The sequence below is a fragment of the Amycolatopsis sp. cmx-11-51 genome (genome assembly GCF_047608665.1).
In the GTDB taxonomy this organism is placed as follows: domain Bacteria; phylum Actinomycetota; class Actinomycetes; order Mycobacteriales; family Pseudonocardiaceae; genus Amycolatopsis.
Window position 1 is genome coordinate 1 of the sequence record NZ_JADNQO010000004.1, and the last position, 56,940, is coordinate 56,940.

Annotated in this window: 50 protein-coding genes and 2 pseudogenes (1 of these 52 only partly in view); 30 read left to right on the forward strand and 22 right to left on the reverse strand. The window is 69.3% G+C overall.

Annotated features, from left to right (window positions below; genetic code table 11):
- Window positions 1-200: pseudogene (locus ACM6LU_RS16550) on the forward strand (IS630 family transposase); the annotation flags it as partial.
- An 87-nt stretch (window positions 201-287) separates the two neighbouring features.
- Here the strand turns inward: ACM6LU_RS16550 and ACM6LU_RS16555 are convergent.
- From ACM6LU_RS16555 to ACM6LU_RS16575, 5 genes are all read right to left on the reverse strand, one after another.
- The gene (locus ACM6LU_RS16555) at window positions 288-1,274 is read right to left on the reverse strand and encodes a helix-turn-helix transcriptional regulator (RefSeq protein ID WP_414938593.1); all 987 of its coding nucleotides are present in this window, start codon (window positions 1,272-1,274) and stop codon (window positions 288-290) included.
- Window positions 1,275-1,277: 3 nt separating this feature from the next.
- A complete protein-coding gene (locus ACM6LU_RS16560; protein WP_414938594.1) occupies window positions 1,278-1,931 on the reverse strand; it encodes a S1 family peptidase in 654 nt (217 codons plus the stop codon).
- A gap of 637 nt (window positions 1,932-2,568) precedes the next feature.
- On the reverse strand, window positions 2,569-2,925 hold the full coding sequence (locus ACM6LU_RS16565; RefSeq protein ID WP_414938595.1) for a hypothetical protein: 357 nt from the start codon (window positions 2,923-2,925) through the stop codon (window positions 2,569-2,571).
- A gap of 488 nt (window positions 2,926-3,413) precedes the next feature.
- Complete coding sequence (locus ACM6LU_RS16570; RefSeq protein ID WP_414938596.1) at window positions 3,414-4,115, reverse strand: S66 peptidase family protein; 702 nt, start codon at window positions 4,113-4,115, stop codon at window positions 3,414-3,416.
- Between the two features lie 131 nt (window positions 4,116-4,246).
- Entirely contained in the window at window positions 4,247-4,642 is a 396-nt protein-coding gene (locus ACM6LU_RS16575) for an ATP-binding protein (RefSeq protein WP_414938597.1), read from the reverse strand.
- Window positions 4,643-4,763: 121 nt separating this feature from the next.
- Here ACM6LU_RS16575 and ACM6LU_RS16580 point away from each other — a divergent pair, with 121 nt between their 5' ends.
- From ACM6LU_RS16580 to ACM6LU_RS16590, 3 genes are read left to right on the forward strand one after another with little or no spacing between them, the layout of a single operon-like run.
- The gene (locus ACM6LU_RS16580) at window positions 4,764-5,564 is read left to right on the forward strand and encodes an alpha/beta fold hydrolase (protein WP_414938598.1); all 801 of its coding nucleotides are present in this window, start codon (window positions 4,764-4,766) and stop codon (window positions 5,562-5,564) included.
- On the forward strand, window positions 5,561-6,787 hold the full coding sequence (locus tag ACM6LU_RS16585) for a PP2C family protein-serine/threonine phosphatase (RefSeq protein ID WP_414938599.1): 1,227 nt from the start codon (window positions 5,561-5,563) through the stop codon (window positions 6,785-6,787). The genes ACM6LU_RS16580 and ACM6LU_RS16585 overlap by 4 nt, the downstream gene beginning before the upstream one ends.
- The gene (locus ACM6LU_RS16590; RefSeq protein WP_414938600.1) at window positions 6,784-7,125 is read left to right on the forward strand and encodes an STAS domain-containing protein; all 342 of its coding nucleotides are present in this window, start codon (window positions 6,784-6,786) and stop codon (window positions 7,123-7,125) included. Before ACM6LU_RS16585 ends, ACM6LU_RS16590 begins: the two co-directional genes overlap by 4 nt.
- An 8-nt stretch (window positions 7,126-7,133) precedes the next feature.
- On the opposite strand, the gene ACM6LU_RS16595 is transcribed toward ACM6LU_RS16590, so the two are convergent.
- Window positions 7,134-7,325 (reverse strand): hypothetical protein, encoded by a 192-nt coding sequence (locus ACM6LU_RS16595; protein WP_414938601.1) that lies wholly within the window; start codon window positions 7,323-7,325, stop codon window positions 7,134-7,136.
- A 313-nt stretch (window positions 7,326-7,638) separates the two neighbouring features.
- On the opposite strand from ACM6LU_RS16595, the gene ACM6LU_RS16600 reads away from it, so the two are divergent.
- Together ACM6LU_RS16600 and ACM6LU_RS16605 are read left to right on the forward strand one after the other, a co-directional pair.
- On the forward strand, window positions 7,639-8,076 hold the full coding sequence (locus tag ACM6LU_RS16600) for a hypothetical protein (protein ID WP_414938602.1): 438 nt from the start codon (window positions 7,639-7,641) through the stop codon (window positions 8,074-8,076).
- A 133-nt stretch (window positions 8,077-8,209) separates the two neighbouring features.
- Complete coding sequence (locus ACM6LU_RS16605) at window positions 8,210-10,084, forward strand: Calx-beta domain-containing protein (protein WP_414938603.1); 1,875 nt, start codon at window positions 8,210-8,212, stop codon at window positions 10,082-10,084.
- Window positions 10,085-10,142: 58 nt separating this feature from the next.
- Here the strand turns inward: ACM6LU_RS16605 and bla are convergent, their stop codons facing one another.
- Window positions 10,143-11,042: a class A beta-lactamase gene (bla, locus tag ACM6LU_RS16610; RefSeq protein WP_414938604.1), complete on the reverse strand. Its 900-nt coding sequence runs from the start codon at window positions 11,040-11,042 to the stop codon at window positions 10,143-10,145.
- Between the two features lie 103 nt (window positions 11,043-11,145).
- On the opposite strand from bla, the gene ACM6LU_RS16615 reads away from it, so the two are divergent.
- The 4 genes from ACM6LU_RS16615 to ppk2 all read left to right on the forward strand — a co-directional run bounded on the left by ACM6LU_RS16615 (window position 11,146) and on the right by ppk2 (window position 14,661).
- A complete protein-coding gene (locus ACM6LU_RS16615; RefSeq protein WP_414938605.1) occupies window positions 11,146-12,036 on the forward strand; it encodes a LysR family transcriptional regulator in 891 nt (296 codons plus the stop codon).
- Entirely contained in the window at window positions 12,033-12,935 is a 903-nt protein-coding gene (locus ACM6LU_RS16620) for a serine hydrolase (protein ID WP_414938606.1), read from the forward strand. Before ACM6LU_RS16615 ends, ACM6LU_RS16620 begins: the two co-directional genes overlap by 4 nt.
- A gap of 92 nt (window positions 12,936-13,027) precedes the next feature.
- Window positions 13,028-13,645, forward strand: a complete 618-nt coding sequence (locus ACM6LU_RS16625) for a LysE family translocator (protein ID WP_414938607.1) — start codon at window positions 13,028-13,030, stop codon at window positions 13,643-13,645.
- 8 nt (window positions 13,646-13,653) lie between these two features.
- Window positions 13,654-14,661, forward strand: coding sequence for a polyphosphate kinase 2 (gene ppk2 / locus ACM6LU_RS16630; protein ID WP_414939140.1), 1,008 nt, complete (start codon window positions 13,654-13,656; stop codon window positions 14,659-14,661).
- 24 nt (window positions 14,662-14,685) lie between these two features.
- On the opposite strand, the pseudogene ACM6LU_RS16635 reads toward ppk2, so the two are convergent.
- Window positions 14,686-14,943: pseudogene (locus ACM6LU_RS16635) on the reverse strand (hypothetical protein); the annotation flags it as partial.
- Window positions 14,944-15,140: 197 nt separating this feature from the next.
- Here ACM6LU_RS16635 and ACM6LU_RS16640 point away from each other — a divergent pair.
- The 7 genes from ACM6LU_RS16640 (at window position 15,141) to ACM6LU_RS16670 (ending at window position 30,836) form a co-directional block, all read left to right on the forward strand.
- On the forward strand, window positions 15,141-16,910 hold the full coding sequence (locus tag ACM6LU_RS16640) for an alpha/beta hydrolase (RefSeq protein ID WP_414938608.1): 1,770 nt from the start codon (window positions 15,141-15,143) through the stop codon (window positions 16,908-16,910).
- Window positions 16,911-17,113: 203 nt separating this feature from the next.
- A complete protein-coding gene (locus ACM6LU_RS16645) occupies window positions 17,114-18,031 on the forward strand; it encodes a LuxR family transcriptional regulator (RefSeq protein ID WP_414938609.1) in 918 nt (305 codons plus the stop codon).
- Between the two features lie 444 nt (window positions 18,032-18,475).
- Window positions 18,476-19,885, forward strand: coding sequence for an MFS transporter (locus ACM6LU_RS16650; RefSeq protein WP_414938610.1), 1,410 nt, complete (start codon window positions 18,476-18,478; stop codon window positions 19,883-19,885).
- A gap of 170 nt (window positions 19,886-20,055) precedes the next feature.
- A complete protein-coding gene (locus tag ACM6LU_RS16655; RefSeq protein WP_414938611.1) occupies window positions 20,056-21,816 on the forward strand; it encodes a fatty acyl-AMP ligase in 1,761 nt (586 codons plus the stop codon).
- Entirely contained in the window at window positions 21,813-28,265 is a 6,453-nt protein-coding gene (locus ACM6LU_RS16660; protein WP_414938612.1) for an SDR family NAD(P)-dependent oxidoreductase, read from the forward strand. Before ACM6LU_RS16655 ends, ACM6LU_RS16660 begins: the two co-directional genes overlap by 4 nt.
- Window positions 28,262-29,845 (forward strand): acyl-CoA carboxylase subunit beta, encoded by a 1,584-nt coding sequence (locus ACM6LU_RS16665; RefSeq protein ID WP_414938613.1) that lies wholly within the window; start codon window positions 28,262-28,264, stop codon window positions 29,843-29,845. The genes ACM6LU_RS16660 and ACM6LU_RS16665 overlap by 4 nt, the downstream gene beginning before the upstream one ends.
- Before the next feature lie 13 nt (window positions 29,846-29,858).
- Window positions 29,859-30,836, forward strand: a complete 978-nt coding sequence (locus tag ACM6LU_RS16670; RefSeq protein ID WP_414938614.1) for an alpha/beta hydrolase — start codon at window positions 29,859-29,861, stop codon at window positions 30,834-30,836.
- 60 nt (window positions 30,837-30,896) lie between these two features.
- Here ACM6LU_RS16670 and ACM6LU_RS16675 read toward each other — a convergent pair whose 3' ends face one another.
- The 3 genes from ACM6LU_RS16675 to ACM6LU_RS16685 are packed head-to-tail and all read right to left on the reverse strand — an operon-like array spanning window position 30,897 to window position 32,864.
- Entirely contained in the window at window positions 30,897-31,874 is a 978-nt protein-coding gene (locus tag ACM6LU_RS16675) for a pyridoxal-phosphate dependent enzyme (protein WP_414938615.1), read from the reverse strand.
- Window positions 31,871-32,518, reverse strand: coding sequence for a helix-turn-helix transcriptional regulator (locus tag ACM6LU_RS16680; RefSeq protein WP_414938616.1), 648 nt, complete (start codon window positions 32,516-32,518; stop codon window positions 31,871-31,873). The genes ACM6LU_RS16675 and ACM6LU_RS16680 overlap by 4 nt, the downstream gene beginning before the upstream one ends.
- The gene (locus ACM6LU_RS16685; RefSeq protein ID WP_414938617.1) at window positions 32,511-32,864 is read right to left on the reverse strand and encodes a RidA family protein; all 354 of its coding nucleotides are present in this window, start codon (window positions 32,862-32,864) and stop codon (window positions 32,511-32,513) included. Before ACM6LU_RS16685 ends, ACM6LU_RS16680 begins: the two co-directional genes overlap by 8 nt.
- A 240-nt stretch (window positions 32,865-33,104) precedes the next feature.
- Between ACM6LU_RS16685 and ACM6LU_RS16690 the strand changes: the two genes are divergently transcribed.
- Window positions 33,105-33,341 carry a LysR substrate-binding domain-containing protein gene (locus tag ACM6LU_RS16690; RefSeq protein ID WP_414938618.1) on the forward strand — a complete coding sequence of 79 codons (237 nt, stop codon included), beginning with the start codon at window positions 33,105-33,107 and terminating at the stop codon, window positions 33,339-33,341.
- 23 nt (window positions 33,342-33,364) lie between these two features.
- Here ACM6LU_RS16690 and ACM6LU_RS16695 read toward each other — a convergent pair whose 3' ends face one another.
- From ACM6LU_RS16695 to ACM6LU_RS16705, 3 genes are all read right to left on the reverse strand, one after another.
- On the reverse strand, window positions 33,365-34,459 hold the full coding sequence (locus ACM6LU_RS16695; protein WP_414938619.1) for a S1 family peptidase: 1,095 nt from the start codon (window positions 34,457-34,459) through the stop codon (window positions 33,365-33,367).
- Window positions 34,460-34,975: 516 nt separating this feature from the next.
- Window positions 34,976-36,121, reverse strand: coding sequence for an SGNH/GDSL hydrolase family protein (locus ACM6LU_RS16700; protein ID WP_414939141.1), 1,146 nt, complete (start codon window positions 36,119-36,121; stop codon window positions 34,976-34,978).
- Between the two features lie 8 nt (window positions 36,122-36,129).
- Window positions 36,130-36,702 carry a TetR/AcrR family transcriptional regulator gene (locus ACM6LU_RS16705; protein WP_414938620.1) on the reverse strand — a complete coding sequence of 191 codons (573 nt, stop codon included), beginning with the start codon at window positions 36,700-36,702 and terminating at the stop codon, window positions 36,130-36,132.
- 118 nt (window positions 36,703-36,820) lie between these two features.
- Between ACM6LU_RS16705 and ACM6LU_RS16710 the strand changes: the two genes are divergently transcribed.
- The 3 genes from ACM6LU_RS16710 (at window position 36,821) to ACM6LU_RS16720 (ending at window position 39,911) form a co-directional block, all read left to right on the forward strand.
- Window positions 36,821-37,669 carry a hypothetical protein gene (locus ACM6LU_RS16710; RefSeq protein WP_414938621.1) on the forward strand — a complete coding sequence of 283 codons (849 nt, stop codon included), beginning with the start codon at window positions 36,821-36,823 and terminating at the stop codon, window positions 37,667-37,669.
- Between the two features lie 18 nt (window positions 37,670-37,687).
- Window positions 37,688-38,704, forward strand: coding sequence for a hypothetical protein (locus ACM6LU_RS16715; protein ID WP_414938622.1), 1,017 nt, complete (start codon window positions 37,688-37,690; stop codon window positions 38,702-38,704).
- A 346-nt stretch (window positions 38,705-39,050) separates the two neighbouring features.
- A complete protein-coding gene (locus ACM6LU_RS16720) occupies window positions 39,051-39,911 on the forward strand; it encodes an endonuclease/exonuclease/phosphatase family protein (protein WP_414938623.1) in 861 nt (286 codons plus the stop codon).
- Between the two features lie 20 nt (window positions 39,912-39,931).
- Here the strand turns inward: ACM6LU_RS16720 and ACM6LU_RS16725 are convergent, their stop codons facing one another.
- Window positions 39,932-40,348, reverse strand: coding sequence for a Dabb family protein (locus tag ACM6LU_RS16725; protein ID WP_414938624.1), 417 nt, complete (start codon window positions 40,346-40,348; stop codon window positions 39,932-39,934).
- Complete coding sequence (locus ACM6LU_RS16730) at window positions 40,345-41,526, reverse strand: MFS transporter (RefSeq protein ID WP_414938625.1); 1,182 nt, start codon at window positions 41,524-41,526, stop codon at window positions 40,345-40,347. The genes ACM6LU_RS16725 and ACM6LU_RS16730 overlap by 4 nt, the downstream gene beginning before the upstream one ends.
- Before the next feature lie 62 nt (window positions 41,527-41,588).
- On the opposite strand from ACM6LU_RS16730, the gene ACM6LU_RS16735 reads away from it, so the two are divergent.
- The 7 genes from ACM6LU_RS16735 to ACM6LU_RS16765 all read left to right on the forward strand — a co-directional run bounded on the left by ACM6LU_RS16735 (window position 41,589) and on the right by ACM6LU_RS16765 (window position 48,369).
- Window positions 41,589-44,249 carry an AAA family ATPase gene (locus tag ACM6LU_RS16735; RefSeq protein ID WP_414938626.1) on the forward strand — a complete coding sequence of 887 codons (2,661 nt, stop codon included), beginning with the start codon at window positions 41,589-41,591 and terminating at the stop codon, window positions 44,247-44,249.
- A 25-nt stretch (window positions 44,250-44,274) separates the two neighbouring features.
- Window positions 44,275-45,042: an EI24 domain-containing protein gene (locus ACM6LU_RS16740; protein ID WP_414938627.1), complete on the forward strand. Its 768-nt coding sequence runs from the start codon at window positions 44,275-44,277 to the stop codon at window positions 45,040-45,042.
- A 119-nt stretch (window positions 45,043-45,161) separates the two neighbouring features.
- A complete protein-coding gene (locus ACM6LU_RS16745) occupies window positions 45,162-45,641 on the forward strand; it encodes a hypothetical protein (protein ID WP_414938628.1) in 480 nt (159 codons plus the stop codon).
- Window positions 45,631-46,803, forward strand: a complete 1,173-nt coding sequence (locus tag ACM6LU_RS16750; protein ID WP_414938629.1) for a PPE domain-containing protein — start codon at window positions 45,631-45,633, stop codon at window positions 46,801-46,803. Before ACM6LU_RS16745 ends, ACM6LU_RS16750 begins: the two co-directional genes overlap by 11 nt.
- Window positions 46,800-47,099, forward strand: coding sequence for a hypothetical protein (locus tag ACM6LU_RS16755; protein WP_414938630.1), 300 nt, complete (start codon window positions 46,800-46,802; stop codon window positions 47,097-47,099). The genes ACM6LU_RS16750 and ACM6LU_RS16755 overlap by 4 nt, the downstream gene beginning before the upstream one ends.
- Window positions 47,099-47,827: a hypothetical protein gene (locus ACM6LU_RS16760; protein ID WP_414938631.1), complete on the forward strand. Its 729-nt coding sequence runs from the start codon at window positions 47,099-47,101 to the stop codon at window positions 47,825-47,827. The genes ACM6LU_RS16755 and ACM6LU_RS16760 overlap by 1 nt, the downstream gene beginning before the upstream one ends.
- Window positions 47,824-48,369, forward strand: a complete 546-nt coding sequence (locus ACM6LU_RS16765) for a hypothetical protein (RefSeq protein WP_414938632.1) — start codon at window positions 47,824-47,826, stop codon at window positions 48,367-48,369. The genes ACM6LU_RS16760 and ACM6LU_RS16765 overlap by 4 nt, the downstream gene beginning before the upstream one ends.
- Here the strand turns inward: ACM6LU_RS16765 and ACM6LU_RS16770 are convergent.
- The gene (locus tag ACM6LU_RS16770) at window positions 48,344-49,153 is read right to left on the reverse strand and encodes a helix-turn-helix transcriptional regulator (RefSeq protein WP_414938633.1); all 810 of its coding nucleotides are present in this window, start codon (window positions 49,151-49,153) and stop codon (window positions 48,344-48,346) included. The two genes, ACM6LU_RS16765 and ACM6LU_RS16770, sit on opposite strands and share 26 nt — an antisense overlap.
- A gap of 97 nt (window positions 49,154-49,250) precedes the next feature.
- Here ACM6LU_RS16770 and ACM6LU_RS16775 point away from each other — a divergent pair, with 97 nt between their 5' ends.
- The gene (locus tag ACM6LU_RS16775) at window positions 49,251-50,021 is read left to right on the forward strand and encodes an ESX secretion-associated protein EspG (RefSeq protein WP_414938634.1); all 771 of its coding nucleotides are present in this window, start codon (window positions 49,251-49,253) and stop codon (window positions 50,019-50,021) included.
- Here the strand turns inward: ACM6LU_RS16775 and ACM6LU_RS16780 are convergent.
- The 5 genes from ACM6LU_RS16780 to ACM6LU_RS16800 all read right to left on the reverse strand — a co-directional run bounded on the left by ACM6LU_RS16780 (window position 50,016) and on the right by ACM6LU_RS16800 (window position 55,812).
- On the reverse strand, window positions 50,016-50,321 hold the full coding sequence (locus ACM6LU_RS16780; protein WP_414938636.1) for a hypothetical protein: 306 nt from the start codon (window positions 50,319-50,321) through the stop codon (window positions 50,016-50,018). The genes ACM6LU_RS16775 and ACM6LU_RS16780 overlap by 6 nt on opposite strands.
- The gene (locus ACM6LU_RS16785; protein ID WP_414938637.1) at window positions 50,318-50,584 is read right to left on the reverse strand and encodes a YbaB/EbfC family DNA-binding protein; all 267 of its coding nucleotides are present in this window, start codon (window positions 50,582-50,584) and stop codon (window positions 50,318-50,320) included. Before ACM6LU_RS16785 ends, ACM6LU_RS16780 begins: the two co-directional genes overlap by 4 nt.
- Window positions 50,581-51,618, reverse strand: a complete 1,038-nt coding sequence (locus ACM6LU_RS16790; RefSeq protein WP_414938638.1) for a CHAP domain-containing protein — start codon at window positions 51,616-51,618, stop codon at window positions 50,581-50,583. Before ACM6LU_RS16790 ends, ACM6LU_RS16785 begins: the two co-directional genes overlap by 4 nt.
- Before the next feature lie 17 nt (window positions 51,619-51,635).
- Entirely contained in the window at window positions 51,636-52,352 is a 717-nt protein-coding gene (locus tag ACM6LU_RS16795) for a transglycosylase SLT domain-containing protein (RefSeq protein WP_414938639.1), read from the reverse strand.
- Between the two features lie 475 nt (window positions 52,353-52,827).
- Window positions 52,828-55,812, reverse strand: a complete 2,985-nt coding sequence (locus ACM6LU_RS16800; protein ID WP_414938640.1) for a family 16 glycoside hydrolase — start codon at window positions 55,810-55,812, stop codon at window positions 52,828-52,830.
- 554 nt (window positions 55,813-56,366) lie between these two features.
- On the opposite strand from ACM6LU_RS16800, the gene ACM6LU_RS16805 reads away from it, so the two are divergent.
- Window positions 56,367-56,940: the 5' end (the start) of an ATP-binding protein gene (locus ACM6LU_RS16805; RefSeq protein ID WP_414938641.1), read on the forward strand. The gene runs 1,424 nt beyond the window's last position; 574 of the gene's 1,998 nt are visible here — the first part of the coding sequence; it begins with the start codon at window positions 56,367-56,369; its stop codon lies beyond the right edge, outside the window.

Below are 56,940 nucleotides of genomic sequence, written 5' to 3' on the forward strand. Positions count from 1 at the left end.
GGCCGCTGAAAACCTTCGTCGTCGCCGGATCGAACCACCCGAACCACACTGTCGCGACCCGCGCCCTGCACGACTACCTACGTTGGCGCAACGCCAACGCCCGGCACCCCGACGTCCTCGCAGCCCAACGCCGCGAACGAGCACGCGTCCGCAGCGAACGCCAGCACATCTGGGGCCAACGCGCCACCCACGCCGCCTAAACCAACCCGGCCAACCTATGTGGTCACAGCACTAGTTGCGGTAGGTCGGTTCACCAACTACCGCAACTAGAGGACTAATTGCGTGCGTCAGAGCCAGCCGTTGTGCGCGGCGAAGACGCCCAACTGGAACCGGCTGGAGACACCGGCGCGGTCCATCAGGGCTTCGAGATAGCGGAACAGGGTGCGTCTGCTGACGCAAAGTCCGGCGGCGATTTCGTCGTCCTTGCGCCCGGCCGCGAGCAAGATCAGCAATTCTCGTTCGATCGGCCGGATCGGCTGTGCGGACGCCTGTGCTCCCCGGTCGAGCGGGAGCGCCGCGGCCCAGGACGTTTCGAACAGCCCTTCCAACGCGGAGAAGAGGCTGCAGGGGCGGACGATGACGATGGACTGGTTGCGATCGGCCTCGCGGATGGTCAGTGCGATGGTGGCCGCCCGGTTGTCGAAAAGTGTCAGCTTCACGGGGAGTTCGGGCAGCAACCGTGCCTGCTCGCCCGCGCGCAGGCACGGCAGGATGTTCCCGGTGAGATAGCCGGGATCGCCCAGTGACGCTCCACTGTAGACACAGCGGTAGGTGATCCCGCGCCGCAGCTGCTCCTCCTCGAGGAGGTTCCGTTGGCCGCCGGTGAAGTAGGGCGGGGAGTCGAGACGGCGCACCTGGTGCCGCACCGTGGTCGCGAGATGGTGCAACCGCGCGACGATGGCGTCGCCGGTGACCACTTCGAGCAGGTCCTGCGCGTTCGGCATTCCCGAATGCGCTCGCCGGAAGGCGCGGTACGCGGTTTGCACCGCGAGCCGCGCGTCGTGCAGTTCGGCTTGCCGTCGGGTGGTCAGCGCGGCCAGCGCCTCACCCGGATTCGCGGGGAGGAACTCGGTGCCGTCCACTCCGGACGACACCGCCAGCCCCGCGTCGGCGAGTTCTTTCAGTGCCAGATGGACGGTCTCCGCGTCGTCCTCCTGCCACGCCAGGTCCCCGGCGGACACCGGCGCGCTCTCGATCATCCGGCGGTAGATCCGGGCGGCGGTCTCGCCGAGACCCAGCCTGATCAGCTGCGCGCCGAGTCCGTCCGAGGACATGGCCTAGACGCCCGAGGTCTCGCGGATCCAGGTGCGGTTCGCCGCGATGCCGGTGTGCGTCGAGCTGTCCACCTTGTTACCCGCGATGTGCACGCCGACCTGCTTGCCGCCGACGAACACCGGCCCGCCCGAGTCGCCGCCGTTGGTCAGCCCGTCGCCCTTGCGTGCCTTGATCAGTCCACTTCCGACACTGGTCACCGTCATCCGGGCGACCTTGAGGTAGCGCTGAAGGTCGCCGTCTTCGTTGTAGCCCCAGCCATAGACGTATTCGGTGTTCCCGGTGGCGACGGAAGTGCCGAGTGACGCGTACGTCGTGCTGACCGAGCGGTCGAGCTTGAGCAGCGCGATGTCGGCTCCGCTGGACGGTGTGTAGATGTCCGCCACCACGGCGTAAGTTCCAGCGCGGTGGTCGACGTCGCCCACGCGGACCGAGTAGTCGGCACCGGGTTCGTCGATGCAGTGCCGGGCGGTGAGCACCCAGCGGGCGCTGATGATCGAGCCGGAGCACCACTGCTCGCCGTTCTGCTCGATCATGGCCGCCCACGGGCCGGACTGGGCGTATTCGCCGTCGATGATGGGGGCCGCGCCGGCGGCGGGCGCGACCGTCGCGAGCCCGGCCGCGCACAGCAGTGCGGTGAGTAGACCTCGGATACGCATGGATGCCTTCCACTACAGGAAACTACGAAAAGAATGGGAATTCGACGGGTCGCCCGTTCATGGCGCGGCGGGATCGCCAGGGGTCGCCCGGCCGGATCCGATGCCGGTTTTGCCATGCTAGGCAAGCGGATACGGCCGTCGATAGCGACTAAAGACGGGAGAAGGGCGCGCTGAGCGGCACGGCACCCGGCCTCTCGGCACGGAAGTGCCGATGGCACCGATGTGTCACGGCTCCCGGAGAAGTGTGGTCTGGCCGAGGGGAGTCCGTGAAGGCCTACTTCACTACTCTCTAGGTCAGGGTCCCGGCAAAGTCGAGGTCTTGCGGGGCAGGCGGCTATTTGTCGCTGTGCGGGGCTGACAATGTAGGAATCGGGACGTTGAGTGTCCCCATTCCTCCATCGTCGCGGGGTCGCACCGGTTGCAGAGCTTGATCACCACAGGTGTTCAGGGACATGCCTCCCCCAAGGAATCCCGGCACCCGTCCGAGCGGTGAGGATTTCGGACGTTGAACGTCTCGAATCCTCCCCACTCGTCCCTTGCAGCACTAGCGATGCCTAGTCCGGATAACCGCCTGACCTGCAAAATTTCGACTTCGCCAAGGCCTGACCCTCAAAGTAGGAAGGAGGCCTTCACGGCCTCATCGCCGACGGCGTTTCCTAGGCGGCGCGGGCTCGAGCAGTTCTTCGGCGATGAGGATGGCCCGGTCCGACAGCGTCGCGGACAATCGCTCCAGCGAGTGACCGATCCGGCCCGCCTCCCGGCGCACACCCTCGCCGACGGGCTTGCTGTGTCGATCGGCGAGACCCGCGATCCTGCTCCCGGAGACCAGGACCAGATCGGCGAGGCGCTCGCCCAGTTCGGTCACCCGGTTCGCCGTCTTGCCCGCCCGGCGGGCCACCAGGTCCTCGGTCTCCCGACGCAGCTCACGGACCGCGGACCGCGACTCCGTTGTCGTCCCGGTGAGTGCGGACCTCAAGGTTTTTGTCACGTCCATCAGGGATCGACCTCCACGCGGCTAGCCTGTGCTTGAGTGTACGCCCGTACTCTTGATTTCCGGAAGACGTGCGCGAGGTTCTCCTTGTATGACAAGGAATTCGCCCGCCGTCTTGGTCCTTAGTGCACGCCCAGGAACTGAATTGAGCGCGGCTGGGTCCGGTGCTCGGAAACCAGTGAGGTCGTTTACGAGGTTATCGCGGCACCGCCCCTGACGACTGGACCGGCCTGATCGGTGAGGGGCGTTCGACAAAACGGAACAGTGCTCCGTATGTTCATGGAACATTGCTCCGTTTTAGTTCGTCGATCCAAGAGTAAAGTCACGTTATGAGCTTTTCGACCGCCGAATTCGTCCTGTCGGTCAGCCCGGTGGTGCTCGATCCTCCCTTGATCAAGGTCCGGGTCGGTGCGGCTTGGTGACGATGTAGGAATTGGGACCATGGACGTCCCAATTCCTACATCGTCGGCCTAGGCGAATACGGATCCGCTTTAACCGTCCTTACCACTCACGCCCGGTGCCACGGTGAGCGTGCCCGCGACCGTGTTCAGGACGGCGGGCGGCCCCAGCGGCACGGAAAGCGGGTCCGTGCCGCGTCCGACGTCGAGGCCGCCGAGCACCGGGACACCCAGCGAGCCCAGGCGATCGGTGAGGACGTCGACGAGGGTCCAGCCACGATCGGTGTAGTCGTCGAAACCGGGGAACCGGCCGAGTGCGACACCGCGTACGCCTCGAAGCGAGCCGGACCGGATCAGCTGGGTCACTTGCCGGTCGATCTGGCCGAGGCCGATGGAGCGCTCAACCTCGAGGAACAACGGGTCGCGACGCAGGGTGATGGGCGCGCCGTTCATCAGCAGCCGCCGGGTCGACGCGGCGGACCGGGAGCCCGCCAGGAAACCGTGGATTCCCGCCAGGCCGCAGTGCCGCCAGAGGGCGAGGTGCGGGGAGGTGATGTCGCTGAAACCGACCAGGGGCCTGGGGTCGGCCCGGACCGCGTTGAAGTCGATTTCATCAGCGCTGCGGTACGCGCCCGCGCCGCCGGTGGTGGCGATCACCGCGCGGACCTCGGGGGAGCGGAAGGCGTCGTTGAGATCGGACAGGCGGTCCTCGTCGCGACCGGCCAGGTATCCCCACTGGCCGAGCGCGTGCACGCCGACCTCGGCGATCAGGCCCCAGCTTTCCAGCACCGCCACGGAGTTCGCGAGGAGCTCACGGCTGGGAAGCTGGCAGGTGAGACCAAACGAACATGGTCACCCGGACGCGGTCTCGGCGCCACCAGGCCACGGCGTCCGCTGCTCTGCGACTCGTCCACACGGCGATCGTGTCAGAGCACCGGGATCTCCGCCCACACCGTTTTGATCCCGGCGCCGGTGTCCACGCCCCAATCGGCACTGATCGCCTCGACCAGCGCCAGTCCCCGTCCGTGCGGGCTCGTCGGATCCCGGTTGACCACGCGAAGGGGCCTCAGCTGTGGGCGGCGGTCGTCGACTTCGACGCGGACGACGGCACGCCCGCAGGGGACGGACACCCTCAGTTCGGTGACGCCGTTGGCGTGTTCGTGCGCGTTGGTGACCAGTTCGGTGGTCAGCAGCTCGGTGTCGGCCACGGTGCCCCGTCCGACGCCCCCGAGCCGGTCGCGGAGCCACGCCCGGACTTCTCGCAGCGAAGGGGCGCTACCGCTGGGGAATTCGTAGGCGTGGCGTGTTCCGGTAAAACCCATGCGTATCTCCTTAGCGGTTTCCCAGCTGGGCCAAGAGCATGGGCGCATCGGAGGAATACCCAGGCAGGAGGGCGCTCACACTCGTGCCGCGAGGATGATTCCGGCGTGGAAGGATACGTCGGTGGACGTGCGAAGCAGGAGCAACGTGGTGGTGACCGGCCGGCCCGACGGGCCGACCGTGCTGCTCGCCCACGGCTTCGGGTGTGACCAAAACCTCTGGCGGCTCGTCGTCCCGGCGCTCGCCGAACGATTCCGCGTGGTGCTGTTCGACCATATCGGCGCCGGTAGATCCGACTTCACGGCCTGGTCGCCCGAGCGCTACGTGAGTCTGGACGCCTACGCCGAGGACGTTCTGGACATCTGCGAAGAGCTGGACCTGCGCGACGTCGTGCTCGTCGGGCATTCGGTGTCGGCGACGATCGCCGTGCTGGCCGTGAACCGGGAGCCCGAGCGGTTCGCGAAGCTCGTGCTGCTCACCCCGTCGCCCCGCTACGTCGACGACGGGGACTACCGGGGCGGGTTCAGCCGGGCCGACATCGACGAACTGCTCGAATCGCTCGAGTCCAACTACCTCGGGTGGTCGGCGGCCATGGCGCCGGTGATCATGGGCAACCCCGAACGCCCCGAACTCGGGGAAGAGCTGACCGACAGCTTCTGCCGGACGGATCCCGCGATCGCGCGCGTGTTCGCCCGCCTCACCTTTCTGTCCGACAACCGCGCGGACCTGGCGAAGGTCGCCGTCCCGACGCTCGTGATCCAGACCGCTCGCGACGCGATCGCCCCGCAGGAGGTCGGCCGCTTCGTGCAGCGGCAGATCTCCGGCAGCGAGCTGGTGACCCTCGACGCGACGGGACACTGCCCGCAGCTGAGCGCGCCGGAGGCGACCGCGAAGGCGATCATGGAGTTCATGAGCACCCCATGATGTGTGAAACGAGCGGCGACGGGAACAAGACGGGGATGACGTTCCCGTCGTTGCTCGAAGACAGCGCCGAAGATCTGTACGAGAACGCCCCGTGCGGATATCTGTCGACGTTGATGGACGGGACCATCGCGAAGATCAACACCACCCTGCTGAGCTGGCTCGGCCATGACCGCGACGAACTGGTCGGCAGGCGGAGCTTCGCCGACCTGCTGACCGTCGGCGGCCGGATCTATCACGAGACCCATGTCGCGCCGATGCTGGCGATGCACGGCGAGGCGGGCGGGCTCGCGCTGGAACTGCGGTGCGCCGACGGGACCCGGATCCCGGTGCTGGTGACCGCGACGGTCAAGACCGGCGCGGACGGTACGGCCCAGCTGATCCGCGTCGTCGTCTTCGACGCACGGGAGCGCCGCGCCTACGAACAGGAACTGCTGCGCGCGCGCCGGCAGGCCGATCACGAACGCGACCGGGCGCGGAAACTCGCGTCCACCCTGCAGCGCACGCTGCTGCCGCCGGTGCTGATGACCGTGCCGGGGTTGGAGACGGCCGCCTACTACCACCCGGCCTCGGCCGACGAGGTCGGTGGAGACTTCTACGACCTGTTCCCGCTCACCGGCGACAACTGGGGCTTCTTTCTCGGCGACGTTTCCGGCAAGGGCGCCGTGGCGGCCGCGGTGACATCCCTTGCCCGCTACACGATGCGCTCGGCCGCCGTCTACGACCCGGATCCCGTCGCGGTGCTCGAGAACCTCAACACCGTGCTGCACCAGGAGTTCCAGGGCGGCGATCCGCGGTTCTGCACCGCCGTGTACGGCTCGCTCAGCCCAGGCCCCGACGGCTGTGCCGTCACCTTGGCCAGTGGCGGACACCCTCCGGCGGTGCTGCTTCGCGCGGACGGTTCCGTCGAGTTCGTCGACACCTACGGCGGAATGCTCGTCGGCGCCATCCCCGGTGCGCGTTTCGTGGAGACCACGGTGCGGCTGACGCCCGGTGACGTCCTGCTTCTCTACAGCGACGGCCTCCTCGAAGCGCGCCCCACGAACGGCCGGGAACGCTACAGCGAGGAGCGTCTTCTGGAGTTCCTCGCGGCCCTCGGCCCGGTCGGCGCGAAGGAGACTGTCGACGCGCTGGCTGTTCTGCTCGCCGGTTTCGGCGACGGGGTGGAGGACGACACCGCACTCTTCGCGCTCGGAGTCCCCGACGTCACCAGGATCCGGCGGTGACCGGCGCGCTCGGCATCGCCATCCGCGTCACTCGGGCCGCGACGGTGCTGGAACTCACCGGCGAACTCGACGTCGTCACCGCTTCCGAAGCATGCCGGGTGATCGGGACGTTGATCGTCCCAAGTGGACAGTCGTTGATCATCGACTTGTCCGCGGTGACCTTCTGCGATTCCAGCGGGATTTCCGCTTTGCTGGCCGCCCGGAACCTCGCCGTCGCCGCGAGCGCCGCGATCGCGCTGGTGAACCCGCCGGAGAACCTGCTGCGGAGCTTGAGCAGCACCGGCCTCACGGACGTCCTCCCTGTCTACCGCTCCGTCGAGAGCGCCGAAAAAGCTTGAGGTCGGCGTCAGTCCTCCCACCCGGCGATCGCGGTCACCCGGATCTCCACCCGCATCCCGGGCGCGCCAAGGGCCGGGACGCCAATCTCGGTCCAGAGGGGCGCGCGATCGCCCATCCGTTCGCGGAACTGCTCGACCATCACGCGGTTGTGGGCCTCGCCGATGGTCTCGGGGGAGTCCGGGACGTGGTAGGAGTTCACGGCGAATGACGTCGCGCCAGGTGGCGCCCGCGGTGGCGAGGGTCCGTTCGACGTTCTCGAAGGCCTTGACGATCTCGTCGGCGGCGGATGAGTGAACTGGCCCACCTCGCCAACGGTTCGCTCTCTCGTCTGTCCAATGTGGTCAAACGCTTCGAGCAGTGCGGGTGGGTGAAACGCTCACCTGAGGCATTTCTGGGCGTCGCCGAGCACGGCTGGTCGGCGATGAGGATCGCCGAATCGCTCAGCGTTCCCGTCGAATCGATCGAATTGCTCCGTCACCATCCACGCGGATCCGGTCAACGGCGAGGCGAACGTGGGTATCGAGGTCCGGAAACCGGCGAACTGGGAGAAAATCTCCCACCCCGTGAAGTGGATCGACGGCGGGGCTGATTATCAACCCAGCACTGTGTTCCCTGCCAAACTGGCCAGGTTGGCCGATATCCATACGCAACCGATCTACGGCAACAACGGTGGCCCGGCGAAGTACGTCCGGCTCGATGACGGGGAGGTCCGCTGTATTCACTGGCCGAGCCGGATGTCTCATCACGGTATCGGCGGACCGGGCGAGGTTACGACATTCGGTGAACATTCGCCGGTGAAAGTCGGTCGAAGCCGATTTTCGCCCGGCGAGATGTTCACGGAAAACATAAGACCTTCGACGCCTCTCACACTGAAGAGTGAGAGGCGTCGAAGGTCGTTCGGCTGGATGGCGCAATGCGGACATGGTCCGCGTAGCCCGGATTCGCGGTGACCGCCCGTTGAGCGTCTTGACAGGGGGCGCTCTGGGTGACATCCGGCCCAGGCGCTAACGAAATGGCGGGTATTCCGTCTTTCCCAGAACCCACCGCAATTCCGGCCGTCGCCGGTTCTCGAAAGGGAAGTCCATGTCACGAAGACCACTGCTCGTCGTTCTGACCGCCGTCACGGCGGTGTTCGCGTCCACCGCGGTCGCCGCCGCGGCCCCACCGGGGGTCGACCCGGCCACGCTCGACCTGACCCTCAACGCGGGGCAGAGCACCACCGTGACCAAGAACGTGACGACCTCGGCCGTGCCGCCGAACCCCGATCTCGTCCTGCTCGCGGACACCACGGGCAGCATGGGCGGCCCGATCGGCAACGTGAAGGCGAACGCCGGCACCATCACCGGTGATGTGCTCGCCGCGCAGCCGACCGCACAGTTCGGCGTCGCCGAGTACAAGGATTTCACCGACTCGGTGCCGTTCAAGGTCAACCAGGGCATCACCGGTGACACCACCGCGGTCCAGACCGGAATCAACCAGTGGGCGGCTTCGGGCGGCGGGGACACGCCGGAGGCGAACCTGAACGCTCTGTACCAGCTGGCCACCGGCGCGGTCACCTTCCGGCCGGACGGCACCCGCATCATCGCGTGGTTCGGCGACGCGCCGTCGCACGATCCGAGCGGCGGGCACAACTTGGCACAGACCATCGCGGCGCTGCAGGCGGCGAAGATCAGTGTGGTCGCCGTCAACGTCGGGGGTCTCGACGCCACCGGACAGGCCAGCGCCATCACCTCGGCCACCGGTGGGGTGCTGCTGAACAACGTGCCCGCCGGCCAGGTCTCCCAGGCCATCCTGGACGGCATCAAGGCCATCGAGGTCACGGTGACCCCGACGGTGACCAGCTGCGATCCGCAGCTCACGGTCACCAACGCCCCCGGCAGCGTCAAGGTGGCCAGCGGCGACGTCGCCACGTTCACCGAGAAGATCACGGCGTCGGCGAGTGCCGCTCCCGGCACGTACCAGTGCGTGGTCGACTATCAGGTCGACGGCGTTTCGCGTGGTTACATCGAGACCACGACCGTGCGCGTGCTCGGCTTGAGCATCAACGACGTGACGGTCGACGAAGGCTCGGGTGGCGCGCCGGTACCGGCGACCTTCACGGTGTCGCTGCTCGGCGGCCCGAGCCCGAACCCGGTGACGGTCCAGTACTCGACGGCCAACGGCACAGCGACGGCGCCCGCCGACTACTTGACGGCGGGTGGCACGGTCACCTTCGCTCCCGGTGAGACGGTCAAACCGGTGACCGTCCAGGTCGTCCCGGACACCGTCGACGAGCCGAACGAGACGTTCACGGTGAACCTCTCGGCCCCGTCGGGCGCGGGCCTCGTCGATCCGACCGGTGTCGGCACGATCCTCGACGACGACCGTGACGGCGTCTTCTCCTGCACGGGCACCGCGGCGAACGTTGTCGGCGTGGTCGCGGCGCAGGCCAACCCGGCGAACCTGCCCTGTGCCGACGACTTCAGCACCGTCGCCGCCGCGACGCTCAACGCCGGCCTGATCGAGGTCGAAACCCAGGTGCTGACCGCGTCGACCGATCTCACGCCGGACAACCAGTCGGTCGCGCCCGCCGCGGGCGATCGCGCGCTGGCGTCGGCGAAGATCGACAAGACGGTGATCAGCACCCTCGGGCTGAACATCGAGCTCGGCGTGATCCAGTCGCAGGCCACGGCGACCTGTCAGCCCGCGCCGGGCGGACTCGCCCCGGTGCTGGCGGGTAATTCGAACGTCGCCTCGCTGAAGATCAACGGTCAGGCGATCACGGTGGGCTCGGCGCCGCTGACCATCCCACTGGTCATCGGCTCGTTGAAGCTCAACGGCCAGACCGTGGCGAACGGCGTCGTCAAGCAGCAGGCCGTCGCACTGGACACCGCGCTCGCGAAGATCGTGCTCGCGGAATCCCAGGCCGACGTGCACGGCACCGCCGCGCACCCGGCGGGCAACCCCTGCCGGCGCTGATCCGGTGAACCCGGCCGGGGTGGACAGAATCTCTCCACCCCGGCCGGTACCCAGTTGTCTAGGAAAGAGCTTTCACCGCTGCCGCCGTCGCCTGTGCGAGCAGCTTGTTGTCGATCTGGGCGTCCTTGGTGGCCCGGTCGGTCAGCACCGAGATGACGATCGGAGCCCGGTCCGGCGGCCAGACGACGCCGATGTCGTTGCGTGTCCCGTAGCTCGCGGTTCCCGTCTTGTCGGCGACCGGCCAGCCAGGGACTCCGGCGCGGATGTTCGGGTCGCCGGTGGTGTTGGCGCGCATGATGTCGACGAGGATCTTGCGCTTGTCCTCGGGAAGGGCATTGCCGAGGGCGAAGGCGCGGAGGCTCACGGCGAGGGCGCGAGGCGTGCTGGTGTCCCGGATGTCGCCCGGAGTGGTGTCGTTCAGTTCGGGCTCGATCCGGTCGACGTGAGTGGTGGTGTCGCCGATCCCGTGCAGCACCGCGGCGAGGCCCGCGGGACCGCCGAGTTCACGGAAGAGCAGGTTGCCGCCGGTGTTGTCGCTGTAGCGAAGGGTGGCGTCGATGACGTCGCGCAGTGGCATGCCGGTGTCGACGTGCTTCTCCGTGACCGGTGAGTCGGAGACCAGGTCCTGCCTGCTGTAGGTCACCGTCCGGTCCAGGTCCGCGACCGGGGTCCGCTGCAGGACACCGCCGGCGCTGAACGCCTTGTGCGTCGAGGCGTAGGCGAACCTCTCGTCGGCGCGGAAGGCGACCTCGCGGCCGGTCGCGGTGTCCACCGCGTACAGCCCGAGCCGGGCGCCGAAGGCACGCTCGAGCTGCTCGAAGTCAGCTCGTCCTGCCGTCGCGACGGGGGTGGTGACGGGCGGCTGCGCCGGGGCGGGGGTGGAACACGCGGCGAGGGATACGACCGAGAGCGCCAGGAGAGCGGCTCGGCCTGTCCAGCGGCGGGAGATGACGGGCATGGGTGACTTCCTTTCAAGATCGTTCGATGCCCGCAGTCTGTCCATGACCGTCCATGCTGTCCAAGACACGAATGACCGGTTCCATGCGATTCACGCATAGTATGTGGTCGTGGACCTGATCGGCAGCTGCCGGGCCTTCGTGAGCGTCAGTGAGGCCGGCTCCTTCACCGCGGGAGCCGCCATCGCGCGTATTCCCCAACCTGTGGCGAGCCGTCGCATCGCCGCCCTCGAACGGCATTTCGGCGAGCGGCTGTTCGACCGCACCACCCGTCGCGCCCTGCTGACGCCGTTCGGCCAGGACATGCTGCCGTCGGCGAAACGCCTGGTGACCCTGGCCGACGCGATGGAGCACGACGCGCAACGCGCCAAACTCCGGCCGATGCGGCTCGCGGTGCCGGAAACCTGCACGACCCGCGAACTCGCCGAACTCGACGCGGCGGCACGGACACTCGACGTCTTCCTGGAATTCCGGCGGGCCGCGCCGCGGGAACGAGCGGAACTCGTGCGCACTCAAGAGGTCCGGGCCGCGCTCACGGCCGTCCCCGCCGAAGAGGGCACGTGGAAGGTCCCCCTGGGAGTCGCCGGTGGGACCAGGCAGCCGTCGGGCTCCTTCCACCTGGAAACGCTGCGGGTCGGCCGATCCGGCCGCCCGCCGCGCCGGGTCTGGATCCAGCCCGAGGACGACGTCCCGCATATCCGCGACCGCCTGTTCCGCGTGCGCGACTCGGTGGGACTGCGGCCGGCACAGGTCGCCGTCGCCGATGCGCTCACCGCCGCCGCGGCGGCCGTGTTCGGTTCGGCCGATCTGCTGGTGTGTTCGACGGCCCAGGCCACCGAACTCGGGCTGAACTGGCTGCCCATCGGCGAGATCCGGCTCGCTCGCGGCTTCGAGATCACGGCGGGGCTCGGCGAGGACGCACAGCGGCTGCGTGCACGATTGTGGCCTGACATCGCCCGGTGTCTCGGCGCGGAAGAGACCGAGGAGACGACTTGACCACGGAAACGCTGCTCCTGCGGTTGCGCGCGGAACTCGACGACGGCGGCCTGCGGGGCTCGTTCCTGGTGCGTGACCTGCGGACCGGCCACGAGATCGGCATCGATCCCGATCTGGTGTTCCCGAGCGCCTCGTTGGTGAAGGTCCCGCTCGCCGCGGTGACCCTGGAGCGGATGCGGCTGGGCGAACTGGACGGTTCGGCGGCGATCGACGTCCAGCCGGGCCGGGCCACCGCGCCAGGGCCGACCGGGCTGACCCGGTTCCGGCATCCGGCCAGGGTCGCGATCGACGACCTGCTCTACCTCACCATGGCCATCAGCGACGAAACCGCGGCCGACACGCTCTTCTCGCTGACACCGCCCACCGAAGTCACCAGGATGACGCGCGAATGGGGCGTCGCCGGGATCTCCGCGCGGCATCCGGCGGCGGACCTCAGCGACACGCCCGCGGAACGCTTCGATCCCGCGGACGTCCACCTCGCGCACGCCCTCGCGATCAGCGCGGGCACCGTGGGACAAGGACATCCCGTTCCCCAGCTCGACATCACCCGTGCGAGTTCCGGCTCGGCCCGCGCGTTCGTCGGCCTGCTCGAAGCGCTGTGGAAGCCGTCCAAAGTGGACGAAGGGGTGGCGGCGAGGGTGCGGGAGCTGATGGGGCTCAACCTGTTGCGCCAGCGGCTGAGCCCCGACTTCGTCTCCGATGCCACGACCTGGTCGTCCAAGACGGGCACCCTGCTGAACATGCGGCACGAGGTCGGGGTGGTCGAACACGCCGACGGAGGACTCTTCGCGATCGCCGCGCTGACCGAATCCCGGGTGCCCGCGGCGATCCAGCCGGAGGCCGAGGTCCTGATGGCCCGCGTGGCACGAGCGCTGCGTGATCACCTGCGCGCCGGCTGACTTCGTTGGCACCTTCTCGTGAAGGGTTCCGTGATTGATCGAGTCCGGCTCTGGGCACCTCGAAGGCCGAGGCCTGCGGAAGGGGAGTGTCGATGAGCGCGGGAACCCTGGCGGTGTTCGCCGGTGTCGTCATGGTCGCCTACGTGATCCCCGGCCCGGACTGGGTGGTGATCCTTCGCCAGTCGGTCCGGAGCCGCTCGGCTGGACTCGTGGCGGCCGCCGGTGTGCAGTGCGGTCTCGCCGTGCACATGGCCGCCGCGGTGTTCGGCGTCTCGGCTGTGCTGCTGCACAGTGCCGTCGCCTTCACCGTCCTCAAGATCGTCGGCGCGGCCTACCTCGTCTACCTGGGAGCGCAGGCGCTGTGGAGGTCTTGGCACGACTGCGGTTCCCCAGCACCTGAAGCGGAAGAGTCCTTGCCGCGGCGGGTGTTCCGCCAGGCCTTCCTCGCCAACGTGCTCAATCCGAAGGCCGCTTTGTTCTTCGTGAGTGTGTTGCCGCAGTTCATCGACCGCGAGGCCGCGGCGACCCCGCAGGTGCTGACCCTCGGCCTGCTGGACATCGGCCTTGGTGTCCTGTGGTGGGGGCTGTTCGTGCTGCTCACCGCGCGGTTGTCGGGTCTCATGCGCAGGAGTGGCCCGCGCAAGGTGCTCGACCGGGTCACCGGCACCGCGCTCGTCGGACTCGGTGGCGCGCTGGCGGCCACGAGTTGACACCGCGTTTGCGGGACGGCCGCCACGGGTATCAGCGGCTTGTGCTCGACCCATCGCCTGATCTCGCCGCGCACTTCCCGGAACTGCGGGACCAGCGTCTCGTCGTCGACTACGAGGACGCCGACGATCCGATCCTGCGCCGCCCGGACGGTTCCCCGATCGACACCTGGCGGGAGAACTATCCGTACCCGTCGCGGATGACCCGCGACGAGTACGAGGTGGTGAAGAGGTCGCTGCAGATCGAACTGCTGAAACTGCAGTACTGGATCAAGGAGACCGGCGGCCGCATGGTCATCCTGTTCGAAGGCCGGGACGCGGCGGGCAAGGGCGGCACCATCAAACGGTTCACCGAACATCTCAACCCGCGCGGCGCGAGGGCGGTGGCGCTGAGCAAACCCACCGAACGCGAGCAGGGCGAATGGTACTTCCAGCGCTACGTGAACCATCTGCCCACGGAAGGCGAGATCGTGCTGTTCGACCGGTCCTGGTACAACCGTGCCGGCGTCGAACGGGTGATGGAGTACTGCACCGACGAGCAGTACGAGCGGTTCATGCGGCAGGCCCCGACGTTCGAGCGGATGCTCGTCGACGACGGGATCATCTTAGTGAAGCTGTGGTTCTCCGTGTCGAAATCCGAGCAGCGGACCCGGTTCCTCATCCGGCAGGTCGACCCGGTGCGCCAGTGGAAGCTCAGTTCCAACGACATCAAGTCGCTCGGCCGCTGGGACTCCTATACCAAGGCGAAGGTCGCGATGTTCCGATCCACCGACACGGAGATCGCGCCGTGGACGGTGGTCAAGAGCAACGACAAGAAACGTGCCCGCGTCGAGGCGATGCGCAGCGTGCTCGCGCGGGTGGACTACGCAGACAAGGCAGAGGACACCGTCGGCGAGCCGGATCTGAAGGTGGTCGGCGCCGCGGCGACCCTCCTGGAGGAGGGCGAGGACGAAGCGTCGCTCAGTCCGACTCCGATCGCGCAACCGGTGGACTCCGGTCCTGGGCTGCATCCCGACTGACCCTGGGCCTGGGAGGGACTCCCACCCGAATTCGCGCAGGGCGGAGGCGACCACCCGGTCGAGGACCAGGCAGGGATGCTCCGGTGCTCCGCCGCCGGCGGAATACGGGAACTTCGTGAAGAAGGACGGTCCGAGCCCTGGGATCAGGTTGTGCCGGTCCGGCCGCAAGACCGCGGCCGGATCCCCAAGCCAGCGTCCGCCCCGCGACGGCTTCCCCGCGCGGGGAGGTGGGCACGGCCCACCCGGGGAAGGACACGGTGCTGAGATCGGTCGCGGACACACCCACAGGTCGCGAATGATCCGGAGTCGTTACGCTGGTCGCGCCGTCGGTGTCGGGATCCCGCCATGTCGGGTATCCGCCAGCTTGCGGCCGTGTAGGAGTGCTGATCACCTGTCTTTACTTCTCGTACGGACGTCGGGGGCTCCTGTCGAAAGGGATCATGGTGATCAGTAGTACGAGAAAGACGCGGAGAGGCACGGTGGCGGTGATCGCCGGTGCCTTCCTGGCTTCGGGCCTGGGGCTGGCCCCTGCCGCGGGTGCGGCACCCGCCGCCAAGGCCGACCCGGACACCGCGGCGCTCGCCGGCGCGCTGACCAAGCAGGCGGTGGCCTGGGGTGAGTGTTCGTTCCCCTCGGTCGCCCCGGCGACGGAAGCCGAACTGAAGAAGGTCAAGGGTCTCGCCTGCGCCACCATCCAAGTGCCGCGTGACTGGCACAACCCGCAGGACGGCAACACCATCGGCGTCCGCGTCTCCAAGACCGCGACCGCCTATCCCGGCACGGGCAGGCAGGGCATCGCGCTGGTCAACCCCGGCGGACCCGGCGGGGAAGGCCTGCCGTGGGGTGCCGCGATGGCGATGCGCAGCCCCGTGCTGGCCTCGCAGTACGACTTCGTCGGCTTCGATCCCCGCGGCGTCGGCTTGAGCACGCCGCTGACCTGCAGCTACACCGTTCCGGACAGCACGGATCAGAACGTGATCAGCCGGGCGAAGGTCGCGGGCTGCCTCGAGAACCCGCTGACGAAGTTCATCAACACTGAGCAGACCGCGTACGACATGGACTTCATCCGGGTGCTGCTCGGCGAGAAGAAGACCAGCTACATCGGTTACTCGTACGGCACGTGGCTCGGCACCTGGTACGCCACGACGTTCCCTGGCAAGGCGCACCGGTTCCTGCTGGACTCGTCGACCGACGCGAGCCGCTCGACGCTGGAGAAGACCTGGGACCTGCAGCCGCGCAGCCGTGACCGCCAGTTCCAGGAAGCGCTGCTGCCCTACATGGCGCGCAACGACGCCAAATACAAGACGGGCACCGACCCGCTGGAGATCCGCCGCAACTGGGAGAAGGCGGGCGGCACCCGGGAGTTCACGGGCATGCTCTACGCCGCCTGGTTCATCATCCCCGCGATGTACAACACCAACCAGTACCCGTCGGCCGCCTCCATGGTGGCCGCGCTGGCCAAGAAGCCCGCTCCCGCCGGGACCGACGCGGAGAAGCTCGAGCAGGTCGTCGCCGAGGCGCTGACCACGCCCGGGCTGACGGACGCGAACAAGGCGTTCCTGGCCAAGGGCAAGAAGAACGCGCTGGAGGCCATCGCGAAGAAGGACTCGGTCGAACGCAAGGCCTCCTACCAGGGCGGTGCCGAAGTCGAGACCTGGGACGCCGCGTTCGAGGCGATCCGCTGCCAGGACGGCCAGTGGAACCAGAATCTGCACTACTGGAACTACTGGCAGGCCGACCTGACCGTGAACGCGCCGTTCATCGCGCCGATCATGGCCCTTTCGGGCGCGCCGCTGTGCGCGTTCTGGCCGACCACCAACGCCAAACCGGCGCCGGACCGGAAGACGTTCCCGAAGTTGCTGATCGCGCAGACCGAACTCGACGCGGCCACGCCGTACGAGGGCGCGCTCGCCACCGCGAACGGCCTGCCGGGCGCCAAGATGATCAGCGTCGACAACGAAGGCAGCCACGGGATCTTCCCGTACAACACCGACTGCGTCGACGACCCGATCGTCGCCTACTTCCAGACCGGTCTGACGCCGAAGAAGAAGTTCACCGGCTGCCAGGGGCTGCCCTTGCCGGGGGAGGACCAGACGGTCGAGGTCGGCGGCAACCTCGGGCACGACGGGAAGATCAAGCTCAAGATGATCACGCCCCAGGTGCGCAAGGCGAACGAGATCGTGCGTGAGCTGCTCGAAGGCACCGCCACGCCGGAGGCCGACGAGAACGGGATGCCCGCCAACAGCTAGTCCCCGAAGCGCTGAACGGAGGCTCCCGCGACCCGATCCGGTTCGCGGGAGCCTCTTCGGCGTGCATCTGTGATCCTTTCGTTACTGGTTCAGGCGCACGAGCTCGCCGCTTTCTCCCTCAGGACCGGTGAGTGGAAGCAGACACCGCGACGCCTGACATCGATGTCAGGGCGTCAATCCCGGGTGGGGGAGGAGAAAGCGTCATGCCGGCCGAGTCGCGGGGCCTGTCGATGGAGGCGGAGCAGCTGTACCGGGCCCTGCTGGACGGGCACCCGATCACGCCCGGTGCCGAGCTGACCGAACTGGAACGGTTCGGCCTGGTCCGAGCCGGTGCGGCCGGGGTCGAGGTGCGCCCGCCACGGGCGGCGCTCTCGGCGTTCGCCGCGCAGCACGAGGCCGCCGCCGTCCGCGCGCGGGAAGCGGCCGAGGTCCTCGGCGCCGCCTACTCCCTGCGGACCGGCCGGGACGCGGACTTCGTCGAGGTGCTGCACAGCCGCGACGAGGTGATCGCCACGTTCGAGGCCATGCAGACCCAGGCGGGCGTGGACATCGTCGCGCTGGATCCAGGGTCCTACATGAGCCCGAAATCCGAGGTGAGCACGGTGCAACCGGGTTCGATGGCGCGCGGCATCGGCTACCGCGTCGTCTACGACTCGGCCGTGCTCCAGGACGACGACGGCTTCGCCCACGTGCAGTCGAGTATCGCCCTCGGGGAGCAGGCAAGGGTGTTCCTCAGGCTGCCCTTGAAACTGGTGATCGCCGACAGCAACCGGGCGCTGATCGCCGTCCCGAACTCCGACGCCGGCGACGTGCTGGCGTTGCTGATCCATCCGTCGATGCTGCTGTGCGCGCTGATCGAGCTGTTCGAATCGTTCTGGCGGTTGGCCGTGCCGGTCCGGGCAGGCGGGCCGGACGGCGCGGAAGCGGCGCGGGAACCGACGCTCGCCACTCGTCGGCTACTCGCGTTGTTGAGCGGCGGCCTGACCGACGAGGCGATCGCGCGCGAACTCGGCGTCAGCGAGCGCACGGTGCTCCGGCGGATCAGCCGTCTGCAGCAGTTGCTGGGCGCGCAGACCAGGTTCCAGCTGGGAGCACAGGCGTCACGTCTTGGCTGGCTCTGAGTCGCTGGTGGCGTTGCCCTGCCTGTGCGGGGTGAAGGGGACTTTCCCCGCATGCCATGCGGGAAGTCCCCTTCGCGCGGCGAGGTTGTGGGTGATCCGCTCCCCACGCCCGGTAGGCGAGGTAGGGAAGGCGACCTTCACGGGCCTGCCGTCGACCAACGCTGACCGCCTCTCACGGATCGTCCCGTCCGGTGGTTTGGCGTACTCGGGGACGGCCTGCTGAATCTCCTCCAGGGTCATGGTCACTCCTTGCCGCACGACGACGTACGCGAACGAGATGTACTCACTCGCGTGAGGAAGTTGGCAACAACCGGGCTCACATTCGTGAGGTTCTGTCGCGGGGACATCAAAGGGGAAAGCAGGAGTTATCACTCGAGTAAGGGTGATGGTGTCGTGAGTGGTAAAGACGGTTTTGACCGTCAATTACCACTCGCGAGGTGAGAAATGATTCCGACGCTGGTCATGATCGCGCTCGGGGCGTTCGTCACCACCCTCGACAACACGATCGTCGCGGCGGGCGCGCCCTCGCTCGCCCGCGACCTCGACCTCGATCTGCCCGCTCTGCAATGGGTGAGCATCGGGTACATGCTCCCGTTCGCCGGCCTGCTGCCGGTGGCGGGCACGCTGGTCGACCGCTGGGGGCAGGCCGCGACCCTGCGGGCCGGGCTGCTCGCGTTCGGCGCCGGAGCGGCCGCCGGCGGGCTGGCCACGACGGCGTGGCTCGTCATCTCCGCGCGGGTGCTGCAGGGCGCCGCCGCGGCGTTCCTGGTCCCGGCCCTGCTCAGTCTGCTGCGGACGAATCTCGACGCGCGAGGACGGGCCCTCGGCGCGACGGTGTGGACGGCCTGCCTCGCGGTCGCGCTGGCACTCGGCCCGACACTCGGCGGCGTGCTGAGCGAGTACCTGGGCTGGGGCTGGATCTTCTTCGTCAATCTCCCGTTCGTGGCGGCGATGCTGGTCCTGCTGCGCACGGTCGACACCACCGGTCGTGATCGGGGATCGAGAGCACGGCCCGCCGCGCTGTCGATGCTGGTGGTGACCGCCGGGATGGTCCTGGTCACCGCGGCGGTGGTGGAACTGGGCGAGGGCGGCGCGGTGCTGCCCGCGGCGTTCGGCGCAGCCGGGACGGGCTTGGCGATCTGGTTCGTGCGCAAGGAAAGACACGCGCGCGAGCGGCTGGTGCCCGCGGAACTGACCGGTCATCGGGTCTTCACCGGCTCGCTCATCGTGCAGTTGCTGTGGGGACTGGGCGTTTCGGGGGTCTTCTTCTTCACCCCGTTGCTGCACCAGGAATCCCTCGGGCTCGGGCCGATGCTCGCCGGATTGCCGCTGGTCGCGGTGGCGGTCGCGGTCGTCGCCGCGACCCCGCTGGTGCCCTGGGCGGTGCCGCGATTCGGTCCACATCGGACTGTTGCGGTGGGGTTGGCCACGGTCGCCGCGGGACTGCTGGCGGTCGCCGCGGTCAACCACGTCCCGGAGGTGCTCCCGAGGATTCCCGGACTGGTGCTCATCGGCGCCGGATCCGCGCTGACCACGCCGCTGACCTCGCATGCGCTGGAAGTCGTGGCGGGGAAGCACGCCGGTACCGCTTCGGGCCTGCTCACCGCGTCTCGTGAACTGTCGAGCGCGCTGGGGGTCGCGCTGATCGGGGCCGTGCTGACGGTGGTGCGCACGGCGAAGCTCGACGAAGGTCCCGCACCCGCCTTGGCCAGTGGGTATACAGCGGGCCTGCTGACCGCGGCGGCGCTGCAACTCGTCGGCGCGATCCTCGCGTTTCGACTGCTGAGCGGCCGGACGGGGCAAAGTCCGTCCCGAAGTGACAAGCGGGGTGACCCGTTTCTCTCTTCCCGGTGAGCATGACCGCACCGGCATCAGCGTTTCGTACTCCTTTCATTGACACTCTTCCCGGCCGATCCATACAGTTCCCGGCAGATAGAGAACGGTCTCCGGAATGGGATCCGATTTTCGGCAACGGTGCCGTTCTGAATTCACCTGCTCCTGCTCACGTCGTCAAACGAGGGGCTATGGAAACCATTTCGGAAACGGTCGTCACCACCCGCGGGCAGGACGACGCATCCGGCGGGGAGTCGTTCGCGACCCTGCTGGAGTACTGGGCCCGGCGGCTCGGCGACGAGGTCGCCGTGACCTACCTCGACCATCGGACCGGCTCGGACGGCCGGGCGATCACCCTGTCCTGGCGCGAACTTGACGACCGGGTCGGTGCTCTCGCCACACGGCTGGCGGCTTTCGCCACCCCTGGGGAGCGGGCGGCGATCCTGGCCCGGCAGTCCGCCGACTACGTCGTCGCCTTCCTCGGCGCGATCCGGGCCGGGCTGGTCGCGGTCCCCCTGTTCGCCCCGGATCTCCACGGGCACGCGGGCAGGCTGGCCGCCGTGCTCGCCGACTGCGCGCCGCGCGTCGTGCTCACGACCGACGACGGAATCGACGGCGTTTCCGGTTTCCTCTCCTCGACGGACATCGAGCGCCCCGCGGTGCTCGCCGTCGACACCCCAGCCCCGGTCGCGGCCGGTGAACGTTCCTGGCCGCGACCGGAACCGGACGGACTGGCGTACCTGCAGTACACGTCCGGTTCCACGCGGACCCCGGCGGGAGTGATGCTGACCCACCGCAACGCGCTCACCAACGCCCGCCAGGCCTGCGACGCCTACGCGATCGAGACCTCGGCGACGTCCACCGTCAGCTGGCTGCCGCTCTTCCACGACATGGGCCTGATCCTCGGCATCGGCGCGCCCATGGCGGCGGGAGTGGCCTCGGTCCTGATGGACCCGCTCGCGTTCCTCGAACGTCCGTCCCGCTGGCTGCGGGCACTCTCGGCCAGCCCCGGCGCGATCAGCGCGGCCCCCAATTTCGCCTACGGCTACAGTGCTTCGCGGGTGACCGAGGACGAGAAGAGCTATCTCGAGCTGAGCCGCGTCGTCTCGCTGATCAACGGAAGCGAACCCGTCCTGCCCGCGACCATCGCGAAGTTCCACGACGCCTTCGCGGAGTGCGGACTGCGCCCCGAGGTGCACCGTTCCTCCTACGGGCTGGCCGAGGCCACCGTGCTCGTCTCCGTCACCGACGCGGGCGAGGCACCGCGGCAGGTCACCTTCGACCGCGACCGGCTCGCCGCCGGGTTCGCGATCCCCGCCGGACCGGGCGCGGTGTCCACCACGCTCGTCTCCTGCGGACTTCCGGCAGGCCAGCGGATCCGCATCGCCGACCCGGTCACCGGCGCGCTCGTCGAACCGGGCCGGGTGGGGGAGATCCAGGTCAGCGGTCCGAACGTCGGCGTGGGCTACTGGGGGCGGCCCGCCGCGTCCACCGCCGTCTTCGGCCTGCCGCCGGTCGATCCCGAGTCCGGTGTGGGCTGGTTGGCGACCGGAGACCTCGGCACGCGCTACGACGGTGAGCTGTTCATGACCGGCAGGCTGAAGGATCTCGTCATCGTCGACGGCCGTAACCACTACCCGCAGGACATCGAACAGACCGTGGAGACGCATCCCGCGGTCCGGCCGCATTCCGCCGCGGCCTTCGCGATCGAGCACGAAGACGGTGAAGCGGCGGTCGTGGTGCTGGAGCGGGCCAAGGGGTTCCAGGACGACGTCACCGTGGCGACGGCGGAGATCCGGAGAGCGGTTTCGGCCGCGCACGGCCTACGCCCGTACGACGTCGTCTTCCTCGAACCGGGTGCGGTTCCGCGTACCTCCAGCGGCAAGATCAGCCGCGCCCTCTGCCGGAAGTCCTATGTGGATGGCCTGCGGGCCGCACGGCGGCTCGGGTGAACGCGGAGATCCGTGACTGGCTGATCACACGGGTGGCGGAGCGGACCGGAGTGCCAGAGGATCAGGTGGATCCGGACCGCCCGCTGCACGAAAGCGGCTTGTCGTCGCGGGAGTCGATGGAGCTCGCCGCCGATCTTGGCCGGTACCTCGGCCGTCCGCTGCCGCCGACCCTGGTGTGGCAGTACCCGACGATCACCGCTCTCGCCGGACGACTGTCCACAGTGGACCGTGAAGCCGTCGCGAGCGTGGAAAGCCGTGCGGAGGAGCCGATCGCGATCGTCGGCGTCGGCTGCCGCCTGCCGGGCGGTGCCGAGTCCCCGGAGGGGTACTGGCGCTTCTTGGACGCCGGACGCGACGGCATTCGCGAAATCCCGGCAGACCGCTGGGACACCGGCCTCGACTGGCTTCCGGGCCGAGGTGGATTCCTCGGCGACATCGCCGGCTTCGACGCCGAGTTCTTCGGCATCGTGCCGGGTGAGGCCGAAACGATGGATCCACAGCAGCGGATGCTGCTCGAAGTCGCTTGGGCGGCGCTGGAACACGCCGGGATCCCGCCGTCCACCCTGCGGGGAAGCCGGACCGGGGTGTTCGTCGGGCTCTCGGCGGGCGAGTACAGCCACCTGACGATGACCGACCCCACCGCAGTCGACGTCTGGTCCGCCACCGGAGCCGCGACGAGCATCGCCGCCAACCGGCTTTCGTACCTGTTCGACCTGCGGGGGCCCAGCCTCACCCTCGACACCGCTTGTTCGTCCTCGCTGGTGGCGGTGCATCAGGCGGTGCAGAGCCTGCGTCGCGGCGAATGCGGGACGGCGCTCGCCGCCGGGGTGAACCTGCTGCTCACGCCCGCCGTGACCGCGACCTTCCAGCGTGCCGGGGTGCTGGCTCCCGACGGTCACTGCAAGCCTTTCGACGCCGCCGCCGACGGCATCGCCCGCGGCGAGGGCTGCGGTGTGGTCGTGCTCAAACCGCTGAAGGCCGCCCGCCGCGCGGGGGACCGCGTGCTCGCGGTCATCCGCGGCAGCGCGGTGAACTCCGACGGCCGGTCCAACGGCCTCGTCGCGCCCAGTCCCGACGCGCAGGCCGCGCTGCTGCGGGACGCGTATGCGGCCGCGGGCGTCGACCCGTCCTCGGTGGACTACGTGGAGGCGCACGGAACCGGCACCGCGCTGGGGGATCCGATCGAGGCGGGCGCGCTCGGCGAGGTGCTCGGAACCGGACGCGAACCCGGCCGCCCGCTCCTGATCGGCTCGGTGAAGGGCAATCTGGGTCATCTCGAAGGCGCGGCGGGGATCGCCGGGCTGATCAAGGTCGTCCTCGCGATGCTCCACCGGCGGCTGCCGCCGACCCCGCACCATCGCGAACCCAGCCCGTACATCGATTTCGCCGGTCTCGGCCTGCGGGTGGTCGGCGCCGGGACGGACTGGCCGCGGTACTCCGGCGTCGCGCGCGCCGGGATCTCCGCGTTCGGCTTCGGCGGCACCAACGCCCATGTCGTACTCGAAGAGTGGCCTGCCGCGTCGTTCCCCGCTCGCGGTAAGGAAGCCGAAGGTCCGCAGGTGCTCGCGCTGTCGGCACGGTCGCCCGAAGTACTTCGGGCGCGGGCGGCCGACCTGGCGGACTGGCTTGAAGACCCCGCCAACGCCGCGGTGCCGTTGGACGTCGTCGCCGCGACACTGGCTCGGAGCCGGGACCATCTTCCGGTGCGCGGCACGGTGGTCGCCGACGGGCGTGCTCGGGCGGCCGCCGCGTTGCGCGAACTGACCGCCGCCGAGGCCGGGCCCGTGCCCGGTGTCGTGTTCGTCTTCTCCGGCTACGGCTCCCAATGGCCCGGGATGGGCCGCCTCCTGCTGCGTACCGAACCCGCGTTCCGCGCCGAGGTCGAGGCACTCGATCCGGTGTTCCGGGCCGAAGCCGGGTTTTCCTTGCGTGAGGTGTTCTCCGGTGAGCGCGACCTGCCGGACCTCGGCGCGACGCAACTCGCGTTGTTCGGCATGCACCTCGCCCTCGCCGGGCTTTGGCGGGCGCACGGCGTCGTCCCGGCCGCGGTGCTCGGGCATTCGATGGGCGAGGTCGCGGCCGCCGTCGTCGCGGGGGCGCTGGACGTCGCGGACGGCCTGCGCGTGATGGCCACCCGGGCCCGGTTGCTCGCGGAGGTCGACGCGACCGGCGACGGCGCGATGGCCGTGGTCGAACTGTCCCCGGCCGAACTGGCCGACCTGGAAGCGGAATTCCCCGGGGTCACCATCGCCGTCTACGCGTCGCCGGTCCAGTGCACCGTCAGCGGCGCAGCGGATCAGGTCGAGGCGCTGGTCTCGCACGTCGAGAGCCTCGGCAGGCTCGCGAGGCGGCTGCCGGTCCGGGGTGCCGGGCATTCGGAAGCCGTCGACGCCGTGCTCGACCGGTTCCGGGCCGGCCTCGGCGTGCTCTCTCCCCGACCGGCCGAGATCCCTTGCTACAGCAGCGTTCTCGACGATCCACGGCGGACGCCGATATTCGACGTCGACTATTGGGCGGCGAACCTGCGCCGTCCGGTCCGGTTCAGTCAGGCGCTGGCGGCGGCGACCGCCGACGGGTACGGCGTGTTCGTGGAGATCTCGCCGCATCCGGTGGCGCTGGCCGCGATCGAGCAGAGCACCGGGGCGCTCGCGCTGCCGTCCGCGAGCCGCAAGAGCGACGAGCGGACGGCGTTCCTGACCACGCTCGCCCGGCTCCACACTCTCGGCGTGCCCGGCGTGCTCGACGCCCGTGGCCCCCGCCCGGTCCCGGTCGCGTTGCCCGCCCCGCGCTGGCGGCACGAACGGTTCTGGCCGCGGCGCGCGGCCTCCCGGCCCGGTTCCGGTGGCGCGCATCCGCTGCTGGGTGTCCACATCGAACTGCCGACCGGCGGTGGACACCTGTGGCGCGCGGACGTCGGGACCGCGGTGCTGCCATGGCTTGCCGACCACGCGGCGATGGGGGTCCCGCTGTTCCCCGCCGCCGGATTCCTGGAACTCGCGCTCGCGGCCGCCAAGGCCGTCCAGCGGCCCGGAGGGCAACTGCGCGTCGGTGGCCTCGAACTGCACCGGGTGCTCCCGCTCGCCGCCCACACCGAGGTGACGACCAGTCTCAGCACCGGTTCAGGACCGTCCGAAGTGGACGTCTACGCGCGGTCCGCGCACGGCGGCTGGATCCGGCACGCCACGGCCCGCGTCCGTACCGGGGATACCACGGTGGTGCCCTTCGGTGCCGTCGCCGAGGACGCCCGGCCGGTCGACCTCTATCAGGTGCTGGCCGGGATGGGACAGAGCTACGGTCCCGCTTTCCGCGGGCTGCGCGGCGTTTCGGCCGCGCCCGGCCGGGCATCGGCGTCGATCACCATGCCCGCCGATCACCCCGCCTATGTCCTGCATCCGGTGATCGCCGACGCCTGCCTGCACGCGCTGGCCGCGGCCGGTGGAGACGCGCTGCACGAGGCCGAAGGTGTCTTCCTGCCGCTGACCCTCGGCGAGGTCGTCCTGGCAGGCGACCCGAGCCGCGGTGTCCGGGTCGACGCCGTGCTCGACTCGCTCGATCCGGCCGGTGACGGCCTGGTCGGCAGCGTCCAGCTGGTCGACGCGCACGACAACGTCCTGGTCGAGTTCCGTGAGGTCTACTGCCGGCGGTTCCGGCGTTCGTCCCTGCCGGTGCCGATGACGGACCTGCTGTTCGAGACCGTCTGGCGGCAGGCCGAACTTCCCGCGGCGGAACCGGGCACGCACAGCTGGGTCGTGCTGCACGACGGCGAACACGAGGGCAGGCCTTGGCTGACGGCGTTGCGCGAGCAGCTCACCGAGTCCGGGGACGAGCTGGCGATCGTCCCGCTCGGAGACCGGGCCGCGTTGGCGAAACTCCTGCGATCCCGTGAGGTGACGGGTGTGCTCGCGTGTGTCGCCACCACGGGCGTGCCCGACCCGATGCGGGCCGGAAAAGTGGTCGTCACGCTCTCCGGTGTTCTCGCTGAACTGGCCGAAGCGGTGCGCCCTCCGCGATTGTGGCTGGTCAGCGCGGGGGCGTCGGCCGTCGAACCCGGTGAGCGCGGTGACCCCGGTCAGGCCTCGCTGCGCGGCCTGATCCGGGTCCTCGCCTTCGAACATCCAGAGCTGCGGGCGAGCCAGGTCGACTTCGACGCCGAGCCGGATCCCGCCCGGGTGTGGGTCGCCACGCTAATGGCGGAGATTCGCGCGGACGCGCCGGACGACGAGATCGCGTGGCGCGAGGGCATCCGGTACACGAGGGTGCTCGCCCGTCCGGACCTCGGCGAACCCGTCCATGAAACCGTCGTGCGCGACGGCGCTTACGTGATCACCGGCGGGCTCGGCGGCCTCGGTCTGGTGGCGGCGGACTGGCTCGCCGGACGCGGTGCCGGCAGGCTGGTCCTCTCCGGACGGCGCGGCGCGACCGAGGACGTCGAACCGATGCTGGCGGATCTGCGTGGACTTGGCGCCGACGTCCGGGTGGTGGCAGGCGACATCGCCGAGCCGGGGACGGCCGAGGCGTTGGTCGAGGCGGCCACGGAAGGCGGTCTGCCGTTGCGCGGCGTGCTGCACGCGGCCGGTGTGCTGTCCGATGGTGCCGCCGTCACGGTCGATGACGGCGCGGTCGAGACCGTCTGGCGGGCGAAAGCGCTGGGAGCCTGGAGGTTGCACGAGGCGACCGCCGGATACGAACTCGACTGGTGGCTGACGTACTCGTCGGCGGCCGCGTTGTTCGGCTCACCGGGCCAGGCCGCCTACGCCACCGCGAACGCCTGGGTGGACGCGCTCGTCACGTGGCGGCGGGCGGCGGGACTTCCGGCCGCGACCATCGGCTGGGGAGCTTGGGGCGAGGCCGGAGCGGCCGTCGGCAGCCGCAACCCGGTGCTCGAACCACTCGGCACGGAGGAGGCGCTGGCGGCGATGGACGCCGTGCTGACGCGAGGCCGCGTGGCGACCGGCATCGCCCGCGTCGACGCCGGAACCGTGCTGGCTCTCTTCCCGCGTCTCGCTGAACGACCGTTCTTCGAAACTTTGGTACCGGGGGAGGAACCGGATTCCGGACCGTCCACTTGGGACGGACTGGACGCACTCCGGGCGGTCCTGCCGGAAGCCGCCCGCGAGATGCTGGCCGACTACCTCGCCGGGCTCGTCGCCGGGATGCTCGGCCTCGCCGCGGACGAGATCGACCGGCACGTCTCGCTCACCCAGCTCGGCCTGGACTCTCTGACCGCCATGCGCGCCAGGGGCGTGGTGGAACGCGACTTCGGCCTGCCGTTGCCGATTCCGCTGCTGTTGCGCGGCGCCAGCCTGGCCGAACTCGCCGACCATCTCGCCGAAGAGGCCGGGTTCGGCGGGGGGAGCGCCCGGCCCGCCGGGTCGAGCGTGGTGCTCGGACCCCGCGATCCGGCCGAACGTTGGGTCGCCCGGCACTGGCAGGCGGAACTGGGCGGCACGGAACCCGGCGTCCACGAAGACTTCTTCGCCGTGGGAGGCGATTCCGAGGGCGCGGAGCGGCTGCGCTCGGCGTTCGCCGGCCTGCTCGGCACGGTCCCCGACGTCGACCGGCTCTTCGTCACACCGACGATCGCGGCGATGGCCGATCTGCTGCGTGACCGGATCGAGGGACGCGGGGGTTGTCCGGTCCGGCCACTGCGCGAAGGCGGCACCGATCCGATGTTCCTGTTCCATCCGGCGGGCGGCCCGACGAGCGTCTACGACGGACTCGTCCGCCTGCTGCCGGCGGGCAGGCCCGTCTACGGCCTCGAACGAATCGACGAAGAGGACACCGTCGAGGGCAAGGCCGACTGCTATCTCGAGTTGATCCGGCAGATCCAGCCGCGGGGGCCGTACCGGCTGGGCGGCTGGTCGTTCGGCGGTTGCCTGGCCTACGAGACGGCCCGGCGGCTGACCGCGGCGGGGGAGCGGGTCGACCTCGTGTTCATGATCGACAGCATCCTGCCGTTGCCCGCACCCGGGATACCGGCGCACGAGATCCTGCTGGACCGGTTCGACCGGTTCGCCGAGCACGTCGAGCAGACCTACGGCGTGCCGTTGGACATCCCGCGTGCGGACCTCGTCCGGCTCGACGACGACGAACAGATCCGGCTGGTGATCGCCAAGCTGGCCGCGCAGGTGCCCGGAATGGGCCAGGGAGTGCTGCGGCACCAATACGAGTCCTATGTGGACGCACGGGTGGCCGAACGCTACGACCCGGAGCCGTATGCCGGACCGGTGCTGCTGATGCGGGCGCGAGAACCGCATCCGCTGACCACCACCCTCGACCCGCGCTACCTGCGTACCGACGACGCCCTCGGCTGGGACGCCTTCTGCGCCGATCTCGAGGTCGTGCGCGTCCCGGGCGACCACCTGTCGATGATCGATCCGCCGCACGTCGAGGTGGTCGCCGCGGCGCTCGCGGCGCGGCTCGCGGCACCGAGGGCGGTGCGGCCATGACCGACGTCCCGTTCGCTCCGACGACGGCGTTCCGGATCGCCGATCTCGCCGCCCGGCAGGACGAAGCCGTCCGGATCGCCGAGAAACGCGCGGTCGACCGCCAGCACGCCAAGGGCAAGCTGACCGCGCGCGAACGCATCGACCTGTTGCTGGACCCGGGTTCCTTCGTCGAACTCGACCAGTTCGCCCGGCATCGGTGCGCCGAGTTCGGGATGGACGCCAACCGGCCCTACGGCGACGGCGTGGTGACCGGGCACGGCACCATCGACGGCAGGCAGATCTGCGTGTTCTCGCAGGACTTCACCGTGTTCGGCGGTAGCATGGGCGAGGTCTTCGGCGAAAAGGTCCTCAAGGTGATGGACCTGGCGATGACACTGGGCTGCCCGGTCGTCGGGATCAACGATTCCGGCGGCGCCCGGATCCAGGAAGGCGTCGTCTCGCTGGCTTACTACGCCGAACTCGGCAGACGCAACGCGCTCGCCTCCGGCGTCATCCCGCAGATCTCGCTGATCATGGGTCCCTGTGCCGGTGGAGCGGTCTACTCGCCGGCGATCACCGACTTCACCGTGATGGTCGACGAGACGGCGCACATGTTCGTCACCGGGCCGGACGTCGTGCACGCGGTCAGCGGCGAGCGGGTCACCGCACAGCAACTCGGCGGCGCCGCGGTGAACAGCGAGGTCTCCGGGAACGCCCACCACCGGGCCGCCGACGAACAGGACGCGATCGACTGGGTGCAGACCCTGCTCGGCTACCTGCCGTCGAACAACCTCGACGCCGCCCCGGACTACGCCGACGACACCTCCCCCGAACTCACCGCCGCCGATCTCGAACTCGACCGGCTGGTGCCCGATTCGCTGAACCAGGCCTACGACATGGCAGAGGTGATCCTCCGCCTCGTCGACGACGGCGAGTTCACCGAGGTGCACAGTGCCTTCGCGCCCAACATGATCTGCGCTTTCGGCCGGGTGCAGGGCCGCACGGTCGGGGTCGTGGCCAACCAGCCGCGGCATCAGGCGGGCGTGATCGACATCGATGCCTCGGAGAAGGCCGCGCGGTTCGTGCGGTTCTGCGACGCCTTCAACATCCCGATCCTCACCCTCGCCGACGTCCCCGGCTACCTGCCCGGCGCGGACCAGGAACGGCACGGCATCATCCGCCGCGGCGCCAAACTGATCTACGCCTACGCCGAGGCGACCGTGCCGAAGGTGACCGTGGTGATCCGCAAGGCCTACGGCGGCGGTTACGCGGTGATGGGGTCGAAACATCTCGGCGCCGACGTCAACATGGCCTGGCCCACCGCGGAGATCGCGGTGATGGGCGCCGAGGGCGCGGTGCGGGTGCTGCACCGGCGCGAACTGGCCGCGATGCCCCCGGAACAGCGGTCCGTCGAACAGCGGCGGCTCACCGAGGCGTACCGCAAACGGCATTCGAACCCTTACCTTGCCGCGGAACGCGGTTACGTCGACCAGGTCATCGCGCCGTCGCAGACCCGCCTGCAAGTGGCGCGGGCCCTGCGCGCGTTGCGGACCAAACGGCAGACCCTCCCGGCCAAGAAGCACGGAAACATCCCTTTGTGAGCGAGGAGAAGTGATGAACCGAAGGCGGCGATGGGGCCTGCTGATGTTGTCCGTGGTCGCCCTGCTCGGAAGCTCGGTCCCCGCGATCGCGGCTCCCGCGAGGGTCACCGCCGACAACGGTGCGAAGGTCGTCGAGGAGACGTGGCTGGACGCGCGCACGGTCGACCTGAAGATCAGTTCGCCCGCGCTCGGCACCACCGGCATGGTCCGCCTGCTGGTCCCGACCGGCTGGGCCGCGCAACCCACGCGGACCTGGCCGGCGCTGTACCTGCTGCACGGCTGTTGCGAACCGGTCGATTACCGCTCGTGGGACCAGTTCACTGACGTCAAGGCGTTCACCGCGGACAAGGACGCTCTCGTCGTCATGCCGACCGGCGGACCCGCCGGGATGTACACGAAGTGGTGGAACTTCGGACTGAAGAGCACTCCCGACTGGGACACCTTCCACACCTTGGAAGTACGGCAGCTCGTCGAACGCGGTTATCGCGCGGGTGTGCGCCGGGCGATCGCGGGGCTGTCGATCGGCGGGTACGGCGCGCTCGCGTATTCGTTCAAGCACAAGGGGATGTTCGCCGCCGCGGCGTCCTACAGCGGTGTGCCGAACACGCTGAACCAGGGGGCGCCCCTGTTCATCCAAGGAATCCTGGCCCGCGCGGGAATCTTCAACTACCTCGAACTCTGGGGCGACAGCTGGGGAATGCGGCCGCTGTGGTCGGCGAACAACCCCTTCGATCACGTCGACGACCTGCGCGGCACGGCCCTCTATGTCTCTTGTGGAAACGGGAAGACCGGCCCGCTCGACCCGCCAGGGAAGTCCGACTTCTTCGAACCGGCGGCGCTGTCGTCTTCCGTGAGCTTCACGGATCGGCTGAAGCTCAGAGGGATCCCGGTGACCGTTGACTACTACGGCAACGGCACGCACAGCTGGCCCTATTGGCAACGGGCCTTGCGTGATTCCTGGCCGGTGCTGGCGGGCGGGCTCGGACTCTGATCTGTTTCCCTACGGCAAGTAGTCCTCTAGTTGCGGTAGTTCAAAGCGCAAGTACCGCAACTAGAGGACTACTTGCGGCGGGGTGGCGACGAGTTCGGCGAAGCGCTCAGGGCTGACGTTCCCGCCGCTGATGATCACCCCCACCTTGCCCGAAACTGCCACCTGCCCGCTGAGCAGCGCGGCGAGACCGGTCGCCCCGCTCGGCTCGATGACGAGCTTCAGGCGTTCGAACGCGAACCGCATCGCGTCCCGGACCTGGTCGTCGGTGACCAGCGCGATGTCGTCGACGAGCTTCCGGTTGATCGAGAAGGTCAGCTCGCCGGGGATCTCGGCGGCCTGCCCGTCGGCGATCGTCCTCGGCACCGGGATCGAGACGCGTTCGCCCGCTTCCAGCGAGCGTTTGGTGTCGTCACCCGCGGCGGGTTCGACGCCGACGACGCGGATGCCCGGCTGCACGGCCTTCGCGGCGGTCGAACTGCCCGCGATGAGACCGCCGCCGCCGACCGGGACGACCAGGGTCTCCAGCGAACCGGCTTCCTCCAGCAGTTCCAGCGCCGCGGTGCCCTGCCCGGCGATCACGTGCGGGTGCTCGTACGGCGGGATGAGCGCCAGGCCGCGTTCCGCCGCCAGCGCCTCGCCGATCGCGACGCGGTCGCCGGTGTACCTGTCGTAGGTGACGATCTCGGCGCCGTAGCCGACGGTGGCGTCCTTCTTGGACTGCGGGGTGTCCTCCGGGATCAGGATGACCGCGCTGCTCCCGAGTTCCCGCGCGGCGAGCGCGACGGCCTGGGCGTGATTGCCCGAGGAATACGCGGCGATGCCCTTGGCCAGCTGCTCCGGCGAGAGCCGGGAGGCGGCGTTGTAGGCGCCACGGAACTTGAACGCCCCGATGCGCTGGAGGTTCTCGCATTTGATGTGGACCTCGGCGCCGACGAGGTCGTCGAGGGTGCGGGAACGCACGATCGGGGTCCGGTGCGCGACACCGGCCAGGCGGGTGGCGGCGTCGCGGATGTCGTCGATGGTCACGGGGGCGGTCATGATGCTCCTTGATCACGGATTTCGGCGAGATAGTTGTAAGCGGAGGCGCGGGAGATCCCGATCCGGGCCGCGACCAGCGGCACGGCCCGCCGCACGGCGAAGACGCCCCGTGCGTGCAGGCTGCGGAACAGGTCGAGACGTTCTTCGCGGCTGAGTGCGGCCCAGGGCTTGTTCAGCCGGAGCTGGTGGTCGTCGACGATCGCGTCCACCACGGCGTCGACATTGTCACCGAAGGTGGTGGTCGGCGTTTCGGCGGCGGCGGTGCCGACGTCGGCGAGTTCGCCGACCAGTGTCCGCAGCTGGCCCAAGGCGGTGACGTCGAGGTTCACGCACAGCGCACCGAACACCGAGCCGCCGCTGTCACGCAGCAGCATGGTCGAAGACTTCACCAGCTTCCCGGAGGCCGTCCGGGTGACGTAGTTCAGCTCGTCCTCGGCGTCGTCGCCACGGGCGAGCAGACCCATGCCGATCTCGCTCATCGACCCGCCGACACTGCGATCGGTGACTGATCCGGCGATCGCCACCACCGACTTCTCGGGACGGCGGAAGTCATGCACCACGACCTCGCAGAACGAGCCGAGCGTCGCCGCGATGCCGTCGGCGACCGGGGCGAGCGCGTCGAGGATCGCGTCCTGCTCAGACATCGCGTGTTCGGGCGAGGGCCTCGACTTCGACAGTGCCGCCGTAGGGAAGGGAAGCCACTCCGACGCAGGTGCGGGCTGGCCGGGGCTCGGCGAAGAACTCTTCGTAGACGCGGTTGAGGCCGTCGCGGTCGGCGATGTCGGTCAGATAGACGACGACCTTCACCACGTCGGCCCGGCTCGCGCCGACCGAACGCAGCGCGGCGTCGAGGTTGGCGAAGGCCTGCGGGCATTCGGCGTCGAAGCCGCCGGGGACCAGGTCGCCGGTCTCGGTCACGCCGAGCCGTCCGGATACGGAAACCAGGTCGCCGCTGCGGAAGGCCGGGGGATACGGATGCTCGTTGCTCACGAGACTGACTGTATACGTCTTGGACGAAAAGTCCAAGCCGGGTGCTGCTCAACGAACCCGTGATGCTGTGCGTGCCATCCGGCCACCGGCTCGCCGGACGTGGTCGCGTCGGCCTCGCGACCTCGACGGAGAGCCGTTCCTCACCGCGCGGCCCGGTTACTGGCAGCGCGCGCTCGCCGATCACCTGTTCGCGAAGGCCGACCTCGAACTTCGCATCGCCTGCGAGGCCAGGAAGCCGCTGTGCTCTTCCAGCTCGTCGACGCGGGTCTCGGGATCGCGTTCGTGCCTTCCCTCGGGCTGCGGGCCGACACCAGTCCGACGGTGGTCTGGCTCGAGGTCGACGACCCCGAATGCCGTCGCGTGCTCAGCGTCGCGTGGCGCGAGGACACCTATCTTTCCGCCGCGGCCCGACGCTTTCGCGACCACACCGTCGACCATTTCCACGCACAGGCGGAAGCCGGGCCCCGGTCGGACTGACCAGGACCCGGCTTCGGGAGATGTTACGGGTTGAGCGTGACGCTGTAAGCGCTCAGCGCCTCGCCGATCGGCTGGAAGTACGAGCTCCCGCCACCCTTGCCCGAGGTGATGCCGAGGCCGATGCTGCCGGAGAACAGGCAGCCGCCCGAGTCACCGGGGTTGACCAGCGCGTTGGTCTGGATCAGCTGGTACACCGAGCCCTCGGCGTAGTTCACCGTGACGTTCAGCCGCTGCACCGAGCCCGAGGTGAGTCGGGTGGTGCTGCCGCTCTTGCTGATCCTCTGCCCGACGGTCGCGGAACCGGCGGAGGCGATCCGCTGGGTCGAGCCGTTCCACAGGGTGACCGCGCCGGGGCCGCTGCCGGAGGTGTTGCGGATCAGGCCGTAGTCGTTGGTCGGGAAGCTGGCGCCCTGCGACGGTCCGACGTTCCACTGCGACACCGCGCGGGTGCAGTGGCCGGCGTCGAGGATGTAGTTCTGGCCGCCCTTGTTGGTGTTGAACCCGACCGAGCAGCGGGTACCGCCGCCGGTGATGGCCTCACCGTTGTAAATCGCGGTGTGCATTTCGCCGGTGGTCCGCTCCACCCGGACCCGGTCGCCCAGCGCTTCAGCCGCCTTCACGAGGGCTTCGGAGCCCTTCGCCGCGTCGGACACGGTCAGCACGACCTGGTTGGACTTCGGGTCGAGGCCGATCGACGTGTGCGCGACCGTTGGCAGCGCCTGCAAGGCGTTCTGTGCCCCCGCCAGCGCCGCGCTGGAGTGCTTGACCACGCGGGCCCGCGCCCCGGTCGCGGTCACCTGGTCCGCGGCGGCCTGGTCCAGCACGTTCACCACGGGCTTGGCGGAGTCGTCGAGGTAGCCGTCGGCGGCACGGGACCCGAGGGAGGCGGTGACCTTCTGCACCGTTTCGGCGGCTGCCGTCTGCGCCCGAAGGAAGTCGACGGCGGCGGCTTGGCTGATCCCGGCGTCCGAAGCGAGGGACGTCACCGCTTCACTCTGCACGGTGGGGGAGTAGCCCTCGATGGTGGTGGCGGTGGCCGTGGACGGGGCTAGGAAGCCGATGACCGCGGCCGCGGCCACCAATGTGGTGGCGGTACGGGCTAAGGGGTTTGTGCGCATACCGGGAACTCACTTTCGCGAGGGAGGATCCAGCGCGAAGGGTGGCCGCACTGGACACAGTGGGGTAGCCGGGCATGGCCAAGGTGGCCCGGCACCGGTGATCCGGTGTCGATCAGGGTGATCCGTGTCCACCGGGGCGGGGTACCGACTTTCGTTGGACAGGAAGAAAGATAGGTACCGCGCCGCTACGGCTACCGACGTATCCGCGCATAGCAAGCGGCGCCGTAACACGGGTATGTTCACACGCCCGGCCTAGAGATCGTTCTCTGTGCCGCCTGCCGTGGACGGCAGTACGGGGTTCGCTACTTGGTCGTGAGTGGCGACTGGTGTCAACGCGAAGGTCCGAGAGCAGCGCGGCCTACATCGTCAGCCTCTCGCCGCGACGAAGAGCCGCCTGACCTGCAAAACCCTGACTCTGCCGAGACCCTGGCGTCTAGCGCGGTGAAGGGGGCCTTCCTGTAATGGAAGGTGTGGCCGAGGAAGACTTCCTTCATAGACCTGAACCCGAACCGCCACTCAGGGCCAGCCGTCGAAGGCGAGCCGGGCGAACCGTTCCCCGATGAGCCGGTGCGTCGCCGCGTCCGGGTGGAGGTTGTCGGGGAGCGGCATGGCGGCCTGGTCCGCTTCGCCGTACAGGGCGAGACCGTCGAGGTAGCGCAGGTTCGGGTCGGTCGCGCTCCGCTCCTTGACGATGCGGGCGAGTTCGCCGCGGATCGTGGTGAGGGTCAGCTTTCCCGCGGCGGTCTCGGCGGGATCACCGGTGGCCGTGAACCGCACTTTTCCTTCGCTCAGCCCGCCGGGCTCGAAGGCGCAGGGACCGGGGGTGTGCTCGTGAATCGCGCAGTGGATCGCCGAGACGACCAGCAACGGGGTGGTGGGGTGCCCGTCCCGGATGGTGTCGAGGAAACCGTGCACCGCCGGGACGAACGCGCGCAGCCGCATCGCGTCGGAGTTGACGAGGTTGATGCCGATCTTGACGCTGATCAGGTCGGCGGGTGTGTCCCGCATGGCGCGGGCGGTGAACGGGTCGAGAAGCGCGCTGCCGCTGAAACCCAGGTTGACCAGATCAACGCCGGCGAGCCTCGCGGCCAGGGCGGGCCAGGTCCCGGTCGGGGTCGCCGCGGTGGAGCCATGGCTGATGGAGCTGCCGTGGTGCAACCAGGTCTTACGATCGCGGGGCCGTGCACTGTGGACTGTCGCGTCGGTCCGCAACGCGACCAGCTGAGTGCTTTCGTCATGCGGCAGCCAAATCTCGACGTCCTTCTCGTCCCCTGGCAGGTCGGTGAAACGCAGCGTCCGCACGGGGCCGGGCCGGGTTCGCGTGGTGCCGTTGGCCATGTCGATGGTGAGCGTGTCGCCTTCGGTCACGCTGGCCCGTCCCGCGAGCCGCCCGTCCACGAGGAGTTCGTAGACGCCGTCGGGCCGGGGTGGCACGCCCGCGTAGACCCGTTTGGTGGCGATGACGTCCAGCTCGACGAGCGTTGCCGTGGTGCGGAAGACCAGTCGTACACCGGACGGCTGCGACTCCGCCATGGCCAGCTGGCCGTCGGGGATCTGCTGCCGGGCCCGCGCGGGAAGCCGGTGGGGGAGTACGCCGCGTTCGGTGTACTCCAAGTCAAGGGCGCCGCGTACGAGGTCGGCGGTGATCGGGGTCGTGAGCATCTTCTCGTTCATTTCGTTCGTGGCCAAGCGCGCAGCAGGACGTCGAGCGCGTCGAGGATTTCGGTCCAGCTCTCCTGCGAGCCGGGGGTGCTGTGGCTGAAACCGCCGGCGGACTCCAGGCCGACGAAGCCGCTGAAGACACTGCCCAGCAGCCGTACGGCGTGCGTCTGGTGCGGTTCGGCCAGGTCGTACCCGCGCAGGATCGCGCGCGTCAACTCGGCGTGCCGGACGCCCGCGCTGGTGGCGGCCCGCTCCGGTGCGAGCCGGAACCTCGCGGCGGTGAACCGGCCGGGATGTTCGAGGGCGTAGTCGCGGTGGACGTTCGCCAAGGCGATCAGCGCGTCCCGGCCCGCCAGCCCGGCCACCGCCGTGGAAGCCAGGTCGGCGAGTTCGGTCAAGGCCAGCAGGGCGATCTCGGTCTTCAGCTCCTGGGCGTTCTTCACATGCGAGTACAGGCTCGCCGTCTTGACGCCGCACCGTTTGGCGAGCTCCGTCGGGGTCACCTGCTCGAAGCCGACCTCGTCGGCCAGCTCCGCTCCTGCCACGACCACGCGTTCCGTGGTCCATCCCGCTCGTGCCATGTCCGCCACATTAGCATAGTCCATTTTGTATTTGCCTAATAAGCTTAGGAAGCAAACCTGGGTTCGGTAGCGGCCGTCCTGAAGGACGCTGAGTGCGGTCCGAACGGAGGTGAGCGTGATGAACACAGTGGACCCGGCCCGGGCCCGGCGCGACCGCATCGAGCGCTGGAGGGGAGACCGGCGCCTGCTCGTCGGCGCGATCGTGGCCTCGGCCGCCGCCCTGGTCTGCGGATTCCTGGCCGGGCGCGGATTCGGCTCGCTCGTCGAGATGATCCGGACGATGGCGATCGACAGCGTTTTCGACGACCGCGGCGACGGTGACCCGCCGTACGGCCCGGTGTGGGGAACCTTCGCCGTCTTCGGCGGGATCGCCGGGGCGAGCCTCGCCAGTGTCGCCATGCGGCGTTACCAGGGACGCCCGTCGGGACCGGTGTTCCCGGTCGTACTGGTGTTCGCGATGAGTACCCTCGGCATCTGGGTTTCGTCGCGGGAGTGGCTTCCGCCGCTCGCCGTCGGCATCGCGGTCGACCCGGTCTTCCACACGGACGAAAAGTGGGGATTCTGGGGATGGTCGATGTACTACGCGGACCTGTGGGTGCCCGCGTGCATGCTCGTTCTGACGCTCCTCGTGCTGTGGTACGCCATCCAGGTCTCCCGCCGGTACGCCGAGATGGTCCGGAACCGGGACTGGCTGCTGGGCTACGGCCGCCGGGTGCCTGCCCAGATCGTCGACGTGAAGGTGCACCTCGGTGGGGACGAATCGGGGACCCGGGTCGTCGGCACGACCGTCACGCTGCGCTTCGTCGACGCTGCGGGAGTCTCACACTGGGTGACCCGTCGTACCCGGGACACCACGATCGCGACCGCCGAAGTGCTGTTCGATCCGGCTTCGCCGTCCGACGACAAAAAGATCTTCGTGGCGCTCAGGCGCTATCCCGCCCTCAGTGACTGGCTGCCCGCGGCCTGAAAGTCTGGAGTTACGTTCATGTCTGTCCCAGCACCCGCGCGCCTCGGTCCGGTCGCCCTCGTCCGCGGCCTCCTTGCCGGAATCGTCATCGGGACGGCACTGTGCGCCTTCGTCGTCGGCATCATCATCGAGTACGTCCCGCTGATCATCGCCGGCCTGGGGCTTCCCCTCGTCTACGGAATCCTGCTTTACCTCGCCGGAGCCCCGCGTCGCGCTCGTGAGGCGGCGGTCGTCCCGGTGGTCGCGCTCGCCAAGATCGAGAGCCTGCGTGCCGGTGGCACGGAAACGGGCGACGTCCCGGTCGACTTCGTCCTCACCGTCGCCCCCGACGGCGCGGCGACCCACCGCGTCGAGATCCAGCACGGCGTCAACCTGGTCGACATCCCGAACCACCGGCCCGGCAACATCATCGTCGTCCAGTACCCGCCGGACCGGCTGTGGAAGGCGAAGATCGTAGAGCGGCTGTCACCGGAGTGGGAGCGCCGCGTGGCCGAAGCCTCGATCGAGTCCGCTCCGGAGTCCAGTCTGGTGCAAGAGCCGCCGGAGGGCTGTTTGTCCGGCGGGCTCACGCTTCTCGGCCTGCTGCTCGGTGCGGCGCTCGTGCTGTTCTTGTTCCGTGCGGAACTGTTCGCGCCGGAAGCGCCCGCGCGGGCGGAAGAAATCCAGTCCAGCGTGACCACGTCTTCGTCGGGCTCCGCCACGGTCACCGTCGACCAGTCGCTGCTGGGCGAGGGGGAGTTGCGCCGGGTGATCGACGCGCTGGCGCGGACAGCGGACGTCTCGCGGGTGATCACCGCGGTGGTCGAGGAGCGGCGGCTGACCGTGGTCTTCGCGCCGACCGACGCCCAGGTGCCGTGGTTCGACCTCCGAGCAATGGCCGTCGACCGCGTCCCGGCCCTGGTCAAGAAGGCGACGACCACGATCGACGTCGGATCGCCGCAGACCTGGCAGGTCATCGCCGTCCCGTTCGGGGCCGACGTCAGCCTCCGTGTCATCGTGACCGGACCGGATGGCAGTGGCTCGCTTCCGGGTTAGCGAAGGCGAGGCGACGTGCTCGGGGTCGTGAGTGGCAGATGGCGTGGGAGCGGACCGGTATTTGCCCGGCCTGCCCCGAGGTTGACGATGAAGGAATCGGGACGTTCAGTGTCCCGATTCCTCGATCGTCACGAGGTCGCGCCGGTCTTGGAGCTTGATCAACGGAGGATCGGGGACACTCAACGTCCCTGATCCTCCGTTGATCAAGCTCAGGCCACACTCACGACCCACGCGCGGGAACGCTCACCGGAAGCCCTTCGCCGGCTCGTTCACCCGAAGTGTCCAGTCGCTGAACAGTCGCCTGACGGCTGGACTTCCCGTCGGCCCACCGGTAGACCAGGATCCCGTGACCTTCGCCCCACGCCGCCTCGCCGGCGTCCTCGCCGCCCTGGTGCTCACGATGGCGGGCACCGCGGTTCCGGCCGCCGCCGCCACGAACCTCACCGTGCTGAGCTTCAACATCTGGATGCGCGGCTCGCACGGCGGGATCGGTTCGGTGGTGAGCCAGATCCGTGCTTCGGGCGCGAACGTGGTGGCGTTGTCGGAGACCGGCGGCGGTGCCACCGAAGCCATCGCCGACGCGCTGGGCTGGCAGCACACCGAACCCGGCTGGGACATCGACGTGCTCAGCGCGCTGCCGATCCAGGACACCGACTGGAAGTCCTGGAGCGACACGGGCGCGCAGGCCATCACGGCGAAGATCGCCGGTGTCTGGGTCTACGCGATCCACCTGGACTACACGAAATACGGCCCGTACAACGCGTGCTTCGACAAGGACGGCCTCAGCACGATCCTCGCCGACGAGACGAACCGCCGCCGTCAGGCCGAGCAGATCGCCGAGTGGACGGGCAGCAGCCCCGGTATCGTCGCCGGCGACCTGAACAGTCCGTCCCATCAGGACTGGACGGCGGCCGCCAAGTCAAGGCACTGCGGTTACGAGGTTGCCTGGCCGACCACGAAGGCGTTCACCACGCGCGGTTTCACCGACTCCTACCGGAAGCTGCGGCCCGACCCCGTCGCCGACCCTGGCGACACCTGGTCGCCGGTGGTCAAGGACAACCAGGGCAGGCCGGAACCGCAGGACCGGATCGACTTCGTCTTCTACCGTGGCGGCTCGATCACGCCCAAGAGCACCCGCACGTTCGGCGGCGGGACCGGCTGGCCGTCGGACCACCTGGCCGTGCTCAGTTCCTTCACGGTGTCCTGACCGGTAGTTCTCGCGCCCGGTCAGGCACCGTGCTTTCCGGGCGCGGCGCTGCCGGAGTACTCGCCGAGATCGGAGACCAGCTTGGTCAGCTCGGCGTCGTTGTCGTAGCGGCGCTGGTGCAGTTCGGCGATCTTCGCGGCCATCTCCGGGTCCGCGTCGTCGGTGATGTCGAACGACGCGAACTTGTCGACCAGCGGGAGCCCGACCCGGTCGGTGTTCCGATGCGCCGGATGGATGAGGTACTCCCAGTAGCCATCGAGATCCTCGATCACGAAGACGGCGCCCCACTCGTATTCGCCGCCGAAATCGCGGCCGACGACGAAGGAATTCACCGACGGGATGACCCGGCCCTGATCACGGAGACTTTCCAGAGCTTCCTCGATCTGTTCCGGGGAGGCCTCGGGCCGGAGGGTGAAACGGTTGCCGTGGTAGATCATCGTGCTTCCTTTCGGTGGTTTCGGTTCGAGAGAAGAGCGGCGATCGCCGCGCCCGCTCCCATGGCGACGCCGGTCCAGGTGAAGGCGTCGGCGATGCCGATGGTCTGGACGAGTGGCTGGACGACGAGCGGGGACAGGAACTGCCCGAGGAAGATCCCGGTGACCAGGCCGCTGAGCACCCGGCCGCGTTGCGCGGGATGGGCGAACTCGGCCAGGCGCAGGTTGAGGTTCGGGACGACGAAGCCGACGCCGAAGCCGCCGACGAGCAGCCCGGCCACGACCTGGGCGACCGCGCCCGCCGTACCGACCAGCAGCCAGCCCGACCCGAGCAGCGCGACGCTGAGCGTGGTGATCGCGGCGGGGCTCAGTCGCTCGCGCAGCCGGGGAAAGGACAGCGCACCGGCGACGCTGGTCAGCGTGCTTCCCGCGACCACGGCGCCGATGACGGCGGGGCCGCTGCCGAAGCCCTCCAGCAGGAACGGCAATTGCGTCGGCGCCATGTAGAAGACCAGCGTCGCGATCAGCGCCAGGACGTACACGCCGATGATGCGTCCTGGCAGCCGAGTTCGCTGGACCTCGGTCGCCGTGGAGCTGTTCCGGTGCGGTTCACGCAGAGAGACGATCGCGAAGACGGCCACGATCGCCGACGCCGAGTAGATCCAGAACGGCGCCTGCCAGTCCACCGTGGCCAGCAGCCCGGCCAGCGGCAGGAAGACGACGCCGCCCAGACTCGCGAACGCCTGCTGGAGCCCGAGGAACGAGGCGCGGTCGGGGCCGGAGAACCAGTCGGTGATCAGGGTGCTGACCGCGGTCATGATCCCGCCGACGGCGAGCCCGAGCCCGGCCCGGGTGACCAGCAGCAGATAGAGGTCGCTCACGAAGAACCCCGCCGTGCCGGCGACCGCGTAGAGCACGAGGCCGGACAGGAGCAGCGGACGACGCCCGACGCGGTCGGCGACGATCCCGGACAGCGGCGCGCTGATCGCGATCGCGAGGGAGGTCACGGTCAGCGCCAGCCGCACGAGAAGGCCGGCGCCGGGCGTACCGGAGAAGACTTCCCGCATCGCGGGCAGGCTGGGTGCGATGATCGCCGCGGCCATGATGGTCAGCGTCGCGGCGGCCAGCACGGTGCCGCGGGCCGGTCGCGTCGGCGTCAGGGCGTCTGCTCGGTTCGTCACGCCACCAACCTTGCAGCGGCACCCCCCGCTTCGCGTCGGCGAAAATCGCCTATGTTCGCGGTATGCCGACGCCGCTGGTGGGCCGGACCACCGAGATCAGCGCCCTTGACGAGGTGATCGCCGCCGCCAGGAAGGGCGACGGAGGCGCGCTGGTGCTCCGCGGCGACCCGGGAATCGGCAAAAGCGCGCTGCTGGACCATGGGCGGCGGAGCGCGTCGGACTTCTGGGTGATCGAGGCGTCCGGGGCGGAGTTCGAGACCGAACTCCCGTTCGCCGCGCTGCACCAGCTGTGCGTGCCGGTGCTCGGGCATCTCGGCGAACTGTCCGTCCGGCACCGCGAGGCCATCGAGGTCGCCTTCGGCCTCGCGGCCGGAACGCCGGACCTGTTCCGGATCGGTCTCGCGGCCCTGGACCTGCTGTCGTCCGCGACGAGGAGAAGCCCGGTGTTGTGCGTGATCGACGACGCCCACTGGCTGGACGACGCTTCGTCGAAGGCGCTGACCTTTCTCGCCCGGCGGATCACCGCCGAGCCGATCGCGATGATCTTCGCGACCCGAGGCGGCGGGCCCGACGGGCTGCCGGGGCTGACGGTCGAAGGACTGCGGGACACCGACGCGCGGACGTTGCTGGCCGACGGCGTTTCCACCCTCGACCCGCGGGTGCGCGACCGCGTCATCGCAGAGGCGCGCGGCAACCCGCTGGCGCTGCTCGAACTGCCCAAGTCGGGTGGGTTCGCGCTGCCGGACACGTCTTCGCTGCCGAACCGGATCGAGCGCGGCTTCGCAGCCAGGACGGCCGGGCTGCCCGCCGACACCCGGCTGCTGATCACCCTCGCGAGCGCCGACCCGACCGGTGACCCCGGCCTGCTGTGGCCCGCCGCCCGGGAACTGGGTGACGGCGTGGCGGCGAGCGCAACCTTGGCGGAGGCGTCCGGGCTGGTCGACTTCTCGACCCGGGTGCGGTTCTGTCATCCCCTCGCGCGCTCGGCCGTCTACCTCGCCGCCTCGGCCGAGGACCGCAGGCGCGCCCATCGAGCACTGGCGAGCGTGACCGATCCCGCCGTCGATCCGGACCGGCGGGTGTGGCACCTCGCGCAGGCTGCCACCGGTCCGGACGACGACCTCGCCGCGGCACTGGCCCGTTCCGCCTCCCGTGCCCAAGCACGCGGTGGTGTCGCGGCGGCCGCCGCGTTCCTGGAACGGGCGGCGGCGCTGTCGCTGGACGCCGGCCTGCGCACCGGGCACACCCTTGGCGCGGTCGGCGCGAAACTCGACGCCGGAGCCGCCGACGCGGCGGCCGAGTTGCTCACCACCGTGGAGACCGGCACGCACGACGAACTCACCCTGGCGAAGGTCGACCTGCTGCGCGGGCGGATCGCGTTCGCCCGGCACACCGACGGCAACGGGGCGGACTTCATGCTCCGCGCGGCGCGGCGCCTCGCCGATCTGGATCCGGAGTGGTCCCGCGAGTGTTTCCTCGACGCGCTGGAAGTGAGCCTCGTCGTCGGACGGGCGAGCGGAGTGCTGGACATCGTGGTGGACGAGGCCCGTTCGGCGCCGCCCGCGTCGTCCCCGCCCGACATCCTCGACGCGCTGATCCTGCTGGCCACCGAAGGACACGAGACGGCCGTCCCGGTGCTGCGGCGGATTCTCGCTGACCGTCCGATGTGGACACGGCGACCCGCGCTCGCCACGATGATCGCGGCCGAACTCTGGGACGTCGAAACCCACGCGGGGATCGTCGACAGGCTGATGGAGGCCGGACGGGAAACCGGGTCGCCGCACACCCTCCGGCTCGGCCTCGCCCAAGTGGCGGTCGCCGCCGCGCTCACCGGTGACCTCGGCAAGGCGATGTCCGCCATCGCCGAAGAGGAGGCCATCGCGGACGCGCTCGGCGTCCCGGCGCTGCGGTATCCGCGACTGCACCTGACCGCGATGCGCGGTCGCCGCGGGGAAGGCCTCGCCTTGTTCGACTCCGCGGCCGCACAGGGCACCGGTCAGCTAATCGCCAACGTCCACTGGGCGTCGGCGGTCCTGTACAACGGCCTCGCCGAGTATCCGGCCGCGCTGGCGGCCGCGCGGCAGGCGACCGAGCCCGGCGACCTGTTCCTCGCCGGAGTCGCCTTGCCAGAACTGATCGAGGCCGCGATCCGCTGCGGCGAACACGATTCGGCGTCGGCGGCACTGGAATCCTTGACCGCACGCACCGCTCCCAGCGGTACTCCGTGGGCGCTCGGCGTCACCGCGTACGCGCGAGCGCTGGTCACCGGCGCCGAAGCCGACTACCGGGAAGCCGTCGAACGCCTCGCCGCCGGCTCGACGACGCCGTATCGCGCCAGGGCTCACCTGCTCTACGGGGAATGGCTGCGCCGCGAGGGCAGACGACGGGACGCCCGCGAACACCTCCGCACGGCGCACGAACTGCTGTCCGGGATGGGTATGGAGGCCTTCGCCCGGCGTGCCGCCGCCGAACTGCGAGCCACCGGCGAGGTGGCCCGCGGCCGTTCCGTCACCGGCCACGACGAACTCACCCTGCAGGAAGTGCACATCGCCCGGCTGGTCGCCACCGGCGCGACGTCGAAAGAGGTGGCCGCACGTCTCTTCCTCAGCCCGCGCACGGTGGACGCCCATCTGCGCAACATCTTCCGCAAGCTCGGCATCACCTCACGTCGCCGGCTGCGGGACCTGCCGGATCCGGAGATCATCGGCAACGGGCGGTCGTGATCACGGTCCCTGGTAGAAATGTCCGATGCGGGATTTCTTCAAGGGTTTCCGGATGTTCGGGCAAGGCCTGGGCATCCTGCTGCGGTCACCGAGACTGCTGCTGCTCGGGGCGCTGCCCGCGGTGCTGACCACGCTGCTGCTGCTCGGCGGAGTCGTCGCGCTGGCGTTCTGGATCGACGATCTTTCGCTGGTGCTCACGCCCTTCGCGGATGATTGGTCGTCGGGATGGCGGACGACGATCCGGGTGGCGGTCGGCGTCGCGGTGTTCGGGGCGGTGCTGGCCGTCTGCATGATCGGGTTCACCGCGATCACCCTCGCCGTGGGCGGGCCGTTCTACGAGCACATCGCGGAGAAGGTCGAAGACGACTTCGGCGGGGTTCCCGGCGCGGTGGAGTTGTCGTGGTCGCGGTTGCTGGTGATGGGCCTGAAGGACGGGCTGTCGCTGGTGCTGCGCTCGCTGATGTTCACGATCCCGCTCTTGATCGCGGGCTTCATCCCCGTGGTGGGGCAGACCGTCGTGCCGGTCCTGCTGGCACTGGTCACGGCGTGGTTCCTGGCGCTGGAAATGATCGCCGTGCCGTTCTACCGGCGCGGGATGGGCTTGAAGGAGCGGCGTTCGCTGCTGCGCAAGCGCCGGGCGCTCGCCCTCGGGCTGGGGCTTCCCGTGTCGCTGCTGTCCCTGATCCCCTTCGCCGTGCTCATCGTGATGCCGGTGGGCTTCGTCGGTGGTGTGCTCGTCGCCCGCGAAGTCCTCACGGGCGATGCGGTCGATCGGACACTGCCGGTGGCCTGAGGCGATCTCCCCGGTTGATCGGCTGTGCAGGGTTCGTGTCCCGGTGTGTATCCGGCACTGGTCTTGGCGCGCCGGAACGGCGAGGATGTCCGCGTCGGTGACGAGAGGGAGCGCGCGACATGGTCAAGGTGCACGGCAAGGCGGAGGCCGAGCGGATTCGCGAAGAGCTGCGTGAGCAGCGGCGGCCGTCCGGGCCCGTCGGCAAGGCCGGTGAGGTCGAGAAGCCGACGGGGGAGGGAGCCGCGGCCATCGTCGCCGACGGCACGGACCGCATCGAACTGGACCACGCGGAGATCGCGGACGCGCTGAAGGCGCTGGACGAGCGCCAACGGGTGCTGGAGGCGCACCTGGCGGACGCCCGCGAGCTGGGGACCCCGCTGGCCGACGGCAAAGGTCCCGTGTCCGTGCCGATGCGCCGCTCGTTCGCCCGCCGGGGCGGGGCGGAGGAAGGCGGCGTGCAGGTCGCGCTCGAGTCCTATCTGGCCGAGCTCGCCGCGTTCCGTGCCGCGATCGGCCTGGTCGCCGAGCGGCACGTCCGCACCGACGAAGCGAACGCGTCCGCCGTCGACGCCGTGGCGAGGGGGACCGATGAGCGGTGAGTACTACACCGACAAGCATGCGCTGAGCGCCCGGGCGCGGGCCAAGCGGCGGAAGGTGGTCCGCCGCCGCGAGGCCAACCTGAAGGAAGGCGCGCTCGGGAAGATCAACTGGGACTGTTACGAGCACCGCCAGTTGTGGGACATGATCAAATCCGCCGAGCCGCCGAAACTGGGGGAGCAGGCGCATCGCTGGGGCGAGCTGGCCAAGGGTGTCGACACGGCGACCGCCGAGGTCCGCACGATCGTGCAGAAGCTGCTGCTGTCCTGGCACGGCCCGTCTTCGGCGCAGGCCGCCGAGTCCGCGCACCGTCTCACCACCTGGGCCAGCGAAGCCGCGCAGACCTCCCGGCACGTCGGCGACGGTCTCGACGCGTACACCTCGGCGATCACCGAGGCGCGCCGGAAGATGCCGGAGCCTGTGCACTACAACGCCGAGCGCTGGTTCCGGGAGGGCTACGCGGTGAAGGCGCTCGACGGGCCCAACGGCGCGTACATGATGGACGACCTCCTCGACGACAAGCTCCCGACCAAACGGGAGGCGGACCGGGCCAAGGCCGAAGCCGTCCGGGTGATGGACCAGTACGAAGAGGCCAGCCAAGGCGTCCGGCACCGGTTGCCGCCGATGTTCGAAGCCCCGCCGAAAGCGGCCGAAATCCAGGCGCCACAGCCACCCGTCGCTCAGCCTGTGGTACCCGTGCCGCCCCGGCCAACGCCTGTTCCGCCGCGACCGGTCCCGGTTCCGTCGCCGGACACGTCGTCCCCGCCGGACGTCGTGAACCCCGAGGACAGCGCCACCTACGCCGCCTCGGCCGGAGTCGTGGATCTCCCGGCCGGGGGTACGACCGGGGTGGGCGGACCCGGCTCCTCCCTGCCACCCGGCTCCTCCCTGCCAGGTGGCGCGATCTCCGTCGAGGACGCCGCCAGGGCCGGCCGGGGCACCGGCGCGGGTTTCGTGGGTGGTCTCGGTGGCGCCGCCGCTCCGGCCGCGGGGGGATTCGGCCAAGGCGCCCGAGGCGGTGCCGGGGGAGCGGGTTTCGGCCTGTACCCGCCGATGACCGGCGCCCAGCGGGAAGAGGAGAAGGAACACCGCGACCGTTACGGCAGTGGATACGACCTCCTCGACGATCTTCCGCCCGCCTATCCGCCGGTGTTCGGCGAATGAGCGGCTACCGCGCCGAGCCGGAACGGCTGCGGGCGCTCGCGCGGCAGTTCGAGGGCGTCGCGGCGGACCTGGGCGACGCCGCACGGCTGACCGACGGAGTCGCTGCGGGTGATCTGGGGCCGCCAGGGATCGCGACCGCGCTCGACGGGCTGATCCGTCCTTGGTCGGATTCCCTCGCCGCGGCGCACGCCGAGATCGCCGGTGCCGCGGCCGGGATCCTCACCGGGGCGAAGTCCTATGAGAACACCGACGACGACGCCGTCTGGACACTGCGCCGTGCGGGCGGGGGCTCCTGATGCCCGAGTTCAGAGGTCTCGGTTTCGACCCGGTCCCAGGGGACGCGGACGCCGTCGCGGCCGCCGCCCGCCGATGTTCGGACGCGGCCGCGAAACTCGACGCGGCGACCGCCATCCGGATCGAAATGCCGAGCGAATGGGAGGGTGACGCCGCCGGCACCGTCGCCGCCCGCGCCGCCGCGGCGAGGACGGCACTCGAACCCGCGCCGGCCGTCCTGCGTGCCACGGCGGAGATCCTCACCGCCTGGGCGGGCACTGTCGTGGCCGGAGTACGGCGAGCCGAGCAGCTCGACCGGCGGGCCGTGACGCTGCGGCGGGCACTCACCGAGGCGACGGACACCGTCGAGATCGCCGAAACGGCCGTCCAGTTCGCCGCCGGCGCGGCCGCGGCACAAGCCGATCTCACGGCGGCGAAAGCGCGCCACGAGGAGGTGCGGCGCGAACTCGACCGTGTCCTGGAGCAAGCCCATGCGCTCGAAGCGGGCCACCGGGCCGAAGCGTCGCGGGTCGAAGACCGGCTGAGGGCGCTCGGCGAGCCCGGCACGGCACTGGGCGAGGCACCCGACGGCACCGCGCTCTTCGCCGAAGTCACCAGCGGCATGGAACTGTTCTCCTCGCTGGGCAAGGAACTCGCGGCTTCGCTGGCCCGCGCCCCCGGTCCGGCCGTCACGCCGCCTTCCGGCGCGGTCGGCGCTTTCGCGGCGGCCGTTTCCCTGGGTGGCCGGTGAAACTCACCGCGGTCCCGGGAATCACCCCGGTCTCCCTGGCGTCGGTCGAACGCACGACGGCCGAACTGCACGCCCTGCTCATCCGGCTCCGCGGCCCGGACGCCGAACGCGACCTCGGGCTTGAGGCCGCGGCCATCCAAGCCGCCGAACGCGCCCACGAGCACCGCGCGGGCCTGCTGGCGGTCGCCGAGCATCGTGACGCCGACCCGGCGTTGCTGCTCGCCGGGTCGATCCCGGTCGAGCGGTCGCTGAGCGTCGAGGCCGCGGCGGAGCTGAGCTGGTTCGCGGCCGACACCACGTCGGGGATCCGCGAGGTCAGCACGGCGACGACGGCGCTCGGCTATCCGGTGGTGATCGTCGAGCGGATCGCCGTGGACGGGCCGGGCGCACAGCTGCAGGCCGTCGTGCTCGACCAGGAACGCCCACGCGTCGCGGTGTTCACCCTGCACTCGCCCGGCGGCCGCGGCTGGCTGGACGTCGCCGCGCTCGCGGGCACGCTCGTCGCGGGGGTGGACCTCAGTGAGCCAGCGCGCGTTCCCTGAACTCGCGGGGCGTTTCCCCGACGGCCTTCCGGAACGTGCGGGAGAAATGAGCCGCGCTGGCGAAGCCGCAGTCCTTGGCGATCTCGGCGATCCCGCGCGCGGCCTTCGCCGGATCCGCCAGCAGGGTCTTCGCCCGCTCGACCCGCAGCCCCTTGATCCGTTCGGAGATGCCCTGCCCGTCGTCGAACAGCTGGTAGAGCCGACGCCGCGAGATGTACAGCGCCTCGGCCACCCGATCCGCGCTCAGCGAGGGATCGGCGAGCTGACCGCGCATGTACCGGATGGCCTCGCGTCGGCGGGTCGCGAGCGCGTCGGCGCGGTCGAGTTCGGCCCGCAGCACGCTGCGCAGCACCAGTTCCGCGAGTCCGCGCAGGTGGTGCGCGAGGCCGTGTGGATCGAGCGACGGGCCGACCGCGAGGACGTGGGCGATCGCGCTGGAGAACAACGCCCGCAGCGGCGCGTCGACGTCGACGGGGCGGAACATCAGCGGACGCAATTCGGTGAAGGACAACGAGAGCTCCGCCGACGGCAGGGTCAGCATGACGACGCCGCGCCTGCCGGGTGCCTCGCCGTCGTGCCCGCCGACCGGCAGAACGTGCAGGACACAGCCCGCGAACCCGAGCTTCGCGCCCTCCTCGGCGATTGCGCGCGGGACGGTGCAGCGCAGCAGGAGCTGGATGCCGTCCGGGCCGGTCTTCCGGTCGCCGAGGATGGCCGCGCGCGCGGCCGCGGCGCCGGAGGCACGGACGATCAGCTGTCCGGTCGCGACTTCGGGTTCGGTCATGGGCACCGTTCGCGGATTCGTCGGGATTTCGCGTTCATCTTCACCGTTCGATCGGTATCGTGCCCGCCGGGGTGGCGGCAGCAGGGGAGGGAAGGCCATGGCGCGGCGTTCGGCGAGTTCGGCGGGCATCGTCCTGTCACATCTGGAATTCGACCTGCTGTGGGCGGATCTCGGAAACGGTGAGCTGCCTTATCCGCTCGAAGTGACCTCGCACGGCGAGACCAGGGGTGAACGGGACGAACTGGGCGAACAAGTCTTCGCCGGGCTGGCCGAGGCGGGGTTCACCAACGGTGAGGACGTCGACCCGGCGTTCGAGGACCTGTTCGTCCTTTTGGGCTCACCCGCGCTGTCGGTGGACGCGATCGTGCTCGGCGAACAACCGTGGCGGATGCTCGCGGCCGTCCGGGGCGCCCATGGCGTGCTGGCGGTGCTCGACGAAAAGGACCTGGTCCTCGAACCGTTGCGCGCGAAGGACCTGATCGTCACCGTCGGCCGGATGCTCGGCGATGGCGTGCCAGGGCCGGGGGAGCAGATCCGCCTGCCGCGAGCCGCTTTCTCGGCGGCCATGGACGGCTTCGCGAGAGCGGGTTACGACGGTTTCGAGCGCGCACTGGCCGAAGCCGGGATCACCGGCCGGAGTGTGCGGCCGTTGGCGACGATGGCGACTTCGGCGCGGTACGGGGCCGGGCAGCTCGCGGTGAACGGCGACCGCGGCCGGAGCCCGGTGCTGAGCTGGTTCGACACCGAGGCCGGTCGCTACGCCGTCACCCACGAAAACGTCGGCGGGGAACCGTGGGTGATGGTCACCCCGGCCGACGCGGACTGGCTCGCCGGGCGCCTGACGTCGATGATCGAAGACAGCTCATGAACGCCAGGCAGGCAGAGCGAAATCGTCGGAGAGACCGTCCACAACGGACTCTCCGGCGTCGAGCGCCATGACGGTGGCCGTCGCGGCGAGCCGGAGCACCAGTGCGGACAGGTCGCTCGCGCGCGAGGCGAGCGCGAGCCGGTCGAACCGCAGCCCGACTGGTTTCCCGTACAGGTCGACCGTCACGGTGACACCGTCGCTACTGGCCTCGCCGGTGACAGCGGCCAGTTGCCCGCGATAGTCGGTGTCCGGGGTTTCGGCGTCTTCGAGCAGCTGCTCGACACTGCGTTCGTCGATCACTGCACCCTCCAGGTTTCCGGAGTCGTCTCTTCGACCGCTTCGGCCAGTTCCGCGCTCGTGCCGAGTCCCAGGGAGTCCGCGTCGTCCAGTTCGAGTCGTCGGCTCGCCTGAGCGGTCGCCCGCTCGACGAGACCGAGGATCCGCCTCGAGAGTTCCTCAGGGCCGAGCCGCAGCGCGCCCTCCTCGATCCGCAGATCCCGCAGCGCCCCGCCCGGTTCGACCTCGAGCGTGATCACGCGGTCCCGCGCGCTTCCGGTGATCACGGGCGCACCCCGCCGTAGAACGTGGCACTGGACAACGTGTGCGTGTTGCGGCGCACGGAATCACCCGAATTGCCCTCGATCATCGTCACCTTGTCGCCTTCCACCTTCTCCACGATGCCGATGTGGGTGCTCGTCGACGGGCTCTGCGGCCCGGTCCCGAACAACAACACGTCACCCGGTTTGGCCTGCTTCAACGAGTTCTTTCCGTACGCCTTGTCGTGCTGCTGTCCCCAGCGGTAGACGTCGCCGGTGAAGGGCAGGATCGGGATGTTCACCCCGGCCTTGCGCCACATCGCGGTGGTGAACGAGGCGCACCACGGTGCCGTCGGGCCGTACGGATTCCGATTGCTGCCAGGCGGGTTCTCCCGCGTGCCGAGCTCCTTGCGTGCCGCGGAAACGACCTTCTGCCCGCGGGTGGACGCTTTGGCGGGCTGGGTGCGGCCGGGTTTCCCGTGGCCGGACGAGTGGTCCGCGACCGCACGGTCGGCGACACCGTCGTGCCGGAGTTCCTTGCGCAGTGCCCGCAGCCGTTTCGCGGCGTCGCCGAGTTCGCCGTTCACTTTCCGCAGCGTCGCGGCGGACTGTCTCGTGTAGCGCGGCGCCAGATCGGCGGCCGCGGCGATCGCGGTGACCATCGCGGCCCGCGAGCCCACTCCGGCGGCGTCGTCGAGGAGCTTCTTGGCCTTGCCGATGTACTCGTCGGCGAGCCGCTGGACAGCGGTGTGCCCACCATCCACAGCGGACATGACGCGGGCGACGACCCGTTCGGCGTCGGTGCTCGCCTCGGCGGTGGTGCGGATGTCCTTACGCAACCGCATGGTGGTGCGCTCGAATTCCTCCGACGCCTTGCCGTCCCAATGGCTCAGGACGACGTCGGTCTCCTTCTTGTGCAGGTCGTGCTGGTCGTGCAGGGTCTTCGAGACCTGATGCAGGGCGAACTGGACGCGGGCGGCGTCCTCGGCCTTGCCCGCGAGCTTGTTGCGGTGTGCCAGGATGTCCGCGGCGAAATGCCGGGCGGTGGCGAGGGTGTCCATCGAAGTCTCCAACGCTGTCAGGCGGGCCGGTCCAGGCGCGCGGCGGCCGAGGAATCACGGTCGTGGTAGGCCTTCCCGGCCTTGGCGGCGGCGTCCGCGAGCCGGTCGGCGGAAGTGCCGACCGCCTTGACCTGGCCCTGCAGGGCGGCGCCGAAGTCGCCGAGCGCGTCGGCGAACCCGGACTCCTTGCCGATTTTGCCGAAGCTGTCGTCGGCGATCGACCGGACGTCCTTGACCTGGTCGGCCGAAGCCGAGGTGAGCGTGTCGCCGACTCGCCGGGTGCGCCGCACGAAACCGTCGAGGGTCTGCCTGTCGACCCGGATCCGCCCCAGCCCGGCGCCGGTCGGACGTCCGCCGGAATGCTTCCGCACGGCCTCGGCCGCCTTGCGCGCGGCGGGCAGATGACGCCGGTAGGCACCGTTCGTGTAAGTCGACCACGGCGTCCATGACCTGCCGTCGCCGGAGATCTTGTTGGCGGCCTTGGCGTTGGTGGTGGCGTCGAACAGTTCGGCGTTCGAGTCCAGGCCGAACTGCCTGCGCCGTTCCGGCCCCATGCCGCCCAGCATGTTGATCTGCCAGAGCCCGTAGGAGTCGTCGGGCGGGGTAGCGTTGTGGGCGCGGGTGTTCCCGCCGGACTCGGCGAGCGCGACCGCCACCGCCGTGGTCAGGCCGTCACCCCGGAAACCGGCGTCGTGGGCGTGCCGGGCGATCTGCTCCGGGGTCAGCTTGGTCATGAGACGAGCTTGACCGTTCGTACCCGCCTGGGGAACCGGCGTTGCACGCGTGGACACGTGCGTTGCACAGTCGGTCAGCTACCGGCCGGTGCCGTGAAGGCCTCCTTCTCTATGCTCAAGGTCAGGGTTCCGGCGAGGTCGAGATGTGGTCAAGCGGGGCGTGTGTGGCGATTCAGGTTCTGGCGGACCTGTATTTGCCCGCCCACTGAAACGGTGTCGTCCTCCCCACTCGACCGAGTTGACCTTGATCAACGGAAGATCGGGGACGTTGAGTGTCCCCGGTGTCGCGAAAGCCACTTTCGCGACATCAGGTGTCCCGAAAGTGGCTTTCGCGACACCGGCCAGCCGACAGCGACCAGGCCCGGATCGCCAAGAGCGGCACTGAACGACAGCTCCGCGACTTTGCCGGGACCCTGACCCTCAAAGTAGGGTAGGAGGCCTTCACGGACTCAGCAACCGGATCGCGAGACACGTCCTAACCGATGGGCTCGATCCAGATGTTGCGGAACTTCGGATTCTCACCCGGGTCACCGTGGTCCTGGAGGCGGATCGCGCCCGGGCTCGCGCTCTCCGGGATGTTGTCGCCCGTGCCGCCGTCGATGGCCACGTCGTTGTGGACCACGACGCCGTTCCAGATCACCGTCACCCTGGCGTTGTCGGTCTTGTTCCCGGCGCCGTCGAACCGCGCGGCGCGGAAGGTGACGTCGTAGGTCTGCCAGGTACCGGGAGCGGTCGCCATGTTCCGGTCGGGTGCCCGCTTCGAGTAGATCGAGCCCGCCTCGTTGTTGGCGAGGGTGGTGTCGCCGGACGATTCGAGCACCTGCAGTTCGTAGCGTTCCTGGAGGTAGACGCCGCTGTTGCCCCTGGCCTGCCCGGTCACTTCCGGCGGGTAGTTCGGCTCGTTCCACTCGACGTGCATCCGGAAGTCGCCGAACTGCTGCTTCGTGCGGACGTCCCCACCGTTCGACTCCATCGCGCCGCCCGCCACCGGCCAGGTCGCGGCGCCACCCGCCCGTTTCTCCCAGGCGTTCAGGTCGGTGCCGTTGAACAACTGGATCCGTTGGGCGGCGGTGACGGTGAGGCTGTCGAGGTTGACGTTGCCCGCGTCGCCGCTGTCGTAGCGGTAGGAGATCGTGTTCGCCCCGGCCTTGAGGGTGAGCGTTTCGGGTTGGGAGTTCCACGTGTCCCAGTTGCCGGTGCTCGCGAGCCGGACTTGTCTGACCTTGGTGCCGTTGACGTAGACGCTCACGGATTTCGTCCCTGGCGCCGGATCCGGGCCGTTCGAGTAGCGCAAGGCCGCGTTGTAGGCCCCGGCGGAAGGCGCGTTCACGGTGAACGTCGTCGAGGCGCCTTGGTTCCAGTAGCCGTCGACGAAGCCGGTGCCCGCGTAGCCCGAGTGGTTGGTGTTGGTCGCGGCGCCGCCGCTCAGCGCGGCCCGCTCCGCCTCGTACGTCGTGCTAGCCGGCGGGCCGCCGACCAGTGAGTTCAGCGTGTACCACGCCTCCGTGCTCCACAGCGCCGTACCGGACTCCGAGGCGAACGGACGCGGGGACCGTACGTGCACCACGTGCCCCGCCTTCAGGCCCGCTACCTGCAGCGTGACCTTCTTGCGGTCGGGGGACAGGCTCGCGGAGGTGACGGACAGCGTCTGCTCGTCGGCCTTCGGCCCGCCGTAGGCAGCGGTGGGCTGGTAGCGCCACTGCTGTGCCTGGTATTTCGCCGCCAGGTTCTGTGCGGTTTCTGCCGAAAGCGGCTGGGTGTACTCGAGTTCGAACCCGCCCGCGACGGCGCGCATCGCGAGGATGTCGAAGGCGCTCTTGCCGTTCGGCGTCACCTTCTGGAGACCGTAGGCGAGCTTGCCGGGCTGCCCCCAGTTGCCGCCGCCGTCGATCCCGCCGGTGTAGATCGCGCCGTCCGGCCCGAGGCTGATCCGGCTGACACCCGATTCGAGTCCTTGCGTGAGACGGAAAACGGCGCCCTGGTACTCGCCGTTGACCTTCTCCAGGAACGCACGCTGAAGACCGCCGTAGGTCACGTCGCCGTACACCATCTGCCCGGCGAAGGGACCCTGCGACAGCATGACCATGTTGCTCGGTGAGTTCGCGATCTCGTTGTGCGGCAACCACAATACGGGCGCGGTCACCGGTTTCGCGTCGAACGGTCCCGGGGGATTGGTGTAGTGGTTGAAGAAGCGGTCCTGCTTGACCCGCACGAGCTTGTTCGCCGGGAGCCAGCCGCCCTGATTGTCGGTGACGAAGACGTCGCCTTCCGGCCCCCACCCGATGCCGTGTGGTGTGCGCAGCCCGCCGGCGAGGTAGGACACCTGACCGGTGGCCTTGTTGATCTTGATCGTGGTGCCGCGGTTCGGCGCGGGCTGCGGGTCGGTCGTGGCGCCGCCGTAATTGATGGACACGGAAAGGTTGGCGTAGAAGAAACCGTCCTTGTAGAGCAGGCCGAACGCGAACTCGTGGAAGTTGCCGCCGTACGGCCAGGTGGCGACCGTGCGATAGTCGTCGGTCACGCCGTCGCCGTTGGTGTCGTTCAGTTCGACGAGCCGCGTCTTCTCCGACACGTAGAGCTTGCCGTCGACGTACTTGACGCCCATCGGCTCCTTCAACCCACTGGCGACTCGCTTGGTCTGGACCTTGGTCGGGTCGGTGTTCCCGCTGACGTTGCTCAGCAGGTGGACCTCGCCGAGCACCTTCTCGGAACCGCCCCAGGTGGCGATGGCGAGCCGACCGTCGGGCAGCCAGTCCATCCCGGTGACCTGCGGCTGGAAACCGTTCGGGCGCAGGTTCGTCAGCGCGAAGCCGGGGTGGACGCTGTTCAGCGGCAGGCCGTCACCGGGCGAATCCGTGGCGCCCTCGCACTCCTTACGCCCCGGCGCGGTCACCCGGACGACGTCAGCGTCGGTGCTGAGCACGGAATTCGGCACGAGCGCGAAATCGGCCGCGCCCGGCGGCCGCCATTCGAGAGTGACCTGCTGATCGGCGGCGTTGTCGAAGTGGTCGATGCGCAGTGCGTGATATCCCGTGCTCAACTGGATCGAACCGGTCGCCGGTGTCCCCGAGTGCAGGCCGTCGTGGTTGATCACCGCCTGGCCGTCTATGCGGAGCCGGGAGCCGTCGTCGCTGGTGAGCCGGAATTCGTATTGACCGGCGGTGGTGATGTCGAGGTTGCCGATCACTTCGGAGACGAACCGTTCGTTGAGCCCGAAGTCGGCCGTGCTGGTCCAGTTGATCGCCGGCATCAGCTTGTCGACGTTGGGCGTCTGCCCGGACTTGATCGCGCAGAGCTTGGTGATCTCGCGCTGGAGGTCGTACGTGCGAAGGGTGACGCCTGGTTGCTGTGGCGGGATGGCCGCTTCGGCCGGGGCCGATACCAGCCCGGACAGAGCCGTGACCAGCGCCAATGAGGCGAAGATGGGCCGGTTGAAGCGCTTGCGGACAGACGGAAGCATCGTTGCTCCTCGAGGTCGGCGGCGGAGCACCTCTGTGACGTCCGCTGAACCTAGAAGTACTTTCGTCAGGAGTCAACGAAAGTATGTACAGTCCGGGCGAAAGTTAGGCCTAATGGTCGCGCCATGCTTCGCTCCCCCTTGGCGCGCTCGCCCCTCCGGGATCTTCCGCATCGGCTCGCGGAGACCCTTTCGGAGGTGCTTGGGTGGCGGTTTCGTGTGATCAGCGGACAACTCGCGTGATCGGATGGACGACACGCGTGTCCAGAGAGACGACTCGCCGCGCAGCCCGGCCGCTCGTGTGTCCGTCCATCTCGTCACGCGCGTCGTCCGTCTGGTCACGCGTCAGGACCCCAGCAGCGAATCGACGAGCCGGTCCACTGGCCGACGGTCAGTCAAGAGAATCGCCGAAACGCGGGCCGCTTGCTTGCGCCATTCAGGTGGGAACGGGGGAGAACCCGCGACAGCGAACGGTGCCGGGGCGACAACTGGATATGGATCGTCGGGACGACGAGTCCGCGGCCCGCTCTCCGTTGACGCCGCATCAGCTGCCCGCCGTGACCGCCACCTTCGTCGGGAGGGAGGTGGAACTGGCCAAGCTCAGCGAGATCGCGGACCGGGGCGGGGACGGCCACTCGATCGCGGTCGCGATCGTCGCCGGCGCGCCGGGGGTGGGAAAGACAGCCCTGGCCGTGCAGTGGGCACACCGGCAGCGCGACCGGTTCCCCCACGGCGACCTCTACTGTGACCTCCACGGCTACGCTCCCGGGCCACCGAGTACGCCGCACGAGGTCCTCGCCGGATTCCTGCGGGCGCTCGAAGTCCCCGGGAAGATGATTCCGCGAAGCCTCGAAGCGAAATCGGCGCTTTTCCGCTCGTTGGTGGACGATCGCCGGTTCGTCATCGTCCTGGACAACGTCACGTCCCCGGACGAGGTCCGTGCCCTGCTGCCCAGTACGGCCGGTTGTTTCGTCATGGTGACCAGCCGCAGCAGCCTGTCCGGGCTGGTCGTACGCAACGGCGCGCGGCGGATCACCTTGGACATGTTGTCCCCGGACGAATCCGAAGCCTTGCTGCGCGAGGCGATCGGGCCGGAACGGGCGGACGAGGAACCGGGAGCGATCGCGGAAC

Bases quoted from the DNA above. Each gene is read 5' to 3' on its own strand.
- ACM6LU_RS16795 (WP_414938639.1), bottom strand. From the start codon at position 52,352: ATGACCAAGCTGACCCCGGAGCAGATCGCCCGGCACGCCCACGACGCC.
- ACM6LU_RS16740 (WP_414938627.1), top strand. From the start codon at position 44,275: ATGCGGGATTTCTTCAAGGGTTTCCGGATGTTCGGGCAAGGCCTGGGC.
- ACM6LU_RS16725 (WP_414938624.1), bottom strand. From the start codon at position 40,348: ATGATCTACCACGGCAACCGTTTCACCCTCCGGCCCGAGGCCTCCCCG.
- ACM6LU_RS16575 (WP_414938597.1), bottom strand. From the start codon at position 4,642: ATGGGTTTTACCGGAACACGCCACGCCTACGAATTCCCCAGCGGTAGC.
- ACM6LU_RS16695 (WP_414938619.1), bottom strand. From the start codon at position 34,459: ATGCGCACAAACCCCTTAGCCCGTACCGCCACCACATTGGTGGCCGCG.
- ACM6LU_RS16585 (WP_414938599.1), top strand. From the start codon at position 5,561: ATGATGTGTGAAACGAGCGGCGACGGGAACAAGACGGGGATGACGTTC.
- ACM6LU_RS16565 (WP_414938595.1), bottom strand. From the start codon at position 2,925: ATGGACGTGACAAAAACCTTGAGGTCCGCACTCACCGGGACGACAACG.
- ACM6LU_RS16625 (WP_414938607.1), top strand. From the start codon at position 13,028: ATGAGCGCGGGAACCCTGGCGGTGTTCGCCGGTGTCGTCATGGTCGCC.
- ACM6LU_RS16790 (WP_414938638.1), bottom strand. From the start codon at position 51,618: ATGGACACCCTCGCCACCGCCCGGCATTTCGCCGCGGACATCCTGGCA.
- ACM6LU_RS16755 (WP_414938630.1), top strand. From the start codon at position 46,800: ATGAGCGGCTACCGCGCCGAGCCGGAACGGCTGCGGGCGCTCGCGCGG.
- ACM6LU_RS16800 (WP_414938640.1), bottom strand. From the start codon at position 55,812: ATGCTTCCGTCTGTCCGCAAGCGCTTCAACCGGCCCATCTTCGCCTCA.
- ACM6LU_RS16560 (WP_414938594.1), bottom strand. From the start codon at position 1,931: ATGCGTATCCGAGGTCTACTCACCGCACTGCTGTGCGCGGCCGGGCTC.
- ACM6LU_RS16555 (WP_414938593.1), bottom strand. From the start codon at position 1,274: ATGTCCTCGGACGGACTCGGCGCGCAGCTGATCAGGCTGGGTCTCGGC.
- ACM6LU_RS16760 (WP_414938631.1), top strand. From the start codon at position 47,099: ATGCCCGAGTTCAGAGGTCTCGGTTTCGACCCGGTCCCAGGGGACGCG.
- bla (WP_414938604.1), bottom strand. From the start codon at position 11,042: ATGCCCGTCATCTCCCGCCGCTGGACAGGCCGAGCCGCTCTCCTGGCG.
- ACM6LU_RS16655 (WP_414938611.1), top strand. From the start codon at position 20,056: ATGGAAACCATTTCGGAAACGGTCGTCACCACCCGCGGGCAGGACGAC.
- ACM6LU_RS16770 (WP_414938633.1), bottom strand. From the start codon at position 49,153: ATGACCGAACCCGAAGTCGCGACCGGACAGCTGATCGTCCGTGCCTCC.
- ACM6LU_RS16735 (WP_414938626.1), top strand. From the start codon at position 41,589: ATGCCGACGCCGCTGGTGGGCCGGACCACCGAGATCAGCGCCCTTGAC.
- ACM6LU_RS16665 (WP_414938613.1), top strand. From the start codon at position 28,262: ATGACCGACGTCCCGTTCGCTCCGACGACGGCGTTCCGGATCGCCGAT.
- ACM6LU_RS16645 (WP_414938609.1), top strand. From the start codon at position 17,114: ATGCCGGCCGAGTCGCGGGGCCTGTCGATGGAGGCGGAGCAGCTGTAC.
- ACM6LU_RS16700 (WP_414939141.1), bottom strand. From the start codon at position 36,121: ATGCTCACGACCCCGATCACCGCCGACCTCGTACGCGGCGCCCTTGAC.
- ACM6LU_RS16680 (WP_414938616.1), bottom strand. From the start codon at position 32,518: ATGTCTGAGCAGGACGCGATCCTCGACGCGCTCGCCCCGGTCGCCGAC.
- ACM6LU_RS16605 (WP_414938603.1), top strand. From the start codon at position 8,210: ATGTCACGAAGACCACTGCTCGTCGTTCTGACCGCCGTCACGGCGGTG.
- ACM6LU_RS16705 (WP_414938620.1), bottom strand. From the start codon at position 36,702: ATGGCACGAGCGGGATGGACCACGGAACGCGTGGTCGTGGCAGGAGCG.
- ACM6LU_RS16675 (WP_414938615.1), bottom strand. From the start codon at position 31,874: ATGACCGCCCCCGTGACCATCGACGACATCCGCGACGCCGCCACCCGC.
- ACM6LU_RS16710 (WP_414938621.1), top strand. From the start codon at position 36,821: ATGAACACAGTGGACCCGGCCCGGGCCCGGCGCGACCGCATCGAGCGC.
- ACM6LU_RS16750 (WP_414938629.1), top strand. From the start codon at position 45,631: ATGAGCGGTGAGTACTACACCGACAAGCATGCGCTGAGCGCCCGGGCG.
- ACM6LU_RS16670 (WP_414938614.1), top strand. From the start codon at position 29,859: ATGAACCGAAGGCGGCGATGGGGCCTGCTGATGTTGTCCGTGGTCGCC.
- ACM6LU_RS16650 (WP_414938610.1), top strand. From the start codon at position 18,476: ATGATTCCGACGCTGGTCATGATCGCGCTCGGGGCGTTCGTCACCACC.
- ACM6LU_RS16715 (WP_414938622.1), top strand. From the start codon at position 37,688: ATGTCTGTCCCAGCACCCGCGCGCCTCGGTCCGGTCGCCCTCGTCCGC.
- ACM6LU_RS16745 (WP_414938628.1), top strand. From the start codon at position 45,162: ATGGTCAAGGTGCACGGCAAGGCGGAGGCCGAGCGGATTCGCGAAGAG.
- ACM6LU_RS16775 (WP_414938634.1), top strand. From the start codon at position 49,251: ATGGCGCGGCGTTCGGCGAGTTCGGCGGGCATCGTCCTGTCACATCTG.